The sequence below is a fragment of the Acidocella facilis ATCC 35904 genome (genome assembly GCF_000687875.1).
Taxonomy (GTDB): Bacteria; Pseudomonadota; Alphaproteobacteria; order Acetobacterales; family Acetobacteraceae; genus Acidocella; species Acidocella facilis.
Genome location: NZ_JHYG01000014.1, coordinates 1 through 50696, shown reverse-complemented (window position 1 = coordinate 50696; position 50696 = coordinate 1). Strand labels below are relative to the sequence as shown.

At 63.4% G+C, this 50696-nt stretch carries 48 protein-coding genes and 1 pseudogene; 30 read left to right on the top strand and 19 right to left on the bottom strand.

The genetic code is table 11. The features are described 5' to 3' along the window. Positions 1 to 545: 545 nt before the first annotated feature. Both T331_RS18505 and clpB read right to left on the bottom strand, forming a co-directional pair. The gene (locus T331_RS18505) at positions 546 to 1136 is read right to left on the bottom strand and encodes a cysteine hydrolase family protein (protein ID WP_051622402.1); all 591 of its coding nucleotides are present in this window, start codon (positions 1134 to 1136) and stop codon (positions 546 to 548) included. A gap of 41 nt (positions 1137 to 1177) precedes the next feature. Continuing rightward, complete coding sequence (gene clpB / locus T331_RS0114520; RefSeq protein ID WP_026440549.1) at positions 1178 to 3757, bottom strand: ATP-dependent chaperone ClpB; 2580 nt, start codon at positions 3755 to 3757, stop codon at positions 1178 to 1180. A 131-nt stretch (positions 3758 to 3888) separates the two neighbouring features. Here clpB and T331_RS0114515 point away from each other — a divergent pair, with 131 nt between their 5' ends. After that, entirely contained in the window at positions 3889 to 4653 is a 765-nt protein-coding gene (locus T331_RS0114515) for an MOSC domain-containing protein (RefSeq protein ID WP_026440548.1), read from the top strand. Here the strand turns inward: T331_RS0114515 and T331_RS0114510 are convergent. Next, positions 4640 to 5911, bottom strand: a complete 1272-nt coding sequence (locus tag T331_RS0114510; RefSeq protein WP_026440547.1) for an AmpG family muropeptide MFS transporter — start codon at positions 5909 to 5911, stop codon at positions 4640 to 4642. The genes T331_RS0114515 and T331_RS0114510 overlap by 14 nt on opposite strands. Then, the gene (locus tag T331_RS0114505) at positions 5908 to 6378 is read right to left on the bottom strand and encodes a DUF3617 domain-containing protein (RefSeq protein ID WP_211248736.1); all 471 of its coding nucleotides are present in this window, start codon (positions 6376 to 6378) and stop codon (positions 5908 to 5910) included. Before T331_RS0114505 ends, T331_RS0114510 begins: the two co-directional genes overlap by 4 nt. Before the next feature lie 155 nt (positions 6379 to 6533). Here T331_RS0114505 and T331_RS0114500 point away from each other — a divergent pair, with 155 nt between their 5' ends. The 13 genes from T331_RS0114500 (at position 6534) to T331_RS0114445 (ending at position 18719) form a co-directional block, all read left to right on the top strand. Beyond that, the gene (locus tag T331_RS0114500; protein ID WP_026440545.1) at positions 6534 to 7955 is read left to right on the top strand and encodes a glycosyltransferase family 4 protein; all 1422 of its coding nucleotides are present in this window, start codon (positions 6534 to 6536) and stop codon (positions 7953 to 7955) included. Between the two features lie 64 nt (positions 7956 to 8019). Further along, positions 8020 to 8211, top strand: coding sequence for a hypothetical protein (locus T331_RS20015; protein WP_144052815.1), 192 nt, complete (start codon positions 8020 to 8022; stop codon positions 8209 to 8211). 101 nt (positions 8212 to 8312) lie between these two features. After that, positions 8313 to 9053 (top strand): response regulator transcription factor, encoded by a 741-nt coding sequence (locus T331_RS0114495; protein WP_026440544.1) that lies wholly within the window; start codon positions 8313 to 8315, stop codon positions 9051 to 9053. Positions 9054 to 9457: 404 nt separating this feature from the next. Then, positions 9458 to 10705: a type III PLP-dependent enzyme gene (locus tag T331_RS0114490; RefSeq protein ID WP_026440543.1), complete on the top strand. Its 1248-nt coding sequence runs from the start codon at positions 9458 to 9460 to the stop codon at positions 10703 to 10705. 79 nt (positions 10706 to 10784) lie between these two features. After that, positions 10785 to 11222 (top strand): HPr kinase/phosphorylase, encoded by a 438-nt coding sequence (locus T331_RS0114485; RefSeq protein ID WP_026440542.1) that lies wholly within the window; start codon positions 10785 to 10787, stop codon positions 11220 to 11222. After that, positions 11219 to 12118: an RNase adapter RapZ gene (gene rapZ / locus T331_RS0114480; RefSeq protein WP_026440541.1), complete on the top strand. Its 900-nt coding sequence runs from the start codon at positions 11219 to 11221 to the stop codon at positions 12116 to 12118. Before T331_RS0114485 ends, rapZ begins: the two co-directional genes overlap by 4 nt. Before the next feature lie 10 nt (positions 12119 to 12128). Further along, positions 12129 to 12557 (top strand): PTS sugar transporter subunit IIA, encoded by a 429-nt coding sequence (locus T331_RS0114475; protein WP_008495237.1) that lies wholly within the window; start codon positions 12129 to 12131, stop codon positions 12555 to 12557. A gap of 7 nt (positions 12558 to 12564) precedes the next feature. Next, positions 12565 to 12846 carry an HPr family phosphocarrier protein gene (locus tag T331_RS0114470; RefSeq protein WP_008495236.1) on the top strand — a complete coding sequence of 94 codons (282 nt, stop codon included), beginning with the start codon at positions 12565 to 12567 and terminating at the stop codon, positions 12844 to 12846. Then, positions 12833 to 14623: a phosphoenolpyruvate--protein phosphotransferase gene (gene ptsP / locus T331_RS0114465; RefSeq protein WP_026440540.1), complete on the top strand. Its 1791-nt coding sequence runs from the start codon at positions 12833 to 12835 to the stop codon at positions 14621 to 14623. The genes T331_RS0114470 and ptsP overlap by 14 nt, the downstream gene beginning before the upstream one ends. Before the next feature lie 45 nt (positions 14624 to 14668). Continuing rightward, positions 14669 to 17230 (top strand): helicase-related protein, encoded by a 2562-nt coding sequence (locus T331_RS0114460; RefSeq protein WP_026440539.1) that lies wholly within the window; start codon positions 14669 to 14671, stop codon positions 17228 to 17230. A gap of 1 nt (position 17231) precedes the next feature. Next, on the top strand, positions 17232 to 17504 hold the full coding sequence (locus T331_RS0114455) for an RNA-binding S4 domain-containing protein (protein ID WP_026440538.1): 273 nt from the start codon (positions 17232 to 17234) through the stop codon (positions 17502 to 17504). Positions 17505 to 17580: 76 nt separating this feature from the next. Beyond that, a complete protein-coding gene (gene fdxA / locus T331_RS0114450; protein WP_008495230.1) occupies positions 17581 to 17913 on the top strand; it encodes a ferredoxin FdxA in 333 nt (110 codons plus the stop codon). A 134-nt stretch (positions 17914 to 18047) separates the two neighbouring features. Continuing rightward, positions 18048 to 18719 (top strand): CarD family transcriptional regulator, encoded by a 672-nt coding sequence (locus tag T331_RS0114445; RefSeq protein ID WP_244876967.1) that lies wholly within the window; start codon positions 18048 to 18050, stop codon positions 18717 to 18719. A 34-nt stretch (positions 18720 to 18753) separates the two neighbouring features. Here the strand turns inward: T331_RS0114445 and T331_RS18500 are convergent, their stop codons facing one another. Continuing rightward, positions 18754 to 19398: a TetR/AcrR family transcriptional regulator gene (locus tag T331_RS18500; RefSeq protein WP_211248735.1), complete on the bottom strand. Its 645-nt coding sequence runs from the start codon at positions 19396 to 19398 to the stop codon at positions 18754 to 18756. 292 nt (positions 19399 to 19690) lie between these two features. Here T331_RS18500 and T331_RS0114430 point away from each other — a divergent pair, with 292 nt between their 5' ends. Genes T331_RS0114430 through T331_RS18495 form a run of 3 tightly spaced genes read left to right on the top strand, consistent with a single transcriptional unit; the run spans position 19691 to position 23951 of the window. Then, positions 19691 to 20809: an HlyD family secretion protein gene (locus T331_RS0114430; RefSeq protein ID WP_026440536.1), complete on the top strand. Its 1119-nt coding sequence runs from the start codon at positions 19691 to 19693 to the stop codon at positions 20807 to 20809. Beyond that, positions 20809 to 22371, top strand: a complete 1563-nt coding sequence (locus T331_RS0114425) for a DHA2 family efflux MFS transporter permease subunit (RefSeq protein ID WP_026440535.1) — start codon at positions 20809 to 20811, stop codon at positions 22369 to 22371. Before T331_RS0114430 ends, T331_RS0114425 begins: the two co-directional genes overlap by 1 nt. Beyond that, positions 22368 to 23951, top strand: coding sequence for an efflux transporter outer membrane subunit (locus T331_RS18495; protein WP_051622401.1), 1584 nt, complete (start codon positions 22368 to 22370; stop codon positions 23949 to 23951). The genes T331_RS0114425 and T331_RS18495 overlap by 4 nt, the downstream gene beginning before the upstream one ends. Here T331_RS18495 and T331_RS0114415 read toward each other — a convergent pair. Further along, positions 23948 to 24838 carry an SPFH domain-containing protein gene (locus T331_RS0114415; RefSeq protein WP_026440534.1) on the bottom strand — a complete coding sequence of 297 codons (891 nt, stop codon included), beginning with the start codon at positions 24836 to 24838 and terminating at the stop codon, positions 23948 to 23950. The genes T331_RS18495 and T331_RS0114415 overlap by 4 nt on opposite strands. Positions 24839 to 24922: 84 nt before the next feature. On the opposite strand from T331_RS0114415, the gene T331_RS0114410 reads away from it, so the two are divergent. The 4 genes from T331_RS0114410 (at position 24923) to T331_RS0114395 (ending at position 30004) form a co-directional block, all read left to right on the top strand. Next, on the top strand, positions 24923 to 26158 hold the full coding sequence (locus tag T331_RS0114410) for a DNA recombination protein RmuC (RefSeq protein WP_008495222.1): 1236 nt from the start codon (positions 24923 to 24925) through the stop codon (positions 26156 to 26158). Positions 26159 to 26160: 2 nt separating this feature from the next. Next, positions 26161 to 27828, top strand: a complete 1668-nt coding sequence (locus tag T331_RS0114405; protein ID WP_026440533.1) for a M3 family oligoendopeptidase — start codon at positions 26161 to 26163, stop codon at positions 27826 to 27828. Positions 27829 to 27965: 137 nt separating this feature from the next. Beyond that, a complete protein-coding gene (locus T331_RS0114400; protein ID WP_026440532.1) occupies positions 27966 to 28544 on the top strand; it encodes an SCO family protein in 579 nt (192 codons plus the stop codon). A gap of 47 nt (positions 28545 to 28591) precedes the next feature. Continuing rightward, positions 28592 to 30004, top strand: coding sequence for an NAD(P)/FAD-dependent oxidoreductase (locus T331_RS0114395; protein WP_026440531.1), 1413 nt, complete (start codon positions 28592 to 28594; stop codon positions 30002 to 30004). A 46-nt stretch (positions 30005 to 30050) separates the two neighbouring features. Here the strand turns inward: T331_RS0114395 and argJ are convergent, their stop codons facing one another. Both argJ and T331_RS0114385 read right to left on the bottom strand, forming a co-directional pair. After that, positions 30051 to 31280 (bottom strand): bifunctional glutamate N-acetyltransferase/amino-acid acetyltransferase ArgJ, encoded by a 1230-nt coding sequence (gene argJ, locus T331_RS0114390; RefSeq protein ID WP_026440530.1) that lies wholly within the window; start codon positions 31278 to 31280, stop codon positions 30051 to 30053. Positions 31281 to 31286: 6 nt separating this feature from the next. After that, positions 31287 to 32198, bottom strand: coding sequence for a peptidylprolyl isomerase (locus T331_RS0114385; RefSeq protein WP_008495217.1), 912 nt, complete (start codon positions 32196 to 32198; stop codon positions 31287 to 31289). Between the two features lie 98 nt (positions 32199 to 32296). On the opposite strand from T331_RS0114385, the gene T331_RS0114380 reads away from it, so the two are divergent. Both T331_RS0114380 and secA read left to right on the top strand, forming a co-directional pair. Further along, the gene (locus T331_RS0114380; protein ID WP_026440529.1) at positions 32297 to 33148 is read left to right on the top strand and encodes a bestrophin family protein; all 852 of its coding nucleotides are present in this window, start codon (positions 32297 to 32299) and stop codon (positions 33146 to 33148) included. 84 nt (positions 33149 to 33232) lie between these two features. After that, entirely contained in the window at positions 33233 to 35914 is a 2682-nt protein-coding gene (gene secA, locus T331_RS0114375) for a preprotein translocase subunit SecA (protein ID WP_026440528.1), read from the top strand. 155 nt (positions 35915 to 36069) lie between these two features. On the opposite strand, the gene T331_RS0114370 is transcribed toward secA, so the two are convergent. Together T331_RS0114370 and T331_RS0114365 are read right to left on the bottom strand one after the other, a co-directional pair. Further along, entirely contained in the window at positions 36070 to 36714 is a 645-nt protein-coding gene (locus tag T331_RS0114370; RefSeq protein WP_026440527.1) for an NrsF family protein, read from the bottom strand. Continuing rightward, positions 36704 to 37273 carry an RNA polymerase sigma factor gene (locus tag T331_RS0114365; protein ID WP_035180294.1) on the bottom strand — a complete coding sequence of 190 codons (570 nt, stop codon included), beginning with the start codon at positions 37271 to 37273 and terminating at the stop codon, positions 36704 to 36706. Before T331_RS0114365 ends, T331_RS0114370 begins: the two co-directional genes overlap by 11 nt. A gap of 392 nt (positions 37274 to 37665) precedes the next feature. Here T331_RS0114365 and T331_RS0114360 point away from each other — a divergent pair, with 392 nt between their 5' ends. From T331_RS0114360 to T331_RS18485, 5 genes and pseudogenes are all read left to right on the top strand, one after another. Next, entirely contained in the window at positions 37666 to 37971 is a 306-nt protein-coding gene (locus T331_RS0114360) for a BufA1 family periplasmic bufferin-type metallophore (RefSeq protein WP_008495212.1), read from the top strand. A gap of 1 nt (position 37972) precedes the next feature. Next, a complete protein-coding gene (gene bufB / locus T331_RS0114355; protein ID WP_026440525.1) occupies positions 37973 to 38818 on the top strand; it encodes an MNIO family bufferin maturase in 846 nt (281 codons plus the stop codon). Next, the gene (locus T331_RS19250; RefSeq protein WP_051622400.1) at positions 38802 to 39512 is read left to right on the top strand and encodes an HvfC/BufC N-terminal domain-containing protein; all 711 of its coding nucleotides are present in this window, start codon (positions 38802 to 38804) and stop codon (positions 39510 to 39512) included. The genes bufB and T331_RS19250 overlap by 17 nt, the downstream gene beginning before the upstream one ends. A gap of 20 nt (positions 39513 to 39532) precedes the next feature. Further along, positions 39533 to 40015, top strand: a complete 483-nt coding sequence (locus tag T331_RS0114345; protein ID WP_026440524.1) for a DoxX family protein — start codon at positions 39533 to 39535, stop codon at positions 40013 to 40015. Positions 40016 to 40305: 290 nt separating this feature from the next. Further along, positions 40306 to 40644: pseudogene (locus T331_RS18485) on the top strand (IS3 family transposase); the annotation flags it as partial. A gap of 132 nt (positions 40645 to 40776) precedes the next feature. On the opposite strand, the gene T331_RS20010 reads toward T331_RS18485, so the two are convergent. The 8 genes from T331_RS20010 to T331_RS0114295 form a co-directional block, all read right to left on the bottom strand. Beyond that, positions 40777 to 40941, bottom strand: a complete 165-nt coding sequence (locus tag T331_RS20010; RefSeq protein WP_155992728.1) for a hypothetical protein — start codon at positions 40939 to 40941, stop codon at positions 40777 to 40779. A 181-nt stretch (positions 40942 to 41122) separates the two neighbouring features. Then, entirely contained in the window at positions 41123 to 41899 is a 777-nt protein-coding gene (gene benD, locus T331_RS0114325) for a benzoate diol dehydrogenase BenD (RefSeq protein WP_035180291.1), read from the bottom strand. Further along, positions 41896 to 42906, bottom strand: coding sequence for a benzoate 1,2-dioxygenase electron transfer component BenC (gene benC / locus T331_RS0114320; protein ID WP_026440522.1), 1011 nt, complete (start codon positions 42904 to 42906; stop codon positions 41896 to 41898). Before benC ends, benD begins: the two co-directional genes overlap by 4 nt. 23 nt (positions 42907 to 42929) lie before the next feature. Then, complete coding sequence (gene benB, locus T331_RS0114315; RefSeq protein WP_026440521.1) at positions 42930 to 43436, bottom strand: benzoate 1,2-dioxygenase small subunit; 507 nt, start codon at positions 43434 to 43436, stop codon at positions 42930 to 42932. Then, positions 43433 to 44788: a Rieske 2Fe-2S domain-containing protein gene (locus tag T331_RS18480; RefSeq protein ID WP_035180290.1), complete on the bottom strand. Its 1356-nt coding sequence runs from the start codon at positions 44786 to 44788 to the stop codon at positions 43433 to 43435. The genes benB and T331_RS18480 overlap by 4 nt, the downstream gene beginning before the upstream one ends. Before the next feature lie 18 nt (positions 44789 to 44806). Continuing rightward, on the bottom strand, positions 44807 to 45697 hold the full coding sequence (gene catA / locus T331_RS0114305) for a catechol 1,2-dioxygenase (protein WP_211248734.1): 891 nt from the start codon (positions 45695 to 45697) through the stop codon (positions 44807 to 44809). Between the two features lie 66 nt (positions 45698 to 45763). Beyond that, the gene (gene catC / locus T331_RS0114300; protein WP_026440519.1) at positions 45764 to 46054 is read right to left on the bottom strand and encodes a muconolactone Delta-isomerase; all 291 of its coding nucleotides are present in this window, start codon (positions 46052 to 46054) and stop codon (positions 45764 to 45766) included. Then, positions 46038 to 47231 carry a muconate/chloromuconate family cycloisomerase gene (locus T331_RS0114295; RefSeq protein WP_035180288.1) on the bottom strand — a complete coding sequence of 398 codons (1194 nt, stop codon included), beginning with the start codon at positions 47229 to 47231 and terminating at the stop codon, positions 46038 to 46040. The genes catC and T331_RS0114295 overlap by 17 nt, the downstream gene beginning before the upstream one ends. 90 nt (positions 47232 to 47321) lie before the next feature. On the opposite strand from T331_RS0114295, the gene T331_RS0114290 reads away from it, so the two are divergent. Then, positions 47322 to 48239: a LysR family transcriptional regulator gene (locus T331_RS0114290; protein ID WP_026440517.1), complete on the top strand. Its 918-nt coding sequence runs from the start codon at positions 47322 to 47324 to the stop codon at positions 48237 to 48239. Positions 48240 to 48737: 498 nt separating this feature from the next. Then, positions 48738 to 49643 carry a SphA family protein gene (locus tag T331_RS0114285; protein WP_035180286.1) on the top strand — a complete coding sequence of 302 codons (906 nt, stop codon included), beginning with the start codon at positions 48738 to 48740 and terminating at the stop codon, positions 49641 to 49643. A 146-nt stretch (positions 49644 to 49789) separates the two neighbouring features. Here T331_RS0114285 and T331_RS0114280 read toward each other — a convergent pair whose 3' ends face one another. Next, a complete protein-coding gene (locus T331_RS0114280; RefSeq protein WP_026440515.1) occupies positions 49790 to 50617 on the bottom strand; it encodes an IS5 family transposase in 828 nt (275 codons plus the stop codon). Between the last annotated feature and the right edge of the window lie 79 nt (positions 50618 to 50696).

Below are 50696 nucleotides of genomic sequence, written 5' to 3'. Positions count from 1 at the left end.
TCAAACTCTCAAGTTCATCCTACCCAGCGCCTAACCGGCACTAAATATAAATGAAAAAAGCCCTGCTCAAACATGTCGTTCCTCAGTCCTAAGACCAAGAATATTCGAAGCGTTTCTGTACGTAATTTCAAAAGAAATACTCCAGCCACGCTTCCAAAACGACAGAGGTAAAAACAGAACTTAACCCGTCCCTCATATCATCACCCAGATGAAACAAATCACCCAGCAGCTCGGAGTAAACCCCGAACCAGAAACGCCACCAGCGTATCCCTTCCCAGCCTATGCAATTGTCAAAGAGCTAGAGAGGAAAATCTCAACCTGCGAACCAAAAGGTTCGTAGCAAGGCCATCCAATCTACCCGTCCAAGCGCCTCAGATCAAGTCCGCAGCGCCCGTCGGTGGAGGGGCTTCTAACGCCGACACACCGCAACTGTCAACGCACCTTCATCAGCCCCGAAAACCCCGAAAATCCCAGGCTTTCCCTCACCTCCCTCTCGACCCGCGGTATAAATCCCCGGAAAATCTTTCAAAAAAATAGATATGCGTTCAACGCATAGCTTCGAGATAATCCTGCGTCGTGAAAATCCGGGCAAAGCCCGCCCCCAGCGTCGCGGTCACCGCCTGAATGATCGCCTCCTGGCGGTAATCCGCTCCGAGATCCGGCGCCCCCGTCGCATCGGCGATGAAATCCACGAAGTAATCCTTGTCATGCGCAGCACGGGCCGTGGTTTCACAGCAGAAATTTGTCATATAACCACAGATCGCCACGTGGCTGACGTTCAGACTGCGCAGAATGGGCTCCAGCGCGGTGCCCTCGAAGCATGAATAGCGGTGCTTGGTGATATGCAGCGCCGCCGGCAACTGCTTCAACCCGTCCACATAATCGGCCTCGGGTGTATCTTCGACGAAACTTACCGGCTCAGCTGTACCGCCGAAATCAAACATCCGCCCAGCGTCGCGCCCGTCCGCGCGGTGAACATGGCGTACATAGATCACCGGCTTGCCGGCCGCGCCGAATGCCTCGATCAGCTGGTTGATCCGACTCAGCGACGCCTGGATGCCCGGCACGCAGAGCGGCGAGTCGGGCATGGCGTAAATATTTTGAACGTCAATGACGAGCAGCGCGGTGTCGGACATAAAAACTCCCCGGAAATATAACCTTCCGGGGAGCCTAGCACTTAAGCCGCTTCGGCGAGATGACCGCCGATCACTAAACCATCCGGCGAGCCGGACACTTTCACGCTCTCTCCATCCTTCACCGCCCCTTCCAGGATCAGCCCGGCCAGCGGGTTCTGCAGGTTGCGTTGGATCACGCGCTTCAGCGGTCGCGCACCGTAGACCGGGTCATACCCCGCCTCGGCCAGCCAATCCCGCGCGGACTGGTCCAGCTCCAGCCGGATATTGCGCTCCGCCAGCAGCGCCTCCAGCCGTTTCAGCTGGATCGAGACAATCGCCCCCATATCCGCACGCTGCAACCGGCCGAACAGCACGATCTCATCCAGGCGGTTGAGGAATTCCGGGCGGAAATGCTCGCGCACCCGCGCCATCACCCCGGCTTCGGCCAGGCGCACATCCTCGCCCTCGGTCTGCGCCGCCAGAATGTCCGAGCCGAGATTGGAGGTCAGCACGTTGATGGTGTTCTTGAAATCCACCGTGCGCCCCTGGCCGTCCGTCAGCCGGCCATCATCGAGCACCTGCAGCAGCACGTTGAACACGTCCTCATGCGCCTTCTCCACCTCGTCGAACAACACGACCTGATAAGGCCGCCGCCGCACCGCCTCGGTCAGCACGCCGCCCTCATCATAGCCGACATAGCCCGGCGGCGCGCCGATCAGCCGGGAGACAGCATGCTTCTCCATGAACTCGCTCATATCGATGCGCACCATTGCCCGCTCATCGTCGAACAGGAACTCCGCCAGCGCCTTGGTCAGCTCGGTCTTGCCGACACCGGTGGGGCCGAGGAACAGGAAGGAGCCGATCGGCCGGTTCGGGTCCTGCAGCCCGGCGCGCGCCCGGCGCACGGCGTTGGAGACCGCGACCAAAGCCGCCTCCTGCCCCACCACCCGGTGGCGCAGATCATCCTCCATGCGCAAGAGCTTGGCGCGCTCGCCCTCCAGCATCTTCTCCACCGGCACACCGGTCCAGCGGGAGACGACGGCGGCTATGGAATCTTCCGTCACCGCGTCATTCACCATCTGCCCGTCCTGCTGGGCAGCCAACTGCTTCTCCAGCTCGGGGATGCGGCCATAGAGCAGCTCGGAAGCCTTGCCGAGATCCCCCTTACGCTGCGCCAGCTCCACCTCGTTGCGGGCCTGCTCAAGCTGCTCCTTCACCTTCTGCACGTCGGTGAGCTGCGCCTTCTCGGCCTGCCATTTGGCGGTCATCTCGGCGGAGCGCTCTTCCAGCTCGCCCAGCTCGAATTCCAGCTTCTCCAGCCGGTCGCGCGAAGCCGGGTCGGTCTCTTTCTTCAGCGCCTCACGCTCGATTTTCAGCTGGATCAGCCGGCGGTCCAGCTCGTCCAGCGCCTCGGGCTTGCTGTCCACCTGCATGCGCAGGCGCGAGGCCGCCTCATCCACCAGGTCGATCGCCTTGTCCGGCAGGAACCGGTCGGTGATGTAGCGGTTGGAGAGTGTCGCGGCGGCAACCAAAGCGTTGTCCGCGATGCGCACGCCATGATGCAGCTCGTATTTCTCCTTGATGCCGCGCAGGATGGAGATGGTGTCGGCAACACTCGGCTCACTTACGAACACCGGCTGGAAGCGCCGCGCCAGGGCGGCGTCCTTCTCCACATATTTGCGATATTCATCGAGCGTGGTGGCGCCGACGCAATGCAGCGCGCCGCGGGCCAGCTCAGGCTTGAGCAGGTTGGAGGCATCCATCGCGCCATCGGACTTGCCGGCGCCGACCAGCGTATGCATCTCATCGATGAACAGGATGATCTCGCCTTCGGCGGACTCGATCTCCTTCAGCACGGCTTTCAGCCGCTCCTCGAACTCGCCGCGAAATTTCGCACCCGCCACCAGCGCGCCGAGATCCAGCGCCAGCACGCGCTTATTGCGCAGGCTCTCTGGCACATCGCCATTGACGATGCGCAGCGCCAGCCCCTCGACGATGGCGGTCTTGCCCACGCCTGGCTCGCCGATCAGCACCGGGTTGTTCTTGGTGCGCCGTGCCAGCACCTGGATGGCGCGGCGGATCTCCTCGTCGCGGCCGATCACCGGGTCGAGCTTCTGCTCGCGCGCCAGTTGGGTCACGTCCTTGGCGTATTTCTTCAGCGCGTCGAATTGCTGCTCGGCCGTGGCGCTGTCCACCTTGCGGCCCTTGCGCATATCGGCCACCGCCTTCTCCAGCGCCTGGGCGGAAACGCCGGCGGTCTTCAAGGCGCGGGCGGCGGCAGTCTCGCCTGCGGCCAGCGCCACCAGCATCCGGTCCTGCGCCACGAAGCTGTCGCCCGCCTTCTGCGCCGCCTGCTGGGCGGCATCGAGCACGCGCACCAGATCCGGCGTCACATTCGGCTGGCCAGCCCCGGCCCCCTGCACTTTCGGCAATTTCGCCACGGCGGCATCCACCGCCTGCTTGGCCGCCTGCGGATCGCCCCCGGCAATGCGGACCAGCCCGCTGGCCGCGCCTTCCTCATCGTCCAGAAACGCCTTCAGTAGGTGCTCTGGCGTGATCTGCTGGTTATATTCACGCATCGCGATGGTCTGCGCCGCTTGTATGAAGCCCCGCGCACGCTCGGTGAATTTCTCAAAATCCATCTTTTTGCTCCTTCATCGTCCCTGCATCCCAGGCAACGTTCAGGTCCCGCCCCTCAATAGGCAACGCGACCTTGCCAACCCAATATGGGCGACGCCATGATCTGTCTCAAGTGGATTTTTGGGGTCATTCAATGCACATCGCTTCACTCTATCGCTACCCGGTCAAGGGCCTGACCCCGGAGATTCTGACCGCCGCCCAGCTCTCGCCAGGGCGCTGCATCCCCTGGGACCGGGCCTTCGCGCTGAAACAGGGCGACGCTGTGCTGGACGAGGCGAACCCGGCCTGGATCTCCAAGATGAATTTCATGTGCCTGGCCAAGAACCCCAAAGCCGCCTTGCTGCGGACGCGCTTCGACGACGCCACCAAGATGCTGCATATCGAAGGCCCGGACGGCCCCCTTACTGCCTCGCCGCTCACCCCGGACGGCCAGGCCGCCCTCACCGCCTATTTCACCGCCTTCCTGGGCGAGGAGACGCGCTATGGCAGCGAGGGCCAGGCGCCACGCTTCCATTTCTTCCCCGGCCATAGTTTCTGTGACCACAAGACCCAGGTGATCAGCCTGATCGGCAAAGCCTCCCTGGCCGCATTGGAAGAGGCCGTCGGCGCCCCGCGCGAGGCCCGCCGCTTCCGCGCCAATCTCTATCTGGAGGGTACCAAACCCTGGGAGGAATTCACCTGGCTCGGCCGCACTTTGGCCATCGGCGAGGTGGAGATGGTGGTGCAGGAGCGCATCGATCGCTGCGCCGCCACCATGGTCAACCCGGACACCGCCGCGCGCGACGCCAACCCGGTGAAGGAGTTGCGGACCCATTTCGGCCATATCGAGCTGGGGATTTTCGCGGAAGTGACCAAGGGCGGCGAAATCCGCCCCGGCGACAAGCTCAGACTGCTTTGAGCCGGGTTTCCTTCGGCGGATAGAGGCGCAAAATCACCAGCAGCAGCGCGATGCCGGGCAATGCCGCGAAGGCGCAGATGACGAAGAAGCTCACCAGCCCGGTGCGCGCCGCCAGGAAGCCGGAAGCGCCGGCGATGGTATGCAGCGCCAGCGGCGCCAGCGAGGAGAGCAGCGCATATTGCGTGGCGGTATGCTCCGGGTGACACAGGCCAGACAGATAAGAGAGGAAGGCGGTATCCGAAAACGCGTCGGTGAACGCCTCCACGGCCGAGATGATCAGCAGAATATAGGGCAAATGCGGATACAGCCCCAAGACCGGGTAGAGGCAGAGCGCGGCCACCTGCAGCAAGGCGGTGAACAGCAGCGCCCGCCCGACGCCGATCCGCATCACCAGCAAGCCACCCAACCCGGTGCCGGCAATGCCGCAGACCAGCGATAACGGCCCGTTCGCCACCGCGATATGGGCGCGATCGAACCCCAGAGCGGTATAATAGGGGGCCAGCATCGTCCCGCCCAGCGCGCCGCCGAGCCGGAACAGCACGATGAAGCCGATGATCACCGCAATCCCGCGCCGGCCGAGAAACTCCTGCAATGGCTCGCGCACCGCCTGGGTGAAGCGCGACGCCAGCCCGGCCGGATGCGCCTCCCGCGCCACTTGCGGCTCCGGTGCGAACAGCACCGCCAGCGGCCCCAGCAGTGCCAGCACCGCCATCAGCCCGAACGCCCCATGCCAGCCCAGCCCGATGGAGAGCGCGATCACCCCGGCATTCGAAACCTGATAGGCCACCCGCCAGCCCCAGACCTCGCAGGCCAAAGCCGCGCCTTGCAGGTTCGGCGCAAACGCCTCGATGCGCCAGGCATCGATGATGATGTCCTGGCTGGCGGAGAGAAACGCCACCAGCGCCCCCAGCCCCAGCGTCAACCAGATATCCTGCCCCGGATCGCTCAGCGCCAGCGCCGCGATGGCGAGCGCCAGCGCGATCTGCACCGGGATCAACCAGCCGCGCCGCCGCCCGAAGAAAAACGGTTTCGCCTCATCGAAAAACGGCGCCCAGACGAATTTCAGCAGATAGGCCAAGCCGATATTCGCCGTCAGCCCGATCATCCCCAGCGGCACGTGCTCGCCGGACATCCAGTAGCGCAGGGTCGGCCCGGAGAGCGCCCAGGGCAGGCCGGAGGAAAACCCCAGAACCGCCATGATGCCGAGCCGCCCGAAATCCGGACGGCTGAACGAGCCCCGACCGGCCTGTCCGCTCAAGGCGCGTGGTCGTTGATATTGCCCGCTTTGACGAAGACGCCGTCGCGCATGCTGCCCTCATCCCCCGGCGCCATCCCGGCCGGACACGGGCCCTGCCATTGCAGATCGGAGACCATCGACATCTCACCCGAGCTGGTGCTGAAATCCGCCTTCAGCTGCACGGATTTATTGCTGTCATAGGTCAGCGTCTCATGGATCTTCACGGTCCCGGCCGGCTGCACGCAGGTGCCCGAAATCGTGTAGGCCGCGCCGGAGCCGGTGATGCTGAGCTGGCTGCAGCGGCTCTGGCCGGAAAGCAGGAATTTCCGGTCAGTCGCCGGGTCCACGCAGGTCAGCGTCACCACGCCTTGGGCATTCGCCATCGGCGCGCCGCCCGGGCCGGTCACGTTGGTTGTGCTCTGCCACAGCCCCGCCGCGCGGGACGGCAACTCCGCCGCCTGCGCCAGACCGCCCAAGCAAAACGCCACAACCAAGCCACGCGCCAAATTTTTCGTCATGACCGGCAAATTACCGGGCCGCGATGGCCGGCGCAATGGCCGGATAGGTCAGCACGCACGACAAGCTGGGATAGATAATTTACCAAAACGATACTAATGTGAAACCAAATCCGAGGGGCGGAACAATGACCATCTGGTTCGATGTCGAAGACCTGATCAATTTCTTCCAAAGCGCGCGCCGTCCCACCGGGATCCAGCGCTTCAGCTTCGAAACCTGCGCCGCCGCCGCCCAACTCCAAGGCAGCAGCTTCGATATCGGCTTCTGCCGGCGCAATGAGCGCGGCACCCGTCTGCTGGCGGTGGATTTCGCGGCTTTGGAAGCACGTATCCGCGCCACGGCGGAGCAGGAACCACCCGCCCCGGAAATGACACCACCCTCGCCCACCGCCAAAGCACCGAAACCCGGACGCCTATACCAAGCGGCGCGCCGCCTGCCGCCGGCCTACCGACTGCCGCTTGGCGAACTGTATCGGGCAGGCCTGGCCGGTACCGCCGCGCTCAAAGCCCTGGCGCGGGCGGCCTTTGCAACACTCAGCCCGACGGCGCCGACACCCCCAACGACGACGCCCTCGCCTGCCCCGGACACACCACCAATCACCCTTGGTGCTGGCGATTGGCTGATCCATCTCGGCGCCTCCTGGGAGCGCCCCTACGCACCGGGCTTTCTCAACAGCCTGACCGCCGCAGGGGCGCGCCTTGGCCTGTTCGCGCATGACATGATCCCGGATCTGTTTCCGGAATGGTGTACCCAATCGATGGTACGGGATTTCTCCCTCTGGCTGGACGAGCAGGTGCCCCGCGCCGATGCCATTTTCGCGATCTCCCAGAACACGCTGACGGATCTGCAAGCCAGCCTGGAGCGGCGCCATCGCCGGGTTCCGCCACAATCACGCCTGCCGCCCGGCGGCGCCGGGCGGATCATCGGCACGAGGCTGACACGCCCGCTGCCCGACCCGTACATATTGATGGTCGGCACCATCGAGGCGCGCAAGAATCATGGCGGCATGCTGCGAGTCTGGCGGCAATTGCTGCACACCCCCCCGGCCAATGGCGTGCCCCTCCTGGTGTTTGCCGGCAAGGAAGGCTGGTTGACCAAGGATCTGATGCAGCAGCTGGAGAATTCCGCCTATCTGGACGGCCGCATCCTGTTCGTCGATCAACCCAGTGAAACCCAGCTCGCGGCGCTCTATCAGCACTGCCTGTTCACCCTCTACCCATCCTTCTATGAAGGGTGGGGCCTGCCGGTGACGGAATCGCTCTGTTACGGCAAACCGGTCCTGGCCTCCGGCAGCTCGGCCATTCCGGAAGCCGGCGGCCCTTTCTGCGGCTATTTCGACCCCGGTGATCTCAGCGCGGCGGAAGCGCTCATCCGCTCCTGGATCGATCACCCTGAACTCGTCGCCCAGGCCCAGGCGCAGATTGAAGCGGGCTTCATCCCGCCCGCCTGGCAGAACACGGCAGCGGCTTTATTGGTGCAATGCCAGCCGCAACAGACCACTGCCAGCGCGCAGATCCACATCCTCAACCGCCGCGGCAACCCCCTGTAAATATCGGAAAACATGGCGGCGCCGCTGGAACGCTACGGCTTTTTCCGGGCGTGCCACGCCAGCCTTGATCCTGACGCTGGCGCATCGGACAGACATGTATCTCGCTGAGGCTTATCCTCAATTTCATGACGGCCGCCTCAAGGCGGCTGTTTTTTTGGCACAGGCATCGCCTGAAATGACCGTCCGCAAACCTTTGATAAATCATATTACCGCTATAACGCCTGGGAAACACAACCAGACGTTAACAATTTTATAAACTTCGTCTTACTTTTTGCACGCATGATGGATTATTAAATAAAATTATTGACGATTACTCCTCTTGGTTGTATTCGTTCGGCGAACACAACGGAGGCAGCCATGAAGATACTCTCTTTTGAGACGATATCGAATAAAAAAGATCTTTTTACTGCCTTTCTCCGCTCGCGCATGGCCATCGTCGACGAGACCAGCGATCCGGAGGAGGCTCTCGATCTGGTCAAGTTTTATGATTACGACGCCATTCTGCTGCGCTTGTCGGAAACCAGGCTGGGTGACCTGGAACTGGTTCGCAAGCTGCGTCTGGCACGCGTGCGCGCGCCGGTCATCGCGGTCGCCCGCGGCATGAGCGAGGCCGTTCGGCTGCGGGTGCTGCAGACCGGAGCCGATGATTTGATCGTCGACGCGCTGTCGCACGAGGAGGTTTTCATCAAGGTGCAGAATCTCGTGCGCCGTTCCCGCGGGCTCCAGGAAAACGCGCTGCGCATCGGCCAGGTTGAGATCAACATGAACGCGAAGAAGATCTACGCCAACGGCAAGCCGGTGACGCTGACTAAGAAGGAATATCAGATCGCCGAGATCCTCGCTCTACGCAAAGGCGTGGTGCTGAGCAAGGAAGCCATTCTCGATCATCTCTATGGCGGGCTGGACGAGCCGAACCCGAAAATTATTGATGTATTCATCTGCAAGATCCGCAAGAAACTGCAGGCGCTGGGTGTGGATGATTTCATCGAAACCAACTGGGGCCGCGGCTATATGGCGATCGACCATCGCCAGAGCGCGTCCGTACAGGAGAACCTGCCCACCCCACCCAACCCGATGCAGCCGCGCGTTGTGGCCTGATTCATTGGCCGGCAAAATGCCGCCAGTCTTTTCTAGTTCGCATGCAAAAATAGCATAACTCGCGCCGAGCCGAATGGCTTAGAGCATTATTCGTTCAACCCCACTTGGGGTTTGTCCGATGCATCGCACGTGCCGCGAACCTGGCAATCCAGGTACAGTAACGACGAGACGCATCCTGGTAGGTCGAGAGTCGGTTTCCCCGGAAGCCGGGATCAATTGGGAGAGTTTTGATGTTGCTTTTAGAGCGGAATATCGTGATGCGAAGTCCTCAGACCAGCATCTGATCGAACCGTCTGAATTCAGGCGTTGACGGCTTTTAACCACTGCCGCTCCCTGGATTTCCTTTCGCTTCAATTTTTGGTGGGCCTATAGTGCCTGCCGTCGCATGCCGGGGACTTTCCGTTATGAGCCTGATCGAAAACCGCGCGGCCGTGGGCCCGTTGCACCGCCACATCTCGCTCCGTGGCGACGTGAAACTCCTGCCGACCGTCAATGAGATGGTCAAAACGCTGCGCCCCGAGGAGCCGCTGCATTGCGTGCGCCCGAACGTGATCAGCGCCAGCACCCGCTCCTTCGCCACCGCCTTCAATGGCGACGTGCTCTATGCCGTGAAGTGCAACCCGGAACCGGCTGTTCTGCGCGCCGTATGGGATGGTGGCGTCCGCCATTTCGACTGCGCCTCCATCTCCGAGGTGCAACTGGTCCGTCGCCTCTTCCCCGGTGCGGAGATTCATTTCATGCACCCGGTGAAATCCCGTGCGGCCATCCGCGAAGCCTGGATGCTGCACAGCGTGCGCGATTTCGTGCTGGATTCGGAGAGCGAGCTCACCAAGATCATGGATGAGCTGAACCGTCCGGAGACCGCCAAGCCCGAAACCAAGCCCGGCCTGTTCATCCGCCTCGGCCTGCCCGAGACCGGTGCCGCCATCAATCTGTCAAAGAAATTCGGTGCGGATATCGACAGCGCGATCACTCTCCTGCGCGCCGCCCGACCGCTGGCGGGCAAGCTTGGCCTCGCCTTCCATGTCGGCTCGCAATGCCTGGACCCGCTGGCCTGGCGCGATGCCATGCAGCTGGCCGGCGAGGTGATCCGCGCCGCCGGCGTGCGGGTGGATGTGCTCGATGTCGGCGGCGGCTTCCCGGTCGCCTATCCGGACATGGACCCGCCCCCCCTCGGCGCCTTCATGGCCGAGATCGACGCCGCCTATGACGCGCTGGAGATGCCCTGGCTGAAGCTCTGGGCCGAGCCCGGCCGCGCGCTGGTGGGTGGCGGCGCCTCCGTGGTCGTGCAGGTGCAGCTGCGCCGTGGCGAGATGCTCTACATCAATGATGGCGTCTATGGCGCCCTCGCGGATGCCGGGGCGCTGCGCTTTCGCTTCCCCACCCGCCTGCTGCGCGCCCGCGCCAGCCACGGCGCCCCGGACATGCCATTCGGCTTTTTCGGCCCGAGCTGTGATTCGCTGGATGTGATGCACGGCCCCTTCCTGCTGCCCGGCGACGTGGCGGAGGGCGACTGGATCGAAATCGGCCAGCTCGGCGCTTACGGGGCCTGCCTGCGCACCGCCTTCAACGGCTTCGACCGCGCCGCGCTGGTCGAGGTCTGTGACCGCGCGATGCTGGAAACCGCAGGCTACGAGCCGCCGGAGGAGTAACCTCGCGCGGCTACGGCGGCTTGGCACTCATCTGTCAAGCCTTTCGCGTCTGCCCAAACTTTGCCACAGTCGCGTTACCATGCTTTTGCACGCCTCCTGTGCCGCCCGGCAAAGCCAGCCGGGCGGCGACGCTTTGCTGCTCCTCGGGCCATCCGGCGCGGGGAAATCCGACCTGTTGCTGCGTCTGATTGACCAGGGCTTTACCTTGGTCGGGGATGATCAGGTCCTCGTGGAGGACGGCATGGCAAGCCCCGCACCGGGCCTGGCCGGTTTGCTGGAAGTTCGCGGCCTCGGCCTGTTTCATCTCCCCTTCGTCGCCCCTGCGAAACTACGGCTGGCGGTGATCCTCAGCGCGGCGCCGGCGGAGCGCCTGCCGGCCCCGCGCCGCCATGCCCAGCTCGACCTGCCGGAAATCACGCTCGATGCCTCTTTTCCCTCCGCTGCGGCGCGCGCCGCCCTCGCGCTGGAAGCCGCGTGCGGGCGCGTGAGCCAGCATAAAGGCGCCTTCGCGGCATGAGCACGGCGCCCGAGAAGCTGCAGGTGGTGCTGGTCACCGGTCTTTCGGGCGCAGGCAAAAACTCTCTGCTGAGAACGCTGGAAGATCTTGGCTTCGAGACGGTGGACAACCCGCCGCTGGACACGCTGGAGACCCTCACCAGCCAAGCCGAGCAGAATCTCGCCATCGGCGTGGATGCGCGCTCGCGCGGCTTCTCGGCGGAAAACGTGCTGGAAGCGCTGAAGCAGCTGCGCCAGCATGACCGGCTGGACCCGTCCCTCGTCTATACAACCGCCGGCGATAACGTATTGCTGCGCCGCTATTCCGAAACCCGCCGCCGCCATCCGCTGGCGCAGACCGGCGCCATCGCCGAGGGCATCGCACTGGAGCGCGAGCTCACCGCCCCACTCGCCCGCGCCGCCGACTGGCTGCTGGATACCTCCGCTTTGCCGCTGCCCAAGCTGCGCAATCTGGTGGAGGCCCGCTTCGGCGCCACCAATCCCGGCCTGACCGTGGCGCTGGTCTCCTTCTCCTACGCCGTCGGCCTGCCGCCGGAAGCAGATCTGATCTTCGATGCGCGCTTCTTAAAGAATCCGCATTACGTCCCACATCTGAAACCACTTTCAGGGCTGGACCCGGAAGTTGGGAGATTCATCGAAGAAGACGCTGATTTTGCGGAATACTTCGAGAAAGTTTTGAACCTCATCACATTTTTACTGCCGAGATTCGTGCAGGAAGGAAAGAAATATGCAACAATCTGTGTCGGATGTACCGGTGGACAACATAGATCGGTTTATATGGTCGAAAAATTGAATATTCCTTTGGCCCAGGCGGGCTGGCGGATCGGTGTCACGCACCGGGAAGCGCCGAAATTTCTCAGCCTGCGCGAAGGCTCGGTTGATCCGGGGAAGGGCTGAGCGAGAACCTATGATCGGTCTTGTTATCGTTACCCATGGCACATTGGCCCTGGCCATGCGCGACGCCATGGAGCATGTCGTCGGCAAACAGGCGCAGCTGGCGACCGTCTGCATCGAATCCGATGCGGCGTTTGAGGGCCAGAAGGCGGAAATCGCCAAACGCATCGCCGAGGTGGATAATGGCGACGGCGTCATCCTGCTCACTGACATGTTCGGCGGCACCCCCTCCAACCTGGCCATGTCGATGTGCGCGCAGCCCAACATCGAAATCCTCGGCGGGGTGAACCTGCCGATGCTGGTCAAGCTGGCCAAGATCCGCGGCCAGATGACCCTGGCCGAGACGGTGCAGATCGCCGAGGCGGCCGGCAAGAAATATATTTGCAACGGCCATGATCTGCAGCCCCAGGCCCCGGCGGCCACCTGCAACGCGGCGGAGTAACAATAAAATGGACGGCTCCGTGATCACCGCCGAAATCGGCATCGTCAACCGGCGCGGCCTGCATGCGCGCGCCGCCGCCAAGCTGGTGACGCTGGCCGAGCAATATTCCGCCAATGTGGAAGTGGCGAAGGACGGGCAATCCGTCTCCGCCCGCTCGATCATGGGGCTGATGATGCTGGGGGCTGGAATCGGCAGCTCCGTCACCCTCTCCGCCGAGGGATTCGACGCCCGGGAAGCGCTCGACGCCATTACGGCGCTGATCGAGGCCGGCTTCCATGAAAGCGACTAAAAAGCCCGCCGCGCCCAAGGAGAAGCGGCTGCAGGGCAAGCCGGTTTCCGCCGGCATCGCCATTGGCCCGCTGCATGAGGCGGCGGAACCGGCGCTCACGATCTGCCGCGACAAACCCGCCCCGGAATCGATCCCGGCCGAGCTGGAACGGCTGGAAGACGCGGTGGCGCGCTCGCGCAAGCAGCTGCAGAAGCTGAAATCCCGCCTCTCGGCGATGCCCAAGGACAGCCAGGCCGAAATCGCCCCGCTGCTGGATGTGTATCTGCACATGCTGGGCGCCTCGCGGCTGATGCGCGGCATCAAGGCGCGCATCCAGGAGGGCGAACTTGGCGCCGAGGCCGCCGCCCATGAGGAGGCCGAGGCGCAGGCAGCGTTGATCATGAGCCAGGCCGGTGGCGACAAGGCCAGCCGCACCCGCCGCGCGGACGAGGTGCAGGAGCTGGCCCGCCGGCTGATCCGCAACCTCACCCGCCAGCCTTTCCGCTCCTTCGAGGGGTTGCCGCAAGGGAGCATCCTCACCGCCCAGGATCTGCGCCCAGCCGAGGCCGCCTTGATCCAGCCGACGCGCTTCGCCGGCATCGTCACGGCCGAAGGCGGGCTAGACGGCCATACGGCGGTGATGCTGCGCGCGCTGGGCCTGCCCGCCGTGCTCGGCGTCGAAGGGCTGCTGGACAAGGCCGCCCCCGGCTGCTTTGCCATCATCGATGGTGAAACCGGCGATGTCATTCTCAACCCCAGCAAGGCCAGCTTCGATGCGGCGCGCAAAAAGCTCGCCGCGCAGACCCGTGCGCGGCGCAGCCTGGCCCGGCTGCAGCATCTGCCCGCGCAGACGCGCTGCGGCGTGCAGATCGAGCTGCAGGCCAATCTGGAACTGCCCTTCGAGCTGAAAATGATCGCCGAGTCCGGCGCGCGCGGCATCGGGCTGCTGCGCTCCGAATTCATGTTCATGAATCGCGAAAGCGCCCCGGACGAGGAGACGCAGTTTCGCATCTATCGCGACATCATCGAGGCGATGGATGGCGAGCCGGTGACCATAAGGCTGCTGGATTGGGGCTCGGACAAGGAGATCGACGTGCTCTCCCGCCTGCTGCCCGAGCATCCTGAGCCGAATCCGGCGCTGGGGCTGCGCGGGGTGCGGGCCTTGCTACAATTCGAGGATCTGCTGGAAACCCAGCTCGCCGCCATCATGCGCGCCGCCATTGCCGGTCCGGTACGGATCATGCTGCCGATGGTGACGGTGGCCCAGGAAATCATCGACACGCGCGAGGTGATGCGCCGAGTCTGGCGGCGGCTGAAGCGGCGCAAGGCGGTGGCGTTGCCCGAGGCGATGCCGCCACTCGGCATCATGGTGGAAACCCCCGCCGCCGCCCTGGCCGCGCCTTTGATGGCCAAGCATGCGGAATTCTTCGCCATCGGCAGCAACGACCTCACCATGTACACGCTGGCGGCCGACCGCTCCTCGCCCGGCGCGGTGAAGCTTTATGATCCGCTGGAGCCCGCTGTGCTGCGGCTGCTGCATCTCACCGCCAGCTTCGCCGCCGCCGGCGGCGTGCCGGTTTCGCTGTGCGGAGAGCTGGCGGCGCGTCCGGCAGCCACCGCTTTACTGCTCGGGCTCGGGCTGCGCCAGTTCTCGATGCATGGCAACGCCGTGCCGCTGGTAAAACAGGCCATCCGCGCCACCACCCTGCTCGCCTGCGAGGAACTGGCCAACCAGGCGCTGGCGGCGCCCGACGCCAAGGCGGTGCGCGAAATCCTCGCCCGCGCCCAGGGCGGCTGAGCGGCCCCGCTTGCAAAGCCGCGCCCGCACGGTCATTTGAATTTCATGTCCGGCTTCCAACCCCGGGTGAAGGCCGTGCTCGGCCCCACCAACACCGGCAAGACGCATCTCGCCATCGAGCGTCTGCTCAGCCACGCCACCGGCATCATCGGCTTCCCGCTGCGCCTGCTCGCCCGCGAGAATTACGACCGCATGGTGAAAGCCAAAGGCATCAAGGCCGTGGCGCTGATCACCGGCGAGGAAAAGATCGTGCCGCCAGGGGCGCGCTGGTTCTCCTGCACGGTGGAAGCGATGCCGCTGGACCGCAAGGTGGAATTCCTGGCGGTGGACGAGATCCAGCTCTGCGCCGACCCTGACCGCGGCCATGTCTTCACCGACCGTCTGCTGCACGCGCGCGGCCTGGTAGAGACGATGTTTCTGGGCGCCGACACCATTGCGCCGCTGATGCGCCGGCTGGTGCCGGGGGTGGAAATCGAAACCCGCCCGCGCCTCTCCCAGCTCACCTTTGCCGGGGCGGCCAAGCTCTCCCGGCTGCCGCCGCGCTCGGCCATCGTCGCCTTCTCCGCCGCCGAAGTTTACGCCATCGCCGAGGCGGTGCGCCGCCGGCGCGGCGGCTGCGCGGTGGTGATGGGGCGGCTCAGCCCGCGCACCCGCAACGCCCAGGTGGCGCTCTACCAGGACAAGGAAGTGGATTTCCTGGTCGCCACGGATGCGATCGGCATGGGGCTGAACATGGATGTGAACCATGTCGCCTTCGCCGGCATCCGCAAATTCGATGGCCGCCAGCCCCGCCTGCTCACCCCCTCGGAAGTCGCACAGATCGCCGGGCGCGCCGGGCGCGGCATGCGCGATGGCACATTCGGCACCACGGCCGATTGCCCGCCTCTCTCGGAAGAGGTGGCCGAGCAGGTGGAGTCCCACGAATTCGAGAAGCTGGAGCAGATTTTCTGGCGCAACAGCGCGCTGGATTTCGCCTCCCCGCAGGCGCTGCTGGCCAGCCTCACTTTGCCCTCAAATCGCCAGGGGCTGGTGCGCGGCAACGAGGCGGCGGATGTGCAAACGCTGGACGCGCTGACCCGCGATGGCGACATCCAGCGCCGCGCCCAGGGCCGCGCCGCCACCCGCCTGCTCTGGGAAGCCTGCCAGATCCCGGATTTCCGCAAACTCGCCACCGATACCCATGTCAAGCTGGTCGCCAAGGTGTTCACCCACCTACTGGCCAAGGAGCATCTGCCGGAGGATTGGGTCGCCCGCGAGATCGAAAATCTCGATCGTCTGGACGGCGATATCGATACGTTGATGCAGAGGCTGACGGACGTGCGCGTTTGGGCCTATATAACGGCGCGGGCGGATTGGATGAAGGATGCCGACACATGGGCCATGCGGGCCCGGGCGGTCGAGGATCGGTTATCCGATACGCTGCATGTGAAATTGATGACCCGGTTTGTTGATAAGAGGGCGGCACATTTGACGAGACGTTTGGAAGAGGCTGAGGCGGAGGAGCTGCAGGCCATCGTGGCACCGGATGGTCTGGTGAGCGTGGAAGGCCATGAGGTCGGCCGCATCGAAGGCTTTCTGTTCCATCCTGATCCCGCGACGCAGGGGCCTGAGAAGAAGATCCTGCTGCGCGCCGCCCGGCGGGTGCTGGCCCAGGAGATGCCAAGGCGCATCCTGGCGGCCGAAACCGCCGCCGACGAGGCGATCAGCCTCTCGGACGACCGGCATTTCGTCTGGGACGGGGTGAAGATCGCCCGGCTGAAAAAAACCGAGATATTCCTCAAGCCCGGCGTCGAGGTACTGCATTCGGAATTCCTGGACGGGCTGGCGCGCGAGCGCATCCGGACCCGTCTGGCCGCCTGGCTGGCGGCGGAGACCGAGAAGCGCCTGGGCGCGCTGCTCAAGGCCATGGAAAACCCGCCCGCCCCGTTGCGCGGCATCGTCCATCGTCTCTCTGAGTCCGGTGGCGTGCTGCCGCCCGAGCCCTTCACCCCGGAGCTGCGCCAGGAGGCGAAGAAATTCGGCATCGATATGGGGCGCTTCGCCATGTATCTGCCCGCCGCGTTGAAGCCCGGCGCGGCGCGTCTGCGCGCCCTCTTCTGGGGCGTGTGGTACGACCGCAACCCGCCCGAGCTGCCCACACCCGGCCTGGTCTGCGCGCCGATGCCGGAGAATTGGAGCAATGAATTCGCTTTGGCGATGGGCTGGGTCCGCGCCGGCGACATCATGATCCGTCTGGACGTGGTCGAGCGCGTCACCCGCGAGCTGCATTATCTGATGCGCAAGAGCCAGATTTTGCTGCCGCCCAATCTCGGCAGCCGCATGGGGCTGAAGCCGGAGCAGCTGGGCCCGACCCTGAACGTGCTGGGCTTCCGCCTCTTCCCCGCGGCCGAGGCGAGCGAGAAATATTACGGCCCGCCCGCCCCGGCGATGCTGGGCCGGCGCAAGCAGGACCATCACCAGGCGGCCCCGCAGCGCAATCCCCAAGCCGCCCAGCCTGCGCGCCCGAACCGCGAGCCCAAGCGCGACGCCAAGCCGGAAAAACCGGTGGAGATCGACGCCGACAACCCCTTCGCCGCCCTGGCGGCGCTGAAACTGGCGCGGCGCTGATTTGACGGACCCAGGAACAGACTGGCTGCGGCTGGATAAGTTCCTGGTTTTCGCGCGCTTCTGCAAAACCCGTTCGGTGGCGGAGGCGCTGGTGGATCAAGGCGGGGTGCGCATCAACCGCCAGCCCACCGACAAACCCCATGCCAAGCTCCGCCCCGGCGACGTGCTGACCCTGGCGTTGCCGCAAGGGGTAAAGGTGGTGGAAATTCTGTTCCTGCCTGAACGCAGAGGCTCCGCGATGCTGGCACAGGCGCTGTATCGGGAGATTGGCTAATCCGCCGCCTTGACCACCCTCCCCTCCCACGCGCATAGGGGAGCAAAATTCTTACGCGAGCTTTCAGGAGTACCCGATGACCTACGTGGTCACAGAGAACTGCATCAAGTGCAAATTCATGGATTGCGTCGAAGTTTGCCCGGTCGACTGTTTCTATGTCGGCGAGAACTTCCTGGCCATCAACCCGGATGAATGCATCGATTGCGGCGTCTGCGAGCCGGAATGCCCTGCCGAGGCGATCCTGCCCGATAGCGACGACCGTGCCATGGCCTGGCTGGAGCGCAACCGCGAACTCTCCAAGAGCTGGCCGAACATCACCCGCAAGGGCACCCCGCCGGCCGACGCCAATGAGTGGAAGGACAAGCCGGGCAAAGAGGCGCTGCTGTCGCTGGAGCCGGGCACGCCCTGAGCGCTTCCGCCCGGCGGGTGACGGGCGGCTGAATTTATGGTATGGATGTTCCATGTCAGCCGGGTGCGGGCGGCCGCACCCGGCCTTCATATTTTGGCGGCGCCCTCTGGCGGGCGCCTCCCAGCGGAGTGGTGATGACGGATAAGCAGAAGAGCGGCGCTTCCAGGAAGGCCGCGAAACCCGAACAGGACGAAGCCGTGGCCGCGGCGCCCACCCCCGAAACCCCGAAAGCCGAGACCCAGCCCGCCGTGGTGATGCATGGCGGCGTGCCGGCCGGGCCGATCCGCCCGCTGGCCCCGCCCCGTGCCCCAGCCAAGGCGGAAATCTTCAAGGAAGGCGATTATGTCGTCTACCCGACCCATGGCGTCGGCAAGGTGGACCGCATCGCGGTGGAAGAGATCGCCGGCCATACGCTGGAGCTGATCTGCATCACCTTCGATGAAAACCGCATGACCCTGCGCGTGCCGACCACCAAGGCGCGCACCGCCGGCCTGCGCAAGCTCACCTCCAAGAAGAGCTTCGACGAGGTGCTGGCGGTGCTGAAGGGCCGGGCGCGCATCAAGCGCACCATGTGGTCACGCCGCGCCCAGGAATATGAGGCGAAGATCAATTCCGGCGACCCGTCCGCCATCGCCGAAGTGGTACGGGATTTGCACCGCAATGCCGGCCAGCCGGACCAGTCCTTCTCCGAGCGGCAGATCTATGAATCCGCGCTGGACCGCCTGGCGGCCGAATATGCGGCGCTGGAGCAGGTGGATAAGCCCACAGCCATCGAGAAGCTGCTGGCGCATCTGAAATCGGAATAAGGAAAAGGGGCCGCGAGGCCCCTTTTCCTTTGGCTCAGCGCGCGCCATCCAGGAATAATCTGACAATTTCCTTCACGCGTTCCTCAATCTCCTCGGGGCCAGGCGTTTCACGCAAGCCCAGCACGCATTCAGTGTGCAAATTGCCGATCAGCATGCCGGCAAAGGCGGAGGCCGCATAATCCGGGCGCGTCAGGCGCAGTGTGCCGCGTTTCACCTGCCCGGCGAAATAGCCTGTCAGCAGCCTGCGCAGCGCTTGCGGCCCGGCCCGCCAGAAAGCCTCGCCCACCTCCTTCATCGCCGCACTCTCGGCGAACACCAGCCGGTACATGCCCAAAGCCGCGGGGCAGGTGATGGTGGTGAGAAATCTCACCCCCAATGGTGGCAACACGTCTTCTGGTGGCCGCCCATCCAGTTCATCGCCTTCGAAATCCCCGAAAATGGCGCGCACCCGCTCCGTCACCAGCGCCTCGAACAGCCCCTGTTTACCGCCAAACAGCTGATACAGCGTCTGCCGCGACCCGCCTGAGCGGGCGATCACATCATCAAGCGTGGTGCCGGCATAGCCTTTTTCCAGAAAGCTTTGGGCCGCGGCATCCAGAAAAGCCCGCCGCCGCGCCTCCAGCCGGGGCCGGGCCGCCGCATCGTGAGGGTCTTTTTCAACGCGTTCGTCCTGCATCATCATCCCATAAACAGCGCATTACAGCATCGTAAAACCAGGCGGGGTTTCATGCAGGCCAGGGCTGCATATCTCTCATGCAGATCGCCACCAAGGCGGCTTCCCTTCATCGACAAGAAATGTACTGTCTGATACAGTACATTATTGTCGAAAGCTAGAGCAATATGTGTTTAGATTGACGCGGCAGCGTCAAGATAAACACATGAAATTGCTCGATAAACCATGAGTAGAGCGAGGAGGTGCAAACCCCTCTCGCGCTACTGTTAGAGACCGTCTCGAAATTACGGAGCAGCAGGTGGCGAACGAAAATGGGCAGACGGATCAGGGCCAGGATAAACCGGCCCCCACGCAGCAGAATGACGCCAACACCGAGCAGAAGCCGCGCAGCAAGCTGCCGCTGATCATCGCCGGCATCCTGCTGGTGGTGGTGGTCATTGCCGGCATGATCTATTGGCTGGCGACGATGGGCGAGGTTTCCACCGACGACGCCTATACTGACGGCAACGCCGTCTCCATGGCCACCAACACCTCCGGCTACGTCACCGCGCTCTATGTCAATGACAACAGCTATGTGCATAAGGGTGATTTGCTGGCGGTGGTGGACCCGCGCGCCAATGAGGCGCAGCTGGCCCAGGCGCAAGCCAATCTCCAGCTCGCCAACGCCAATCTCACCGCCGCCCAGGTCAATCTGAGGGAGGAACAGGTTCGCGCTCCGGCCCAGCTTGAAACCGCGCAGGCGCAGCTGGCCCAGGCCAAGGCGCAGCTCTTGGACGCGCAGCGCAATTACCGCCGGCAGCTCTCGGTGGACCAGCGCGCCACCGCCCAGACCGATATCGACCAGAGCAACACCCAGCTCGCCAGCGCCGAGGCGCAGGTGAAGCAGGCCGACGCAAATTTGAAAACCGCCTCTCTGGTGCAGGATAATATCGACACCGCCCAGCAGCAGGTGGCGCAGCGCGAGGCCGATGTAGCGCAGGCGCAGGCCAATCTGCGCGCCGCCAAAACCGCATTGTCCTACAATTATATCCGCGCCCCGCAGGATGGCTGGATCACCAAACGCAATGTCCAGCTCGGCACCTATCTGCAGGCGGGGACGCAGATTTTCTACATCGTGACCAAGGATTTCTGGGTCACCGCGAATTTCAAGGAAACCCAGCTCGCCCACATGAAGATCGGCGACAAGGTAACGATGGGCATCGATGCCTACTCGTCGATCACCCTGCACGGCCATGTACAAAGCATCCAGCAGGGATCGGGCGCCGTGTTCACCGCCTTCCCGGCCGAAAACGCCACCGGCAATTTCGTGAAAATCGTGCGCCGCGTGCCGGTGAAGATCGTCATCGATAGCGGCATGCCGGCGAACATGCCGGTGCTGCCCTACGGCATTTCCGTGACCCCCACGGTGCATGAATAATGCCCGGGGCCGCGCAGACGCGTTCGGCCAACCCGTGGGTGATCGCGCTCATCGTCACGCTGGCGGCCTTCATGGAGGTGCTGGACACCACCATCGTCAATGTCTCGCTCACCCACATCGCCGGCTCGCTCTCCGTCTCCAACGATGACAGCGCCTGGGCGTTGACGACCTATCTGGTCGCCAACGCCATCGTGCTCACTCTGTCCGGCTCGCTCTCACGGCGCATCGGGCGCAAGCGCTTCTTTCTCATCTGCATCGGCGTGTTCACCCTCGCCTCGCTCGGCTGCGGGCTGGCAATCAGCTTCACCCAGTTGCTGCTGTTTCGCGCCATTCAGGGATTTTTCGGCGGTGGCCTGCAGCCTTTGCAACAGGCCATCATTCTCGATGCCTTCCCGCCGGAAAAGCGCGCCGCCGCCTTTTCGCTCTCCGCCGTCGCCATCGTCGTCGCACCGGTGCTGGGCCCGCTGCTCGGCGGCTGGCTGACCGACACCTATAGCTGGCATCTGATCTTCCTCATCAATGTTCCCGTCGGCATCTTCACCTTTCTCGGCGTGATGAATTTCGTGCAGGATTCCGACGAGGTGAAGCGCGACAAGGAAACCGCCCCGCCGTTCGATTATATCGGCGCCATCTTCATCGCCTTGGCGCTGGGCTGCCTGGAAATCGCGGTTGATCGCGGCGAGGATTATGACTGGTTCGGCTCACACTTCATCGCCGTCATGCTGGGCATCTCCGCCCTCGCCTTCATTTTCGGCAGCCTCTACCTGCTTTATACGAAACATCCGGCGGTGGATCTGCGGGTGCTGAAGGATCGCAATTTTGCCTTCGGCTTCACCCAGATCGGCATCATGGGGCTGGTGCTCTATTCCTCGGCCGTCGTCATCCCGCAATTCGCGCAGATCGAGCTTGGCTACACCGCCACGCTCTCCGGTCTGGTGCTCGCCCCCGGTGCGGTCGTCATCATCATGCTGATCCCCATCGTGCAACGTTTGATGAAGGTGATTCCGGTGAAGTTCATCATCGCCTTTGGCGGGCTGGTGCTGGCGAGTTCGCTGTTCTACTCGATGCATCTGATCCCGCAGGAGAGTTTCGACCGGCTGGTGGAAATGCGCGCCGCGCAAACCGCCGGGCTCGCCTTCCTGTTCGTGCCCATCAGCACCGCCGCCTACTACACCTTGCCGCGCGAAATGAACGGCGACGCCGCGGCCTTGTTCTCGATGAGCCGCAACGTCTTCGGTGGCATCGGCATTTCCATCTCAACCGCCATCGTCAGCGAACGCGAGCAGATCCATCAGAGCTATATGGTCGATCATCTCAGCGGCGCCTCCACGCCCTACAACAATCTGCTCAGCCAGATCGCGCAATCGATGCAAAATCACGGCACCGCCTTCGCCAAGGCCCTGGCCGCGGCACCGGGGCAGGTGGAGCAGATGCTGGCCACCCAACGCGCCGTGCTCGCCTATAACGATCTGTTCTGGTATACTGGCCTGCTGGCCCTGCTGCTGATCCCCACGGCGCTGCTGATGTCCTCCCGTCAAGTCCGCAAGAAGAAGGCCTCATGAAACAGACCCAACGCCTCCCTCTGAGCCTCGCCTTGCTCCTCGGCGGCTGCACGCTGGGGCCGAATTTCCAGCCGCCGGCACCGCCCGCCGGCAGCGCCTACCATAACAGCGCCCCCGGCGTGGCGCGGAACGCCCCCAACCCGAACTGGTGGGCCGGCTTCAACGATCCTGTTCTCACCAGCCTGATGCGCGATGCCATCGCCGGCAGCCCCTCCTTGCAGGAGGCGCTGCTGCGCGTCGAGCAGGCACATGAGAATGTGGTCACCAGCCGCGCCGCCGGCCTGCCGACTCTGGGCGCCACCGGCTCCTTCAAGCGCGAGCAGGAAGGGCTGAAGGGCCTGGCGGAATCCGGCGGCGCCTACAGCCAGCTGAACCAGCTCGCGCAGCAGGCCAACAGCATCTCGCCCGGCAGCGGCGCCACCCTCAGCAATGGCGCCAGCAGCGCGCTGGATTCACTGGGCCAGCCGATCAATCTCTATTCCTACAGCCTCTCCTCCAGCTGGGAGCTGGATCTGTTCGGCAAGGTCCGCCGCCAGGTGGAAGCCGCCAAAGCCAATGCCGACGAGGCGAATGATGCGGCGCGGGAATCGCTGGTGATGCTGGAATCCCAAATCGCCCAGGCCTATTTCCAGCTGCGCGCCGCCCAGGCCGCACTGGCGCAGCAGCAGCAGAACGTCCAGGCCACGGCACTCACCTTGCATCTCACCCAGAGCCAGGCGGCCCATGGCCTCGCGCCGCAAAGCGATGTCGAGCAGGCCCGCACCGCCTATCTCGGCCAGCAGGCGAAACTGCCCACCTACATCAAACAGGTGGCGCAGGACATGACGCAGATCGACATCCTCACCGGGAAGCCGCCCGGCGCGCTGGATGCGCAGCTGGCGCAGGCAACACCCTTGCCGACGCCGCCCGCCTTGATCGGCACCGGCGTCCCCGCCAGCCTGGCGCGCCGCCGCCCGGATATTCGCGAGGCCGAGGATAATCTCCACGCCGCCACCGCGCAGATCGGCGTTGCCGTCGCCAGCTTCTACCCGGATATTTCGCTGACCGGCAGCGTCGGCTTCCACGCGCTGGATGCCTCCTACCTCACCAACTGGGCCAATCTCTTCTACGCTTTCGGCCCCTCGATCTCGCTGCCGATTTTCGAGGGCGGCAAGCTCTCCTCCAACCTGCGGCTGGCGCGCATCTCCCAGGCCAACGCGGCGCTGCAATATCGCGCCACGGTGCTGAACGCGCTGGCGGAGGTGGAGAATGCCCTGGTCGCCTATCGGGAGGACCAGCAGGCGCTTACCGATGCGCAAGGCACCGCCCAGGCCGCGCAGATTTCCTTCAACCTGGCGCAAAGCCGCTACCAGCACGGGCTCGCCAGCCTGCTCCCGGCCTTGCAGGCACAGGACAGTCTGGTGTCCGCCAACCAGCAGGAAATCCAGGCCCAGGCGCAGCTCGATGTCGATGCCGCCACGCTCTACACCGCCCTTGGCGGCGGCTGGCAGGAGAACGAGCAGGCGGTGACGCCGCCGCCGATCAACCCGGCCCCGCCGATTGCGCCGGGTGCGGCGGATACGCTGGCGGACCCGCGCTAAGCCTGCGGCACGGACCCAGCGGGCGGCGGTGCCTGGCGCTGCGGCTGGGCATTTGCCTGCTGGGCCGCGGCGTTCAGCGCCAGCACCTCGCCCAGCGCCTGGGTCATCGTCGTCGGCACCAGAATCGTCGCCCCGCGATCCTTGTTCATGTCGTAAATCAGCCCCATCTGGCGGATCTGCAACGCCACCGGATTGTCCTGATAGATCCGCGCCGCGTCGACAATTTGCTGGGCGATGGCGATCTCAGCGCTCGCCAGCGTCACCCGCGCCTGTTTCTCTTTCTCCGCCTGGGCGTTGCGGCTCATCGCATCGTTCAGCTCACGCGGGATTTTCACATCCCGGATCTCCACCGCGATATCCCCCAGCCCCCAGCCATCGGATTTGCGGCGGATCAGCGCCTGCAACCGCTCATCCATCGCCTCGCGGTTGGAGAGAATATCGCTCATCGTGGTGGCGGAAATCACCTCGCGCAGCGAGGTCTGCGCCACCTGGGCGATCATGTTCTGATAATCCGTCAGCTCGGTGGCGGCGCGTTTCACATCCACCACCCGCCAGAACAGGATCGAATCCATCGTCACGGACACCGCATCGGCGGTCAGCGTATCCTCGGCGGAAATCCGGGTGCTCTGCCGGCGCGTATCCACCACGGCATAGACGGTCTCGATCGCCGGGATCAGGAAATACAGCCCCGGCCCGCGCACGCCGGCAAAGCGGCCCAGCCGCAGCACCACCGCGCGCTCCCATTCCGCCGCCGTGCGCAGCGTCAGCGCCAGAATGACGGCGATGACGACGAAGACGGCGCCGATGCTGTAGGCATGCAAAACATAGCTGATGGCGACGCCGACCAGCGCGACGATAACGGCAATGACGGTCACGGCATTATTCATGTCCAGCTCCTCCGACCTTGGCCCCAGCCTAGCAGACAATAGCCCCGCCTGCGACTCGGGCGGCTTTGGTGCTAGCCTGCCGGTATGGATACGTTGCTCCCCGCCCTCGCTCTGCTCGCCGCCCTCGGCGCCCTGGTTTTCGCCGTCCTCGCCTGGCGCGCCGCGCTAGGCGCGCCACCACGCCTGAAGCTGGAGCTGGACAAGCTCCTCGCCGGCAACCGCGCCGAGGCGGAGTTCACCCGCTCGGCGCTGGCCGCCATGGAAGGCCGCCTCACCCAGGCGATCCAGAGCGGCACCACCGATGCGCTGGCGAAATCCTTCGAGCAGATCGCCGCTGCCACCCAGAATGTCGCCGCCACTATCGATGGGCTGCGCCGCCAGGCGGGCGAAGAGGCGCAGAAAACCATCCAGACCATCGAAACCCGCCTCGCCGCCATCCAGACCAGCGTGAATGAAAAGCTGCACGAGGCGGTGGAGCAGCAAATGACCGCCTCCTTCGCCCGCGTGCTGGAACAGTTCGCCCAGGTGCAGCAGGCGATGGGCGAGGTGCAATCCGCCGCCAAACAGGTCGGCGACCTCAAGCGGCTCTTCTCCAACGTAAAAACCCGTGGCGGCTGGGGCGAGGCGCAGCTGGCGGCGCTGCTGGAGCAGATCTTGCCCCCCGGCACCTACCAGCCGAATTTCGCGCTGAAGGATACCTCCCGCGAACGGGTGGATTTCGCCTTGCGCATGCCCTCGCGCGAGCTGCTCTGGCTGCCGATCGACGCGAAATTCCCGACCGAGGATTATGACCGGCTGCTCACCGCCGCCGATGGCGCGGATGCCGAGGCCGAGCGCGCTGCCCGCGACGGTCTAGCCCTGCGCATTCGCGGCGAGGCCCGCAAGATCCGCGAGAAATATATCTGCCCGCCGGAGACCGTGGATTTCGGCGTGCTTTATTTGCCCTCGGACGGGCTCTTCGCCGAGGTGGCGCGCATTCCCGGCCTGATCGACGATGTTCGCGCCCGCGAGCGTGTCATCGTGCTCGGCCCGTCTCTGCTGCCGGCCTTGCTACAGACCATCCATCTCGGCCATGTCACGCTCGACCTTGAAAAGCGCGCCGGCGAAATCGGCCAGATCCTCGGCGCCACCAAGACCGAGATGGTGAAGATGGACGACGCCCTGGCCAAGCTCGCCGCCAATGCCAGCACGATGAGCAATAATATCGAAAAAGTGCGCACCCGCACGCGGGTGATGCACCGGGTTCTGAAAACCGTGGAAGTGGTGGAGGCCGGCAGTGCCCAGGCGCTGCTCGGCCTCTCCGAAGAGAGCGAGGATTGAGCATGAAATTTTCAGACATTGAGGCAGCCACCCCAACCCGCGAGAGCCTCGCCGCCACCTACGCGGCGCTGAATGCGCGGCTGGATGAAGGGGATCTCGCCACCGCCATCAGCGAGTGGGAAGCTGCCCGCCGCGCGGCCGAGCAATGGAGCGCGCTCACCCATCTGCGCTTCGAGCAGGACACCCAGGACGAAGCCCGCAAGGCCGCGCAGGATTATCGCGACGAAATCGCCCCGGTCATCACCAGCCACGAAACGGCCTTCAAAACCCGGCTGCTGGCGCACCCGGACCGCGGCCTTGTGGAAAAACTGGCCGGCGCCCACGCCTTGCGGCTCTGGGAGACGGACATCACCACCTTTTCCCCCGCGATCGAGGCCGATCTGCAGGCGGAAGCGAAATTGCAGGCCCGCTATGTGGCGCTGCTCGCCTCGGCGAAAATCGAGATCGACGGCAAGACCACCAATCTCTCCGGCCTCGCCCCCTACCAGCAGAGCCTGAGCCGGGAGATGCGCCACAAAGCGGAGACAGCACGCTGGCGCTTCTTCGCGGAAAACGCCGCCGCTTTCGACGAGATTTACGACGAGCTGGTCAAACTGCGCACCCGGATGGCGCAAAAACTCGGCTTTTCCAGCTTCACCGAACTCGGCTACCGGCGCATGCGCCGGGTGGATTACACCGCCGCCGATGTCGCCACCTACCGCGACCAGGTGCGCCAGCACGTCACCCCGCTGGTTGCCCGGTTTTTCGAAAGCCGCCGCGCGCAGGAAGGCTGGGACAGGCTGTTCGCCTGGGACGAGCCGCTGATGGACCCGCAAGGCAATGTCGAGCCCGCCGGCGATGAAAGCTTCCTGCGCACCCAGGCGCAGGCGATGTTCGACGCCATGAACCCGGACCTGGCCGCCTTCTACCGGCTGATGAACGAGAACGGCTTTCTCGACCTCGATAACCGTCCCGCGAAAGCCCCCGGCGGCTTCTGCACCTCGTTCCCCGTCGCCGGGCTGCCCTTCATCTTCGCGAATTTCAACGGCACCCATCACGATATCGACGTATTCACCCACGAGATGGGCCACGCCTTCCAGAATTACCGCTCCCGCACCCAGCCCAGCTTCGACTATCTCTGGCCGACCTACGAATCCGCCGAGATCCATTCGATGAGCCTGGAGCATCTCGCCTACCCCTATATCGGGCTGATGGTCGGCGAGGAGAACGCCGCGCGCTACCGGCGCATGCATCTCATCCAGTCCATCGCCTTCCTGCCCTACGGCGTCTGCGTCGATCATTTCCAGCACGAGATCTACGCCAATCCACAAGCCACCCCAGCCGAGCGCCATGCAATGTGGAAGCGGCTGGAAGCGCTTTACTTGCCCTGGCGGGACTGGGGGGATCTCGCCTACCCGGCGCAAGGCGGGCGCTGGCAGGCGCAGGGCCATATTTTCGGCTCGCCCTTTTACTATATCGACTACACGCTGGCGGAATGCTGCGCTTTGCAATTCTGGGTGAAGGCAAGGGCGGATTACGCGGCCGCCTTGCAGGATTACGTCACACTCTGCGGGCGCGGCGGCTCGGAACCGTTTCTGGGGTTGGCGGCCTCGGCCGGGCTCACCTCGCCCTTCCAGCCCGGCGCGCTGGAAGAGGCGGTGCGGGCGGCGCAGATGGTTCTCGATCTGTAGCGCGAGAGGGGTTCACACCCATTCGCTCATAGTTTGGCAAGCAATTTCATGTGTTTATCTTGACGCTGGCGCGTCAAGATAAACACATATTGTTCTAAGCCTTGCCACGCGGCAGGGGCTGGCGCAGAAGCTTTCACATGCTGCGCCGGTCCCTGCTTCTCAGCCCCTTGGCTCTCGCCGCCTGCCATCATCAGCTCTCCGCCCAGGATGTGAATGTGCGCGGGCTGGTGCCTGACCTCGCCTTCACCATGACCGACACGAAAACCGGCAAAACCGTGACCGCAGCAGATTTCCGGGGCGATGTCACCCTGCTCTATTTCGGCTACACCAACTGCCCGGATGTCTGCCCGACCACCCTCTACAACCTGCAACGTGTGCAGAAGGCGATGGGCGCGGCGGCGGAGAAGGTGAAAATCCTGTTCGTCACCGTCGATCCGGACCGCGACACGCCGGGCGTGCTCAACCAATATGCGGCCTTGTTCGGCGATAATGTCATCGGGCTGCGCGGCAGCGCGGACCAGCTTTATGATCTGGCGCGGCGCTACCGGGTGGTGTTCTCGGTGGTGAAAACGCCGGTCTATACCGTCACCCATTCCGCCGCGATCTATGTGTTCAACGCCAAGGGCGCGCCGGAATTCATCATCGCCGGGCTGGACACGGCGAAGCCGGATATCGAGGGCGTGGCGCGGGATCTGCGCGAGGTCGCACAAGGTTAGTGCTGCGGCGTCATGCCATCCCGGCCGCTCTCTGTTAGCTTGCCGGCATGGATGAAGATTGGCGCAGGATCAGCCTCTGGTGGGACGGACTGGATGAACCCCTCACCCCGCGCCCGGCGCTGGCGGGTGACATCGTGGCGGACATCGCCATCATCGGCGCCGGCTATACCGGGCTCTGGACCGCCTATTACCTGAAAACCCGCGCCCCGCATCTGAACATCGCGGTGCTGGAGGCCAGGCGCGCCGGCTTCGGGGCCTCGGGCCGCAATGGCGGATGGGTGATGGGGGCGGTGCTGGGCGAGAACCGGCTGGTCGGCCATCTGCCCGAGCCGCAGCGGCGCGAAAGCTGGGCGCTGCTGCACGCCATCCCGGACGAGGTTGGCCACGTCACCGCGCGGGAAGAAATTGGCTGCGATTTCCGCAAAGGCGGCACGCTCTATTGCGCCGCGCGCTATCCGGAGCAGGAAGCCCGGCTGCGCGGCTGGCTGCACGAGCTTTACGCTGAAGGCTATCAGGAGTCAGACGCCTGGTGGCTGCCGCCGGAAGAGCTCTCCCAGCAGCTGCGCCTGCACGGCGCGCTGGGCGCGCTCTACACCCCGCATTGCGCCACCATCCAGCCGGCCAAGCTGGCGCGCGGCCTGGCCGTGGCGGTGGAGCGGCTGGGTGTGCGGATTTATGAGCATACGCCGGCCACCGGCTGGGCACCCGGCCAGGTGCGAACAGCGCAGGGCAAGGTCAGCGCCGATTGGGTGATCCCAGCGGTGGAAGGCTACGCCGCCACCCTGCCGCCGCTGGGCGCGTATCAGCTGCCGGTGCAAAGCCTGCTCATCGCCACCGAGCCGTTGCCCGCCTCTGTCTGGGCCGGCATCGGCCTTTCCCGCGGCCAATCCTTCAGCGAATTCTCCCGGCAAGTCACTTATGGCCAGCGTACGGCGGATGACCGGCTGGTTTTCGGGGCGCGCGGCGGTTATCGCTTCGGCGGCAGGCTGCGCACAGATTTCACCCTTACCGACGCCGAGGAAGGGCTGCGCCTTCATCTGCTCACCGATTTGTTCCCGCAACTGTGCGATGCCAAAATCACGCATCGCTGGGGCGGCAATCTCGGCATGTCCCGGCGGTTTCAGCCGCATATGCTGCTGGACCGGCGCAACCGCATCGCGCTCTCCGGCGGCTATGGCGGGGAGGGTGTCGGCGCCGCCAATCTCGGTGGCCGCACCTTGGCCGACCTGATCCTGGGGCAGGAGACACCGGAGACGCGCCAGCCCTGGGTCATCCAGGACCGCGCCATGCGCCAGGCCTTGCGAAGCTGGGAGCCGGAGCCGCTGCGCTGGCTCGGCTATAACGCCATCATCGCCAGCTTCACCCATGAGGACCAGGTGCTGGCCAACCCAGCCAGCCCGCCCTGGCGCCGCCAGCTCGCCCAGGCCCTGGCCGCGCGCATGGAAGGGCTGATGCGCTGAGCCGGTTACAACATCTCACAAAAAAGGCCCCTCGCGGGGCCCTGTGTCAGCTCCGGTAGGAGCCGTTAATGTCGATATAGCCGTGGGTGAGATCGCAGGTCCACACCGTGGCATGGCCCTCGCCCAGCCCGATATCGACCACCAACTCGATCTCGCGGCCTTTCATATGCGCCACCACCGGGGTCTCATCATAGCCCGGCACCACGCCGCCAGCCTTGGCCATCCAGACACCGCCAACCGCAACACCGAGCTTATCGCGGTCCGCCGGCTCGCCGGCCTTGCCGACCGCCATGACAATCCGGCCCCAATTCGCGTCCTCACCGGCAATGGCGGTTTTCACCAAAGGCGAGTTGGCGATGGCGAGCGCGATCTTCTTCGCCGAGGCATGGCTCACCGCGCCTTCGACCTTGATCGTCACCAGCTTCTGCGCGCCTTCGCCGTCGCGCACCACCAGCATCGCCAGCTCATGCAGCACCTCATGCAGCGCACGGCGGAAATCCGCCAGCTGGCCGGGGTCTTCGGTCGGCTTGTTGCCGGCGGCACCGGTCGCGAACAGCAGCACCGTGTCCGAGGTCGAGGTATCGGAATCGATGGTCACGCAGTTGAAGGTGCCCTCCACGCTCTTGCTCAGCATCGCCTGCAGGGCGCTGGCGGGAATGGCGGCATCGGTGAAAATGAAGCTCAGCATCGTCGCCATGTCCGGGGCGATCATGCCCGACCCCTTGGCGATGCCGTTGATCCGCACCTCAACGCCGCCCAGCTTGGCGGTGCGGGTGGCGCCTTTCGGGAAGGTATCGGTGGTCATGATCGCCTTCGCCGCCTCGGCAAAGCGATCCTCGGTCAGATCCGCCTTCAACTGATCCATCACCGCGACGATCCGCTCCGCCGGCAAGGGCTCGCCGATCACCCCGGTGGAGGCCAGGAACACCTCGCCGGTCTGCGCCCCCAGCGTGGCGGCGGCGGCCTTTGCCGTCGCCTCCACCGCGCGCGCCCCGGCGGCACCGGTAAACACGTTGGCATTGCCGGCATTCACCACCAAAGCCCGGGCAGTGCCGCCGGGCAGCACCTCCCGGCACCAGGTGACGGGCGCGCCGGGGCAGAGATTTTTGGTAAACACCCCGGCAACGCTGGTGCCCTCCGCCAGCTCGGCCAGCAGCACGTCGGTTCGCCCTTTATAACGAACCCCCGCCTCCGCGGTCGCCAAACGCACACCGGCGATCGGCGGCAGCTTTGGCATCGGGAGCGCCAAGGGCGAGACGGGCAGCTGGCCGGCCATCGCGGCTTACTTGCTCTTGTCGGCGCCGGCCGCGGGCGCGGCGGGGGTCTGCGGCACCGGCTTTCCATCCGGCCCGAAGACCTGGATCTTCACCTGGCCGCGCACCTGATCCAGCACGTTCTGCACCGCCTGGTCGGTCAGCTTCTGGCGGATATCCTGCTGCACATCGGCGAGCGCCGGGGTCGGCGCGGTGCGGTGGCCTTCATTCAGGATCACGTGCCAGCCGAACTGCGTCTGCACCGGGGTCTTGGTGTACTCGCCCTTCTTCAGCGCGAAGGCGGCATCGGCGAAGGCCGGCACCATCTCATCCTTGGAGAACCAGCCGAGCTCACCGCCATTCTTGGCGCCGGGGTCGATGCTGTCCTTCTCCGCGAGCTTGGCGAAATCCGCGCCCTTGTTGAGCTGCTTGATGATGTCCTCGGCCTCGGCCTTGGTCTTCACCAGGATATGGCGGGCATCCACCTGCTCCGGGCCGGGCTTGTTGGCGTAATGCTGGTCGTAATAGGCCTGCACGGCGGTGTCGGTCACCTGCGCGGCGACCGCCTTCTGCACATAGGCGTTTTCCAGCTGGATATTGGCGGCATCCTGCATGCGCTTGGCCACCTCGGGGTCCTTCTGCAGGTCCTCCTTCTGGGCGGCGATCAGCAGCGCCTTGCGGTCGATTTCCTGGTTGACGAGCATCGGCAACAGCTGCTCGGGCGGCAGTTGCTGGGCCTGCGGCGGCAGGCTCTGCGCGTCGGCCTGGATTTCGCTCATATGGATCGGCGAGCCGTTCACGGTGGCGACCACCGGGTTGGCATCAGCCGGGGCGGCGGGGGCGGCAGCCGGCGCGGCGGGCGCGGTGGTTTGCGCATACGCGGCCGGCGCGGCCAAGGCCAGCGCAAGAGCCAGAGCGGAGAGCGTGGACGAATGGCGCATCTATAGAAAACCTTATTTTGCGATGCCGCTCCTATGAGCCAAAGCCCCGCGCCCGGCAAGACTGGCCCCGGGCTGGCGTCCGGTGTAGGAGGCCGGCCATGATTGTCCGCCCCCGGCCCACCGGCTTTGGCCTGATCTTCCTGCTGCGCGGCTCGGTGCTGCCGACCATCGCCCCCCGGCTGATCTTCATCGGGCTGATCGCCATCCTCGCCGTGGGGCTGCACCATCTCTGGCCCGGCCTGATCGGCGTACCCAGCCCAGCGCCATTCACCATGCTGGGGCTCAGCGTGCCGATCTTCCTCGGTTTCCGGAACAATGCCTGTTACGATCGCTGGTGGGAGGGGCGCAAACAATGGGGGGCGCTGATCGCCGCCTCACGCAATTTTCTGCGCGACCTCACCGCCTTGCTGCCGGCGGAAGACCCGCTGCACCGCCAGGGCGCGCGCCTGACCGCCGCCTTCGCCAGCCAGCTCCGCCACGAGCTACGCGGCACCGCCCCGGCCAAACCCGGCCGCCTGCTGACCGAGCTGGCGCATCATTTCGGCGCCCGCCAGCGCGACGGGCGGATCTCCGACATCACCTACCGGCTGTTTTCCGACCATCTCGGCACCATGGCCGGCATCCAGAGCGCCTGCGAGCGGCTGCGCGGGGCGCCGATGCCCTTCGCCTATTCGCTGATGCTGCACCGTATGGTCTGGCTGTTCTGCATCCTGCTGCCCTTCGGCATGGTGGACACGCTGGGTATCTGCACCCCGGTCCTCAGCCTGACCCTGGCCTATTCCTTCCTGGGGCTGGATGCGCTGGGCGAGGAGCTGGAAGCCCCGTTCTCCGACACCGCCAACGGCCTGCCTCTGGATGCGATGGTCCGCGCCATCGAGATCGCCGTCGCCGAGGCGCTGGGCGAAACCCCGCCGGAGCCCTTGGCGGCCAAGGATTTCGTGCTGCTCTGAGGCGCGGTTATTTGACCCTGCCTGCCCCCGCGACTATGTCAACGCTCGTCCTTTATCATCAGCCGTGCGGATTTTCTGTCCATCATGCTCTCCAGCCTCGCCCGCGCCGTTTTCGGCTCCAGCAATGACCGCGCCCTGAAAAGCTTCAAGCGCCGGGTCGCCGCCATCAATGCGCTGGAACCCGCCCTGCAGGCGCTGGACGATGCCGCCCTGGCCGCGAAAACCGCCGAATTCAAGGCCCGGATCGAAGCCGGGGAGAGCCTGGACGAGCTGCTGGAGGAAGCCTTCGCCGTGGTCCGCGAGGCCTCGCGCCGGGTGCTCGGCATGCGCCATTTCGATGTGCAGCTGATCGGCGGCATGGTGCTGCATGAGGGCCGCATTGCCGAAATGAAGACCGGCGAGGGCAAGACCCTGGTCGCCACGCTGGCGGTCTATCTGAACGCGCTCGCCGGCAAGGGCGTGCATGTCGTCACCGTCAACGATTATCTGGCCAGCCGCGACGCCCAGCAGATGGGCCAGCTCTACGGCTTCCTGGGCCTGTCCACCGGCGTCATCATTCCCGCCGTGGAGGAGCAGCACCGCCGCGCCGCCTATGCCGCCGACATCACCTACGGCACCAACAACGAATTCGGTTTCGATTATCTGCGCGATAATATGAAGTACCGGCTGGAGGACATGGTCCAGCGGCCCTTCTTCTACGCCATCGTCGATGAGGTCGACTCGATCCTGATCGACGAGGCCCGCACCCCGCTGATCATCTCCGGCCCCTCGGATGAGCCCACCGGCCTCTACGCCCAGGTGGATACGGTGGTCGAGGCCTTCCTCGCCCGCGGCCAGTTCGCCGAGGACGGCAAGCATGAATATTACGAGAAGGACGAGAAAGCCCGCACGGTGAACATGACCGAGCTGGGGGCCGAGACCGTCGAAGAGATGCTGCAGCAGACCGGCCTGCTCACCGGCGGGCTGTATGACCGCAGCAATGTCGCCCTGGTCCATCACGTCCAGCAAAGCCTGCGTGCCCGCACCCTCTTCGCCCGCGATGTCGATTATATCGTCCGCGACGGCAAAATCGTCATCATCGACGAATTCACCGGCCGCATGCTCGAAGGCCGCCGCTATTCGGATGGTCTGCACCAGGCGCTGGAAGCCAAGGAGCGGGTTGAGGTTCAGCAGGAGAACCAGACGCTCGCCTCCATCACCTTCCAAAATTATTTCCGCCTCTACCCCAAGCTCTCCGGCATGACCGGCACGGCGATGACCGAGGCGGACGAGTTCGAGCAGATCTACAAGCTCAGCGTCGTCGAAATCCCCACCAACGTGCCGGTGGCGCGCGACGACCAGCATGACGAGGTCTATCGCTCGGCGGCCGAGAAATACGAGGCGGTCGCCAGCCTGATCCAGGAATGCCGGGAGCGCGGCCAGCCAGTGCTGGTCGGCACCACCTCGATCGAGAAAAGCGAAATCATCTCCAACCTGCTCACCGCCAAGGGCATCCAGCACAGCGTGCTGAACGCCCGCTTCCACGAGCAGGAAGCCAAGATCGTCGCCCAGGCCGGGGCGCCGGGCGCCATCACCATCGCCACCAACATGGCCGGGCGCGGCACCGACATCAAACTCGGCGGCAATTACGAGATGCGCCTGGCGCTGGAGCCGGATATCGACCCCGCCGTCCTGCGCGCCGAGATCGAGGCCAACCATGCGCTGGTGAAAGCCGCCGGCGGCCTCTTCGTGATCGGCACCGAGCGCCATGAAAGCCGGCGCATCGACAACCAGCTGCGCGGCCGCTCCGGCCGACAGGGCGACCCCGGCGCCTCGCGCTTCTTCCTGTCGCTGGAAGACGACCTGATGCGCATCTTCGGCTCCGACCGGATGGGCGGCATGCTGCAGAAACTGGGGTTGAAGGATGGCGAGGCGATCATCCATCCCTGGATCAACAAGGCATTGGAGAAGGCGCAGAAGAAGGTCGAAATCCGCAATTTCGACATGCGCAAGAACGTGCTGAAATATGACGACGTGATGAACGACCAGCGCAAGGAGGTCTACGCCCAGCGCCGGGAGTTCATGCGCGCCGAGGATGTCTCGGACATCGTCACCGAGATGCGCAATGATGTCATCGCCGCGATGGTCGAAAACCGCGTGCCGGAAAAAGCCTTCGCCGAGCAATGGCAGACGACGGAGCTGGCGGCGGACATTGCCCGCGTGCTGGGGCTGGATCTGCCGATCGCCGACTGGGCGGCGGAAGAGGGCATTGACGAGGTGCATCTGCGTGAGCGCATCGAGCAGGCCGCCGCCGAGGCCGCCGCCGCCAAGGCCACCGGTTTCGGCCCGCAGCTGACCGCCTATATCGAGAAATCCGTGCTTCTGCAGACGCTGGACACAGTCTGGAAGGAGCATCTGCTCGGGCTGGATTATCTGCGCCAGGGCATCGGGCTGCGCGGCTACGGCCAGCGCGACCCGCTGAATGAATATAAGCGCGAAGCCTTCTCGATGTTCGCCGCGATGCTGGACGATCTGAAGGAGCGCGTCAGCGTGGCGATGGCGCATGTGAGCGTGCAGATGCCGGCCGAGCCGCAGGCCGAGGCGACGCAGGAGCTGCACCCAGCCCCCGGCGCCCCGGCGCTGAGCGACCCGGTGGTGGAAGGCTTCTCCTCGGACGAGGTGGACCCCGCCCGCCCCGAAACCTGGGACGCCACCCCGCGCAACGCCTTCTGCCCCTGCGGCTCCGGCAAGAAATACAAGCACTGCCACGGGCGCCTCGGCGCCTAAACAGTTAGAGCAATATGTGTTTAGGTTGACGCGACAGCGTCAATCTAAACACATGAAATTGCTCGCCAACCCAAAACTTAGAGCATCAACGGTCGGCCCGCGCACGAGAGACCGGCGCCATTACCACGGCGCTTCCCTCCCAAGGGAAAGAACCTCTATCCGAGGGTATTCAATCCCAGCCGCGCCGTCAGTGCGCCGAGCAGGGTGAAGAGCGCGACACTACCCATCTGCCAGACCAGCACCGTCATCATCGTGTCCGCTGCGTGGAACAGCGGCAGAACGAATTCGGCGGCGGCGGCGGCGGCCAGGGTGCCGCACAGGCAGGAATGAGTCGGCCGGAATTTCGCGCTGCGGCGCAGCAGCCATACCATCGCCGCGGCGGGGACCAACGCGGTCATGGCGATGGCGGGCACACACTGCCAGTCGGCATGCAACACCAGCGCGGCGCCGTCCGTTTGCACAGAGAGCACGAAACATTGCCGCCCCAGCTCAGTCAGCCATAGGAGAAAACCCGCCATGGGCATGAAAAGTTTCCACACCGGCTGGTCCGGCCGGCCGGCGCAGAAGGCGGCGTAGGCGGAACTCAACATCGTCGCCGCCGCCAGCCCTTCGGTCAGCATGAAGCGCGGCTGTACGAGCAGGACGGCAAGGTCCGGACGCAGCTTCATCATCAGTGTCACGGCCGCCAACACCGGCAGCGTGACCAACAGCCAGCGCGCCATCAAGGCGCCAGGTGACGGCAGCCGGCGAACAGGCGCCAGGTTCCGCGCCAACCGCTCAACTAAATCCTCACTCTTCATCCGTGCCCCCTTTCAGGGCCTGTTTCAGCCGCTGCACGGCGCGAAACGATGCCACTTTCAGCGCCGCCACGCTCATCCCGGTTTCAACCATGGCCTCCTTCAGCGAAAGCTGGCGGATTTTAAGCAGCCCCAGCACCTGCCGGTCGCGCGCGCCCAAACTGGCCAGCGCTTTTCGCAGCCCCGCCTGTTCCACATCTTGTTCCTGTGTGCCCTGCGTCATCAATGCGCCGGTATCTGCTGGCATATCTTCAAGCGCCGTCTCGCGGCCGGCGTGGCGATGGCGGCGGCGGCGAATCTCCGCGCCGCGCAGCTTGAGAATGCCGAACAGGAAGGGCTGCAGGGGGCTGGCCGGGTCGTAGAGATGACGGCTCTGGTGCAGGGCAAGCAACGTCTCTTGCACCATATCTTCAATGTCGGCGGCGCTGGCGGCCGGCCAACGCCCCCGCGCCCGCCGGCGCAGCCAAGGGAGCGCCGCAGCCAACAGAGCGGCATAGGCGCGCTGGTCTCCGGCCTGGGCCGCCGCCATCCAGATCCGCCAGTTGGGGTCTTCTTCTGCCATCCGCCCTCTTGCCGCGGGCAAGGCTACCGGCTGGACGCTCATATGCCAATCCGTTTGGGCCCTATTCATTGGTCAGCGCCAGTGGGGCGCGCACCGCGGCATTGAACATCATCGTGGATTTTCTTTTTCAAGCGCGCGGCGCCGGACCATCCGAATGCCGCCACGGAAATGTTCGTGCCCAGGCGCGGTAAGGTTACAGAGGTCTTGAATATATTTTCATGGCCGGAGGATTTTCCCGCCCCTGGCGCCTCAAGGCTGGAGGCGTTGCCGCTCCAACCGCGCCGCCCCCGGACCTCCAGATCATTTTTCCCGAGGGCGCGTAACCTTTTCGCCGCCGGTTGCGAACAACCTCATGCAGCCGCCACTCCGGCGGCGCAGAGCAGGAGATACGCATGGAACGCCGTTTCGTTACCGCCAAAATTCTCACCGCCGCCATCGGGTTGGCCGCCGCCGCGCCGGTTATCGCCGCCGCCCAGACCATGACCCCCACACAGCAGGCCAACAAGATGAAGATGGCCACCGAGCATTTGCAGAAATGCTACGGCGTCAACGCCATCGGCCGGAATGATTGCGCCGCAGGGGCGCATTCCTGTGCCGGCCAGGCGACGATGGCGCGCGACCCCGCCTCCTTCGTGCTGCTGCCGCAGGGCGATTGCGAGAAGATCGCCGGCGGTTCCCTGACCCCGGGCAAAGCCTGAGATGGGCGCGCCGCTCGCCGCCGGGATCGGGCTTCGCCTGCCTCATCACCAGGAATTTCTGGCCTCCCGGCCGGAGATCGCCTGGGTGGAGGTGCATAGCGAGAATTACCTGAGCGGCCCGGCGGCGGCGGCGCTGGAGCGGGTCCGGGCTGACTACCCGGTCTCGCTGCACGGGGTCGGGCTTTCCCTCGGCAGTGCCGAGGGGCTCGATGCCGCGCATCTCGCCCGGCTGCGCGCGCTGGCGCAACGGATCGAACCGGCTTTGCTGTCGGAGCATCTGGCCTGGACCGGGGCCGGCGGCACGCATCTGGCGGATCTGTTGCCCTTGCCCTTGCATGAGGAGAGCCTTGAGGTCGTCTGCCGCAACGTGCTGCGCGCGCAGGAGGCGCTGGGCCGCCCCATCCTGGTCGAGAACCCTTCGACCTATCTACAATTCGCTGAATCCAGCATTCCCGAACCGGAATTTCTGACGGCCCTGTGCCAGCGCACCGGCTGCGGGATGATCTGCGACATCAACAATATCTTTGTCAGCGCGCATAATCACGGCTGGGACGCGCGGGCTTATTTGCGCGCCCTGCCCGCCGCGGCGGTGGGGGAATATCACCTTGCCGGCCATGCGCCGGGCGAGGATGAGGCCGAGGGGCTGCTGCTGGACACGCATGACCGCCCCGTCGCCGGCGATGTCTGGGCGCTGTTCCAGACCGCGCTGGAGATGATCGGCCCGCGCCCGGTGATGATCGAGCGCGATGCCAGATTGCCGCCATTGTCCGCCTTGCTGGCCGAGGCGGCGCAGGCGCAGTCAATGCTCGCGGCCTGCGGCGGGGACCAGCATGCCCTCGTTGCGTGAACGCCAGGCCGCCTTCCAGGCCGAGCTGCTGGCGGCCGCCGCGCCCGGCGCGGCGCCGGGTCTGGCGGTGTACCGGAATAATCTGCGCGGCAATCTGGCGCTGGTTCTGCGCCTCGCTTTTCCCGCTACGCAAAAGCTGCTGGGAGATGCCGCCTTCAACGCCCTGGCGGCGGATTTTTGTCTGACGCACCCGCCGCGTGACGCGGATTTGCACCGCTACGGCGCCACCTTCCCGGCCTTTCTGGCAGACAGCGCCACCCAGGCGCGCCTGCCAGCGCTTGCCGACCTCGCCTGGCTGGACTGGTCTGTGCATCGCGCCCTGCACGCGCAGGACGCGCCGCCGCTCGACCCCGCCAGCCTCGCCAACGCACCCGAGACGCTGGTGTTTCTCCCGCGCCCGTCGCTGTCCTTGCTCACCTTGCGGCGCGATGTGCGGCCGCTCTGGGCGGCGTTGCTGAGCGGCGATGATCACCCGCCGGCGGATGACAATATCGAACAGATCGCGCTGCTGCACGGGCCGGAGGGGATCGAGATGCATGAGCTGGACCAAACGGCATTTTCGCTTGCCGTCATGCTGGCCAGCGCGGTCTCCCTGGAAGATGCCGCCAGCCATGCTGGAGAGGACGCCGCCTCCGCCCTGGCGCAGTGCTTCACCCTCGGCCTGTTCAGCTTCTGGCGAGACGCTCAATCATGAATGTTAAAGGAGGCCCCATCATGTCGCATGGTCTGTTGCGGAACGGGGCGCTCGCGCCTGTCGCCCTGATCCAGAAACTCATCGATTTGCTCGGCAGAATACCCTATTGGCTGGTGGCGCTCACCGCGCGCGTGGCGCTGGCAAACGTGTTTTTCAGCTCCGCCCAGACCCATCTCGCGAACTGGGACACCACGCTCTACATGTTTGCCACGTCCTATCAGGTGCCGTTGCTGCCGCCGACATTCGCCGCCTACCTCGCGGTGGCGCAGGAGGTTGCGCTGCCGCCCTTGCTGCTGCTCGGGTTGGGCACGCGTTTCGCCGCGCTGGCGCTGCTGGGCATGACGGCGGTGATCGAGATTTTCGTCTATCCCCAGGCCTGGCCTACGCATATTCAATGGGCGGCGATGATGCTGGTGCTGATTTCGCAAGGTGGAGGGCTGCTGTCGCTTGATGCGCTGATTGCCCGTTTCTGCCAGGGGCGCGCGCCAGGCGCGGCGGAGTAAAGGATTCAGCCGACGCGATACCCAACGAACATTCCATCCAGTTCGGTATGGAAGAGATAATTGGCGTAATTGCTCAGCGTCTTCACCGCCATGGCCAGAATAATTTCCCGCGCATGGTGGTCGGCAGAGCCGGCGGCGCGGAAGGCGCCGAGATCTTTTTTGGGCCGGCAAGCCGCGTGTATCGAACATGACCTGCATGAATCTGGCGTTTGCTGCCAGCTTCGGATCCCTGATTGTGCCGGTACCGCGCAGTGCCGTCAGGACATCGGCGGGAAGCTTGGACATCTTATCATCATTCCGACCAGGGCTCGTAATATACCAGCGAGCAATTCCAGCGCTTGTTGGCCGACAACGGCATCACCCGCTCCATGAGCCGGGCCGGCAATGTCTGGGACAATTCGGCAATGGAGAGCTTCTTCCCATCGCTCAAAACCGAGCGTATAGCCGCCAAGACCTACCGCACCCGTGGCCAGGCCAGGGCCGATGTGTTCGACTATATCGAGCGGTTCTACAATCCACGGCGCAGGCATTCGAAATTAGGCTATGTCAGCCCCATGGAGTTCGAGGCCAAGGCCGTGCTAGAGCCTCAAGCTTTGATGTTGGCGAGCAATTTTATGTGTTTATCTTGACGCTGCTGCATCAATCTAAACCCATATTGCTCTAGCTTAACTTGCTGTCCACCAAACCGGCAGCAGCTCATCCAGGATGAAAATCCGCCAGCCCTCCCTGCCATGCGCAGGAAGGAGATAGATGGACGACTTTTACGCCGCCGGCGGAGGAACGATTCCGCCGCTACCCTGGTCGGTTTTTGCACCGGCGCTTATATGCATCAGCCGTTCGGCGGCAAAGCCGATCATCTCGCGCAGAAAACTGGCGTCGGAGGACTTATTTAAAAGCGTGGAAAGCGCAATCTTGTCATCGGTCATCGGGGTAGTTCCTTGGATTAGCGTTGAGGCACGCAACCCAATTCTACCCAAAAATCGCCCCGGTGACCGTCATTCGGCCCGCCTCCGCCAGACACTCGGCGGTCGCTACGACAGGCCGATTAGCGGCCTCCTACACCACCGCCGGGGGCACGACCCTTTCGGAGCCCGCAGGCTCTTCGTTTCACCCCTGATCGCCACCAGAAACCGGCAGCACACTGCCCGTGATATAGGCGGCTTCATCCGAGGCAAGAAATAAAATTGGTCCGGCCTGCTCCTCCAGCGTGCCGTAACGTTTCATGTAAGTGGAGGCCGTAACCTGCGCCACGGCTTCGGCCATCCAGCCCTGTTCCTGCTCGTTGTCACCATCCGGGTTGCGCGGCACGCGGCGCAGCGGGGCCTGCGTGCCGCCCGGCGCTGCCGCCACGACGCGGATGCCCAGCGGCCCATATTCCATGGCCAAAGAGGCAGTCATCGCGTTAATCCCCCCCTTGGCCGCCGAATAGGGCACACGCCTTATCCCGCAAGTCGCGGTGGACGATATATTCACAATGGTCCCCCGCCTTTGCGCCAGCATCACCGGCAACGCGGCATGACAGCACCAGAGCGTGGGCATTAAAGACCGCCGGATCTCCGCCTCAATCTGCCCGGGCTCAAACGCGTGGTAAGGCCGCATACGGATCGCGCCGCCAACATTATTGATCAACACATCAATACCGCCCAACAAGGCTCGCGCCTTGTCCATGGCCGCTTCTGCGCCGGCATAGCCTTCCAAGTCCGCAACCAGGCCATAAGCTTCGCCATTCGCCTCGGCTGCGGTTTCGGTCACAAATGGCGCGCGGTCGACCAGCAGCACCCGCGCGCCCTCTGCCGCGGCGCGCAGCGCCACCATTTTGCCAATGCCCTGCGCGGCGCCCGTCACCACCATGGCCTTGCCCGCGAAGCGTCCCGAAAAAATCATGCCGCCACACTCACCGCGAATTTCTCATACAGGAACCGGGAGGGTGTGAAGCCGCGTACCGCGAAGCTCTGGCGCACCGCCTCCACCATGGGCGGCGGCCCGCAGAGATACACATCGCACTCTCCTGCCTCCACCGGTGTTCCAGCCAGATGCTCGGTGACATAGCCCTTGCGCGGATGCGGGCTCTGCGGGTCCGCGACGCAGCTTGTCCAGCTGAAGCTCGGCAGCCGTGCCGCCAGATCATCCAGCCGGTCGGTTTCCACCAAATCTCCGTCGCGTGTTACGCCATAAATCAGATGTAGTTCCTGGTCGGTGCCGTTTTCGGCCAGCACCTCCAGCATGGATAGCAACGGCGCCAACCCCGTGCCGCCGGCCAGCATCAAAACCGGGCGCTCCACCGCGCGCAGGTAAAAGCTACCGAACGGACCGGTGAAGCTCATTTTATCTCCCCGCTTCGCCCCCGCGCTCAGCCAGCCGCTCATCCTCCCGCCTGGCACATTGCGGATCAAAAACCCCGCCTCCTTGGTGCCAGGCTTGGTGCTGAAGGAATAAGCACGGCTCTGCCCCGTACCGTGGATGTCCAGCTGTACATATTGCCCGGCCAGAAACTCAGCCGGTTGCTCAAGGGCCAACTTCAGCAGAATTGTGCTGGGCGAAAGTTGCGCCACCTCCATAATGCTGCCGTGCTGCTGCGCGGGTTTGATCTTGCAGGCGCTGGAGGTCATCGGCACCGCGATCGTGCAATCGCCTTTCAGCACCATCTGGCAAGTGAGCACCATACCCTGCGCCGCCTCATCCGCTGTCAGCGCCTCGTCAAGATATTCATCGCCCAGCTCGTACGCGCCGGCCTCGCATCGGCATTTACATGTGCCGCAGACACCGTCTGAACAATCCATCGGCAGATTGATCTTATTCCGGTAGGCGGCATCGAGCAGTTTTTCACCATCTTTCACGTCGATAAATCGCGTGATGCCATCCTCAAAGTTCAGCGCGACACGGTAGCTCATGGTTCGTTTCCTGAATTCTGGTTCTAAATATGATAGATATCTATGACCTGATGAATATAGTCGTTCTTCAGAACCACTTTCTTGTTTACAATCTTCGGGGTGCCATCGCGCAGGGCCAGCGTGTAATAGCTGGTGCCAAAAAACTGATCAGTCCTTTTGTAGCGGTGGCTGAGCGTGTACCAGTTAAAGCGCAGCTTAACCTCATCCTTCCGCACGCTCAGAATTTCGATGTTGCTGATATTGTGACTGGTGCGCGGCTCTGGGCTGGTGGCGCCGGAGCGCTCGGTCTTGATGCGGAACACGCGGTCCTCCAGCCCCTCCCGGTTTGGATAATAGATCAAGGAAATCTGGCTTTGCGGATCGTCCACAAGCGTATCATCATCATCCCAGGCCGGCATCCAGTATACCGCATCCGGCGCATAGCAGTGCAGCCACTCCTCCCAGGCACGATCATCCAGCAGCCGCGCCTCACGGTAGAGAAACTCCGTTACCTCATCCTGTGTCATAATCTTGTCCAGCACCGCGCTCATGCCACCACCTCCATCACCGCGACGCCGGTTTCAACGAGCGCCTGGCGCAGCGCGTGCGCCCAATATTCGTGCTGACGGACAAACAGCCCCTCATCTTCGCTGCGTTCACCGCTCAATATTGGCTTCAGCCCCATGGCCAGGGCATTTTCATCCGCCCCGTCGATCCAGCGCGTCGCCCCGCGGCTCAGATCATTCCACAACGCCCCGGCGCCTTCATAAGCCCCCTGGCACGCACGGAATTCTTCCAGATCATCCGGCGTCCCCATGCCGCTGACATTGAAGAAATCCTCATATTGCCGGATCCGCAGCGCCCGGTCCTTGGGATTTTCGCCCTTGGGCGCAAAGCAGTAAATCGTCACCTCGGTTTGATCGACACTGATCGGCCGCACCACGCGGATCTGCGTGGAGAACTGATCCATCAGATAAACATTCGGATATAGCCCCAGATTGCGGGTTTGCGAGACGATAAACTCAGCCTCTTTATCCCCCACTCGTTCCGCAAGGGCCTGACGCTGCGCATAAATTGGCCTGACCTCGGGATTCAGCAATTTGGTCCAGAGCAGAATATGTCCGTGCTCAAACGAATAGACGCCGCCAACACTCTTCGACCAACCATTCGCATCGACCGTCCGCGTGCCCTCCGCCTCATAATTCCGCCGCCCCATGGTCGCGGAATAATTCCAGTGCACGGAACTGACATGATAGCCATCCGCCCCGTTCTCCATCTGCAGCTTCCAATTCCCATCGTAAATATACGAGGAACTGCCGCGCAAGACTTCGATTCCTTCCGGTGCCTGTTCAACAATCTGGTCGATAATACGCTTCGCACCGCCCAGATGTTCCTCAATCGGCAACAGGTTCTCGTTAAAGCTGCCGAACAGGAAGCCGCGATAATTGGCAAAGCGCGGCACGCGCGCCAGATCATGCGAACCATTCTGGTTGAAGCTGGACGGATATTCCCCCGTCTTGCCGTCTTTTACCTTCAACAGCCTGCCGGTATTGCTGAACGTCCAGCCGTGGAAAGGACAGGTGAAGCTGCCTTTCTGGCCATGCTTGCGCCGGCACAGCGTGGCACCGCGATGCGCGCAGGCATTCACCATGGCGTGCAGCGCACCGGTTTTATCCCGCGTGATGACAACCGGCTTGCGTCCGATCCAGGTCGTGAAATAATCATCCTTTTCCGGGAACTGGCTTTCATGCGCCAGATACACCCAGTTACCTTCGAAGATATGTTTCATCTCCAGCTCGAACAGAGCCGGCTCGGTAAAGACATCGCGACGGCAACGGAACACACCGTTCTGCCTGTCGTCGACGATCGCATTGTCGAGATAGTCTAGAATTGCGTTGCCCATTGCCGCGCTCCTATATGATCAGGCTGCCTGGGCGCGGGCGCGGGATGAGAAATCCTCATCATCCTCGGATTCCGCTACCGCCAGGGTAAAGTCGAACTTGATTTCCGCGAAAGGCTCATTCAGCCCGGCTTTGTGGATCGTCGCCGGGTCAGAATGACGCGTCACCGGCGGGATCAGCCCGTCGCGGGTCGCGAAGGCGAAGTCGTCATGCACCAGCGGATCACCTTCGATATTAATCTGCGTGGTCAGCTGACGGTGCCCATGTGCGGTGACGAAAAAATGGATATGGGCGGGACGTTTGCCGTGGCGTCCAAGCGCCGCCAGGAAGCGCTCAATGCCAGAACCTTCCGGGCAGCCATAGCCGGAGGGCATGATACTCTGGAACCAATAACGGCCATCGGCATCGGTCCGGATCCGGCGACGCATATTATAATCGCTCTGCGTCTTGTCAAAGTAAGAGTAATTGCCGAGCGTATTCGCGTGCCACACATCAACGATGGCGCCCGGCACAGGTTTGCCATCCGTGTCGCGCACCTGGCCGCGCACCATCAGCACCTCTCCTTTGTCGGTACCGTCATCCAGGCGACCTCCGCCCTCCAGCATCGGCGCGCCGACGACGTAGAGCGGGCCTTCAATCGTGCGCGGCGTACCTTCGGGAATCCCGGCAGCGCGGTCGCGTTTGTCCATCTCGACATCCAGGAAATGCTCAAGCCCGACGCCTGCCGCCCAAAGTCCGAATTCCGGCGCCGATGCCGCCATATAATTCAGCGCCTTCCAGAACTCGTCCTCAGTGATGTGGAATTCGTGGATCGTATCGAACAGATCCCCGATGATCCTAGCCACGATCCTGTTCAGGCGCGCATCGGCACTCCCCTTAAGGTTGGCGATCTTGCCGATGAACGCTTCCATATCTGGCGTTTTTGAAATCTTGGTCATTCTTTCCTCTTTTCAGGTGTTGACGTTCATTTGGGAAATTCAGCGGTCATCCGCATGAGCTGACGATGGATGCCGGCAGAGCGGCGTCACCCGCACCGTCATAAAAGGATAAAGCGGAAGCGTGGTGAGCAATTCATGCAAGGTTGTGTTATCGGGCACATCGAAAATGCTAAGATTGGCGTATCGGCCTACAACCCGCCAGATATGCCGCCAGGCTCCGGCCTTTTGCAGCTCCTGAAACCGGGTCTTTTCCGCCGCCTTCAATATCGCGGCGTCCTCCGGATTAAACCCCAGAGGAATATTCACATCCATCTCAACCTGAAACAGCATTTGCCTCCCCTTTCTTGGCAACGGCATGCAGAAGCGGCGCCGTACGGTCACGGCGGAAATGCGCGACCTTTGCTTCGTCGAGTTGTACGCCCAGCCCCGGGCCGTCCGGCACCTGCAAGCTGAAATCCGCATAGCGGAGCGGCGCCGCGAGAATATCCTCCCGCACCAGAAGCGGCCCAAAAAGCTCCGTGCCCCATTCAAGGTTTGGCAACGTGGCGCAAAGCTGCGCGGAGGCGGCAGTCCCCACGCCTGCCTCCAACATCGTGCCGCCATACAGCCCCAGCCCCGCCGCTTGGCCAATCCGCGCCACATCACTCGCCGGGAACAACCCGCCGGACTGGGCGATTTTAATGGCGAACACCCGCGCCTGCGCGCCAGCCGCCACTGCGAACCCGTCCCGCGCCCCGTGCAGGGATTCATCCGCCATGATTGGCACGTCATGCCGCGCGGAAAGTCGCGCCAGCGCGCCTGAGCCGCGCACAACCGGCTGCTCCACCAAATCCACACCGGCTTGCGCCAACAAGCGCATCCCTAATTCGGCCTGCGTCTCGCTCCAGCCCTGGTTCACATCCACGCGCACGCTGGCCCGCTCACCCAGGGCCCTTTTTATCGCCGCCACATGCGCTGCATCCGCGCGCACATCGCGCTTGCCAATCTTCAGTTTGAAAACATTATGCCGGCGGGCGGCCAGCATGGCTTCGGCTTCCTCAATGTCGCACGCGGTCTCGCCGCTGGCCAATGTCCAGGCGACCGGCAGATGCGACCGCACCCGCCCCCCAGCGATCAGCTCTGAAACCGCTACGCCCAGGCGACGCGCCTGCGCGTCCACCAAGGCCGTCTCCACCGCGCATTTGGCGGTATTATTGCCCGCGACATGTTTATTGATCTTCGCCATTACCGCGCCCAGGCGGGTGAGATCCTCACCTTCCAGTAACGGGGCAATATAGCGGTCGATGACCAGCTTGATACCTTCCGGGCTTTCCGGCCCATAGCTCGCCCCACCAATCGTGGTGCCTTCGCCAATCCCCTCCACGCCATCACTGCTGGTCAGCCGGACCAGCACAATGCTCTGCACACGCATCGTTGCCATCGCCAGCACATGCGGGCGGATTGTCGGCAGGTCCAATAAGACCGTTTCAAGTCTGGCAAGTTTGAGCGCCACATCGTTTCCAATCATGCTTTCTTGCTATGACGAGACGGCTAAACCTCTCAAAAACCTTTTGCCAACACTAAATATATCTAATACTCATACCCAAGAGGTATAGTCATGGATTTGCGCCAGCTTCGCTATTTCATCGCCGTCGCCACCGAGCGGAATTTCACGGCTGCCGCGCAAAAACTACGGATCGCGCAGCCGCCCCTCAGCCGGCAGATCCAGCAAATGGAAGAGGAGATCGGCGCCCCGCTGTTCGACCGCTCAAGCCGGCCCCTCCGCCTCACCCCGGCCGGGAAGCTGCTTTACGACCAAGCCAAACAGGTCCTCAACCGGGTTGAGGAAATGCAGGAGATGCTCAAACGCGCTCTGGTGATGGAAAAACGCCGTTTCCGCATCGGCTTCGTCGCTTCCACAATCTATGCCCGCCTCCCGCCGTTAATCCGGGCTTTCCGCGCTGCCGCGCCGCATATCGAGATCACCTTGCAGGAACTCACGAGCCTGGAGCAGATCAACGCCCTGAAGGAAGGAAGGATTGATATCGGGTTTGGGCGCATCCGCTTCGATGACGACGCCGTGCGCCGCATCGTCCTGCGGGAGGAACCGCTCGTGGCCGCCATTCCCTCAGCCAGCCCGCTAAGTGGTGACGGACCTGTATCGTTGCAGGATTTAGCCGCTGTCCCGCAAATTCTCTATCCGCGCAGCCCCCGCCCCAGCTATGCCGACCAGGTTCTCGGCCTGTTTCAGGACCATGGCCTGACCCCCGCCGTCGCGCACGAAGCCCGGGAACTGCAAATTGCCATCGGCCTTGTCGCGGCTGAGGAAGGCGTGTGCATCGTGCCAGAATCCGTCCAGAAATCGCAGGTTGATGGTGTGAGCTACAAAGAGCTTGTCGAGACCATCACCTCCCCGATTATTCTCAGCCACCGCACCGGCGATCATTCTCCGGAACTAGCCCTCATGGCGCAAATTATCGCGGAGCGTTATGCGGAATGGGGCTATGGCGTGCCTGAAGGGCTCGAACGCCTCTAACCCTGCTTATCACGCGGCCACGGAATAAACCTGCACGGTCTCAAAAAAATACTTTAAAGGTATCAACTGTGGCGCTTTTGCCGCAACCCGTAACAACATCGCACGGTTCAGCGGCTTTTTGGCAGCGTTTGGTTTTTTATCCCTTGCGCTTCATCCTTTAAAAATCATAGCCTTTTTAAGCATCGGGCAGATGTTAAAACGGCTGCCCCAACTCTGGAACGCCCACAACAAAAGCTCCATACTTAAAACGAGGAACAACTATACCTTGGTGAAATAGTAAATTTTCGCTCGCCGCAGCGCCGTGCTGCGTCATCGGCGCCCCAGCCAGGCCGGTAAGGCGGGCTGACGTCATGGCGGCGAGCCTCCTGCCCGCATCCGCCCGACAACACCGCGCCTCGGCCCACGCCAGAGAGGCGCCGGCGCGCGGCGACGTCACAACAGATTCAAAATTGGGGAGTATAAATGCGATATAACAAAAATCTGTCTATTCTATTTGGCATGGCCGCACTCTATAGCTGTATGAATTTCGTCAGCGCCAAAGCCGAGGAATTATGGGACCCTTATCTGCGCGGCGTGTTTGAAGGCCTTCCCGCCGGCGCCCTGCCCCCGCCGGGCCTCTATGGCGAACTGGACAATTATTACACCAGCTACAGCAACTTCGATCATAACGGTAACAAAATCTCCGGCACCAATCTCAGCGCGCTGGTGGAAGTGCCCATCCTACTCTGGGTTCCCGGCATAAAAATTCTCGGTGGGAATTATGCGGCGGGCATCGGCCAGCCTTTCGACTATAACAGCTATCAGCCTCTGCAACGAGATTTCGGCGGCGGCGGTGGCAATTTCGGGATCTACAACACCATCCTCATGCCCGGCGCCCTCTCCTGGTCACTGCCGCATCATATCTTTGTCCGCGCCGGCCTGACTATCTTGCTGGACGACGCCACAAATAAAATGTCTAACCTGGTCCAAGGTAAACTCACCAATGGCGGCGCGCCGTCAGGCAATGGCTACACCACCATCCAGCCGGATTTCGGCGTCAGCTGGCTCTATCACGGTTGGAATATCAGCATCGGCACCCATTACGCCATACCTGTCACCAGCGAAACCGCACCAAATTACAGTTACCGCTCCGCCCCTGAATTTTCCGCCGACTATACATTCATGAAGGAAATCGGCGACTGGGGCGTAGGTCTAGGCGGCGAGCAGGAAATCCAGATCGGCAATGATACAGTAAACGGCAAAACCAAGCCTGGTACACGCAGCATCAATTACGGAATCGGCCCCATCGCATCTTACGAATTCCACAACGGCCTTAAACTAACGGCACTATGGAATCACAATTTCGCTGTCAGGAACGATGTCGCCGGAGATTTTTTTGACCTCCGTCTGACCACGCGTTTCTAGAGTCTCTTTCCTCTCACTTGAATCGTTTTTGGGATTCCGGCGCGGGCTGATTTCTGATTCAAGCTGACTGCTGGGTTGGAGGTCAGCTTGGAATGGGTCGGCATTATTCGAACGATCTAAGAACCTGACTCTGAATGGTAGTGCGCCTAACCTTTTCGTTTGATTTTTCTTGTGAGCAGGCGAATATGGGCGAGCAGGAGCCATGCGGTAGCACTGGCGATTGTTGCTTCGAAATCTTTGGCGAGGCGGCGGCACCGGCCGAGCCAGGCGAAAGTTCTCTCGACAACCCAACGGCGGGGCAGGAGTTCAAATCCTTCTGCTGTGTCGGAGCGTTTTACGATTTGGATGGTCCATTTCCCGATCTTTTCCAGGCGTCCTTGCAGTTTAGGTCCGGCATAGCCGCCATCGGCGAAAACATGCCTCAGCAAAGGATATTTCTTGCGAATGGATTTGAGCACGCCGGGCGCACCATCGCGATCTTGAACATTGGCGGGGTGGATAACAAGCCCGACGAGGTTCCCGAGCGTATCGGTGACGATATGCCGTTTGCGCCCCTTGATCTTCTTACCCGCATCGAACCCGCGCGGCCCGCCCGCCTCGGTCGTTTTCACTGATTGGCTGTCGATCACGCCCGCGGTTGGCGATGCCGTGCGTCCGGCCAGCTCCCGCGCCTGCGCGACCAGCGCCTGGTTGATGCGTACCAGAGTGCCATCACGGCTGAAACGGTAAAAATATGCTTGCACCGTCGTGAAGGGCGCGAATTCCCTGGGCAGTTGCCGCCATTGGCAGCCAGTGGATAGAATGTAGAGAATCGCTTCAACAATCACGCGCAGCGAGACAGAGCGCGGCCGCCCCAACCGCGCCGGTGCTGGCATGAACGGCACGATCAAAGCCCATTCGGCATCAGTGAGATTGCTTGCATAGCGCAAGCCGGCCCGGCAGTATCGCCGTCGAGCGGTTTCAGTCCAAGTCATCGTGATTCCGTCAGTTGTTGCAAACCAACAGAATCACAACTAACTGAAATCGCTCAACTATCATTTTCGTTCAGGTTCT

Coding starts and splice junctions, on each gene's coding strand:
- T331_RS18505 (WP_051622402.1), bottom strand. CDS start 1,136: ATGTCCGACACCGCGCTGCTCGTCATTGACGTTCAAAATATTTACGCC.
- clpB (WP_026440549.1), bottom strand. CDS start 3,757: ATGGATTTTGAGAAATTCACCGAGCGTGCGCGGGGCTTCATACAAGCG.
- T331_RS0114515 (WP_026440548.1), top strand. CDS start 3,889: ATGCACATCGCTTCACTCTATCGCTACCCGGTCAAGGGCCTGACCCCG.
- T331_RS0114500 (WP_026440545.1), top strand. CDS start 6,534: ATGACCATCTGGTTCGATGTCGAAGACCTGATCAATTTCTTCCAAAGC.
- T331_RS0114495 (WP_026440544.1), top strand. CDS start 8,313: ATGAAGATACTCTCTTTTGAGACGATATCGAATAAAAAAGATCTTTTT.
- T331_RS0114490 (WP_026440543.1), top strand. CDS start 9,458: ATGAGCCTGATCGAAAACCGCGCGGCCGTGGGCCCGTTGCACCGCCAC.
- T331_RS0114485 (WP_026440542.1), top strand. CDS start 10,785: ATGCTTTTGCACGCCTCCTGTGCCGCCCGGCAAAGCCAGCCGGGCGGC.
- rapZ (WP_026440541.1), top strand. CDS start 11,219: ATGAGCACGGCGCCCGAGAAGCTGCAGGTGGTGCTGGTCACCGGTCTT.
- T331_RS0114475 (WP_008495237.1), top strand. CDS start 12,129: ATGATCGGTCTTGTTATCGTTACCCATGGCACATTGGCCCTGGCCATG.
- T331_RS0114470 (WP_008495236.1), top strand. CDS start 12,565: ATGGACGGCTCCGTGATCACCGCCGAAATCGGCATCGTCAACCGGCGC.
- ptsP (WP_026440540.1), top strand. CDS start 12,833: ATGAAAGCGACTAAAAAGCCCGCCGCGCCCAAGGAGAAGCGGCTGCAG.
- T331_RS0114460 (WP_026440539.1), top strand. CDS start 14,669: ATGTCCGGCTTCCAACCCCGGGTGAAGGCCGTGCTCGGCCCCACCAAC.
- fdxA (WP_008495230.1), top strand. CDS start 17,581: ATGACCTACGTGGTCACAGAGAACTGCATCAAGTGCAAATTCATGGAT.
- T331_RS0114445 (WP_244876967.1), top strand. CDS start 18,048: ATGACGGATAAGCAGAAGAGCGGCGCTTCCAGGAAGGCCGCGAAACCC.
- T331_RS18500 (WP_211248735.1), bottom strand. CDS start 19,398: ATGATGCAGGACGAACGCGTTGAAAAAGACCCTCACGATGCGGCGGCC.
- T331_RS0114425 (WP_026440535.1), top strand. CDS start 20,809: ATGCCCGGGGCCGCGCAGACGCGTTCGGCCAACCCGTGGGTGATCGCG.
- T331_RS18495 (WP_051622401.1), top strand. CDS start 22,368: ATGAAACAGACCCAACGCCTCCCTCTGAGCCTCGCCTTGCTCCTCGGC.
- T331_RS0114415 (WP_026440534.1), bottom strand. CDS start 24,838: ATGAATAATGCCGTGACCGTCATTGCCGTTATCGTCGCGCTGGTCGGC.
- T331_RS0114410 (WP_008495222.1), top strand. CDS start 24,923: ATGGATACGTTGCTCCCCGCCCTCGCTCTGCTCGCCGCCCTCGGCGCC.
- T331_RS0114405 (WP_026440533.1), top strand. CDS start 26,161: ATGAAATTTTCAGACATTGAGGCAGCCACCCCAACCCGCGAGAGCCTC.
- T331_RS0114400 (WP_026440532.1), top strand. CDS start 27,966: ATGCTGCGCCGGTCCCTGCTTCTCAGCCCCTTGGCTCTCGCCGCCTGC.
- T331_RS0114395 (WP_026440531.1), top strand. CDS start 28,592: ATGGATGAAGATTGGCGCAGGATCAGCCTCTGGTGGGACGGACTGGAT.
- argJ (WP_026440530.1), bottom strand. CDS start 31,280: ATGGCCGGCCAGCTGCCCGTCTCGCCCTTGGCGCTCCCGATGCCAAAG.
- T331_RS0114385 (WP_008495217.1), bottom strand. CDS start 32,198: ATGCGCCATTCGTCCACGCTCTCCGCTCTGGCTCTTGCGCTGGCCTTG.
- T331_RS0114380 (WP_026440529.1), top strand. CDS start 32,297: ATGATTGTCCGCCCCCGGCCCACCGGCTTTGGCCTGATCTTCCTGCTG.
- secA (WP_026440528.1), top strand. CDS start 33,233: ATGCTCTCCAGCCTCGCCCGCGCCGTTTTCGGCTCCAGCAATGACCGC.
- T331_RS0114370 (WP_026440527.1), bottom strand. CDS start 36,714: ATGAAGAGTGAGGATTTAGTTGAGCGGTTGGCGCGGAACCTGGCGCCT.
- T331_RS0114365 (WP_035180294.1), bottom strand. CDS start 37,273: ATGGCAGAAGAAGACCCCAACTGGCGGATCTGGATGGCGGCGGCCCAG.
- T331_RS0114360 (WP_008495212.1), top strand. CDS start 37,666: ATGGAACGCCGTTTCGTTACCGCCAAAATTCTCACCGCCGCCATCGGG.
- bufB (WP_026440525.1), top strand. CDS start 37,973: ATGGGCGCGCCGCTCGCCGCCGGGATCGGGCTTCGCCTGCCTCATCAC.
- T331_RS19250 (WP_051622400.1), top strand. CDS start 38,802: ATGCCCTCGTTGCGTGAACGCCAGGCCGCCTTCCAGGCCGAGCTGCTG.
- T331_RS0114345 (WP_026440524.1), top strand. CDS start 39,533: ATGTCGCATGGTCTGTTGCGGAACGGGGCGCTCGCGCCTGTCGCCCTG.
- T331_RS20010 (WP_155992728.1), bottom strand. CDS start 40,941: ATGACCGATGACAAGATTGCGCTTTCCACGCTTTTAAATAAGTCCTCC.
- benD (WP_035180291.1), bottom strand. CDS start 41,899: ATGATTTTTTCGGGACGCTTCGCGGGCAAGGCCATGGTGGTGACGGGC.
- benC (WP_026440522.1), bottom strand. CDS start 42,906: ATGAGCTACCGTGTCGCGCTGAACTTTGAGGATGGCATCACGCGATTT.
- benB (WP_026440521.1), bottom strand. CDS start 43,436: ATGAGCGCGGTGCTGGACAAGATTATGACACAGGATGAGGTAACGGAG.
- T331_RS18480 (WP_035180290.1), bottom strand. CDS start 44,788: ATGGGCAACGCAATTCTAGACTATCTCGACAATGCGATCGTCGACGAC.
- catA (WP_211248734.1), bottom strand. CDS start 45,697: ATGGAAGCGTTCATCGGCAAGATCGCCAACCTTAAGGGGAGTGCCGAT.
- catC (WP_026440519.1), bottom strand. CDS start 46,054: ATGCTGTTTCAGGTTGAGATGGATGTGAATATTCCTCTGGGGTTTAAT.
- T331_RS0114295 (WP_035180288.1), bottom strand. CDS start 47,231: ATGATTGGAAACGATGTGGCGCTCAAACTTGCCAGACTTGAAACGGTC.
- T331_RS0114290 (WP_026440517.1), top strand. CDS start 47,322: ATGGATTTGCGCCAGCTTCGCTATTTCATCGCCGTCGCCACCGAGCGG.
- T331_RS0114285 (WP_035180286.1), top strand. CDS start 48,738: ATGGCCGCACTCTATAGCTGTATGAATTTCGTCAGCGCCAAAGCCGAG.
- T331_RS0114280 (WP_026440515.1), bottom strand. CDS start 50,617: ATGACTTGGACTGAAACCGCTCGACGGCGATACTGCCGGGCCGGCTTG.